Here is a 57,671-nt window from a genome sequence, read left to right on the forward strand (position 1 = left end):
AACCTGGTCACCAGCGTGGAGGATGCGATTGGCAAGAAGCTGCACGCCCGCTGGAGCAAGGTGAACGCCCTGGCGTCCACCGGCGCCACCGGCCTGACCGCCGCCCTGACGGCCCTCGCCCTGGCCGCAGCGGGTCTCGCGGCCGGTGCCCTGCGCCGCCGCTCCCACTGACCGGCCCGGGCAACGGCTCGACCCACTGAGCTGGGCTAACGCCCAGCTCCCCGGTCGGACCGGTCTAACCGACCGATCCACCGGCCCGGCCGGCCTAACCGACTGGCTCCGGCCACCGGCTGGACCGGGCCCAGCGCCCGGTCCAACCAACCGGTTGACGGTTTCCGAAAGGCGGGGGACATGGGGCTCGCGCCCCGCGTCCCCCGCCTTTCCTCATATCCCCAATCCCGGTTTTGCGTCCCTTGGCCCCGCTGGACGAAGAGCCCTGTGGGCTCTTCGTGGCAGCGAGCAGCGATAGCGTCGCGAGCGTCGCATAAGACGTCGGGGGCTGTCGGCCGCAGGCCGACTGGGGGTGGTGCGGGCGTGGTCACGTGACTGGCGTGACCACCCCCAGTCGCGCGTCCGCGCGACAGCCCCCGCCTGCGGGGGCCTATAGATTCCCGTGTTTGGGTTCGCGCGCTCGCGACGCTATCGCTGCTCGCTGTTTGCGAACAGTCCACCGGACTGTTCGCCCCGTCAGCGGGGGCCTATGGGCTCTTCAAAGCAGCGAGCGGCGTCAGCATCGCGAGCCTCGCACAAGACAGCGGGGCCCTTCAAAAAGTTTTTCAGTTCCCTGCGTATCAGGAAGGACGGCCGACAATGAATGAGCCGCAAAGTTTTACGTCGGGTCAGCGGGCGTATTTGTCGTCGTTGGCTGCGGTGGACAGTATTGACGCGTCCTCGCGTATCCGCTATGCGGACTGGTTCCGTGTGGAGTGCATGCGCCGCTATAGGGAGGGTGAGAAGCCCGCGGCCCTGTTCCGCGAGGCCGGCCTGGATCCCAAGATCGTCGGCTACAAGCGCATCGAACGTGCCTTCGCCCGCTGGAAGCGCACCCCCGAACCGGCTACGCCGGAGCGCAAGCCCGTTGACCCGCGCGACCAGCTCATCGCCGCCCAGGCTCTGCGCATCCAGCAGCTCGAGGAAGAACTCCGCCTCAAACAGGACTAACCGCGCTACCCTTAAGCGGACACAGACGCGCGTTACTCTCAAGCGGACACAGACGCGTTACCCTCAGCGGATCTCAAACAAACAAACCGCGTTACCCCCCCAAACAGACATAAACGTGCCACTCTCAAACAGACACAGACGCGCTTTTGGGTCGGTTGTTACCGTGTGAGACGTAAGACTTGGCCTACCGGCCCGGAGGGTGTCGAACACGGTAACAACCGACCCCAGACACGGATATTTGCCTATTTAACGTATTTTCCCGTTGTCTTGGTTGCCGGTATGCGCCCCGAGAACAGGTTGCTTTGGACACTGCGTCGATCCCGTGTTTGGGTTTGCGCGCTCGCGACGCTATCGCTGCTCGCTGTTACGAACAGTCCACTGGGCTGTTCGTCCGGAGGGTGTCGAACACGGCGACATCCGCTCCCAAGACACGTACATTGCTCATTTGACCTACTTTCCCGTTGAACTAACCGGTATGGCCCTAAGAACGGGATAATGGCCACTGTGACTCGGGGGCGCGCCGGGCACGATGTTGTTGCACTGGTGGGAATTAGGGGGCATGGGCTGTAGAATTGGTCAGGCGCGTGTTTGCGCGCGTATATGACTGATGTGAGTTCGGCAAAGTGGGCCGGCAGTATGAAGCGAAGGAGGAACGATGGGCCAGGATCAATCGTCTGTGTTTGATCTCGCCGCGGTGGCCGCGGCATCCAACGGAGGGAACAACGACCCGCTGCTGCCTCCCGCACGCTTCATCGGCGAGCCGCAGAAGCCGAGCAAAATGCCGTACAACAAGTATGCCGCCTACCATGAGCAGGTGCCGTTCGACTATCCCGAGCGTACGTGGCCATCCAAGCGCTTGCAACGCGCGCCGCGCTGGTGCTCGGTCGATTTGCGTGATGGTAATCAGGCGCTGGTCAACCCGATGGATTCCGAACGCAAGCTGCGTTTCTGGAACCTGTTGGTATCGATGGGATTCAAGGAGATCGAGGTGGGCTTCCCCTCGGCTTCCGAAACGGATTTCGATTTTATCCGCATGCTCATTGAGCGCGAACTCATCCCCGACGATGTTACCATCGTGGTGCTCACCCAGTGCCGCGAGCACCTGATTCGCCGCACCTACGAGGCGCTCAAGGGCGCCAAGCGCGCGATTGTGCACTTTTATAACTCCGTGTCCGTGCTGCAGCGCGAGGTGGTGTTCAAGAAGGGTAAGCCCGAGATCAAGCAGTTGGCCACCGACGCCGCCGAGCTGTGCAAGAAGCTCGAGGGCGAGGCCGAGGGCATCGATTTGTATTACGAATACTCGCCTGAGTCGTTCACCGGCACCGAGCCGGAATATGCCGTCGAAGTGTGCAACGCGGTGATTGACGTCATCAAGCCCACGCCCGAGCACCCGATGATCATCAACCTGCCGGCCACCGTGGAAATGACCACGCCGAACGTGTTCGCCGACGAAGTGGAATACGTTTCCACCCACTTGAGCAACCGCGACGCCGTGGTGCTTTCGCTGCACCCGCACAACGACGAGGGCATGGGCGTGGCCGCCACCGAGCTGGCCGTGCTCGCCGGCGCCGATCGTGTGGAGGGCTGCTTGCTCGGCAATGGCGAGCGTACCGGCAATGTCGATTTGGTGACGCTGGGTCTGAATTTTCTCACCCAGGGTATCGACCCGCAAATCGATTATTCGGACGTGCCCGAGATTCGCAAGACCGTCGAATACTGCAACCAGATTAAGATTTCCGAGCGCCACCCCTACGCGGGCAACTTCGTGTTCACCGCGTTCTCCGGCTCGCATCAGGACGCCATCAAGAAGGGTCTTGAAGCCCGCCAGATGGCTGCCGACCGCGCCGGCGCGGATCTTGACAGCTTCGTGTGGCTCGTGCCTTATCTGCCCATCGACCCGAAGGATATCGGCCGCACTTACGAGGCTATTATCCGCGTGAACTCGCAGTCGGGCAAGGGCGGCATGGCCTATCTGCTCAAGACCAACCATAATCTCGACCTGCCCAAACGTTTGCAGGTGGAGTTCGACAAGATCGTGCAGGCCTACGCGGACGAGACCAAAAAGGAAGTCAAGGACGAGGATATCTGGCGTCTGTTCAAGGACGAATACCTCGCCGTCGAAGAGGGCGGCAAGACCGCCGCGGGTGTGATTGTGGGAGACGCGGACGACGAGAGCCTGGAGCAGTGGGGTCGCCTGAAGCTGCTGAAGGTGGCGGTTTCCTCCGGCGAGGACGGTTCCGACACCGTGCTCAAGGCCAAGGTGCTCGACCGCGGCACGGAGCCGGGCGGCGAGGCGCGCGAACGTGAGGTGTCCGGCATGGGCAACGGCCCGATTGCCGCGTTCCTCAACGCCGTGTCGAATCTGGGCATTGAGGCTTCGGTGATGGATTACGCCGAGCACACGATGTCCGTGGGCACCGACGCGATGGCCGCCTCCTACGTGGAGTGCCAGGTGGGGCAGGACGCCGAAGCGCAGATCATCTGGGGCGTGGGCATCGATTCGTCGATCACCACCAGCGCGCTCAAGGCGATTATCTCCGCGATCAACCGTTCCGAGCGCTGACGCGCCGGGCTCTGATGTCGTTTGTGTGACTGGGTTTTGTGCGATTGGGGAAGACACTTAGGCGAATAACTTAAGTGTCTCCCCATCTCTTATTTCTACGCCAGCCCATCTCCCATCTCCAGCCCATCCCTATACCCAGTCCATCTCGCGGCTGGCAGCCCCGCTGGCGGAAACCAAATCAAGACTTGCGCTAGTCCGAATCATACGAGTACGAGTACGAGTGTGAATCTGACGAATTCGACGAGTGTGAATTCAGCGAATTCAGCAAGTGCGAGTTCGACGAGTGTGAATTCGACCAATTCGACGAATCCCACGAATCCGACGAATCCGAATCCCCGGAATCCGAACTCTCGTACTCAGAACATTCGGTGCTGTATTGCGGGTTTGCCGCACACTGCGCCTCAAGCTGCTTTTGCCGATCTTCCTCGGCCTTCTTCTGCGCTTCCAGCTGCGTTTGGCTGGTGGTCTTCGTTGTGCCGTTTACGCCCCAAGTGCCGTCCGTTCCGCCCACTTTGCCGTTGTCTTTCGCGGTGGGGAAGGTCTCGTTCTCGGTGCCGGCCAGTGCCTGCTTCATATACTGCGTGAATAGATGCACCGGGAACTCGGAACCGATGTCCCACTGGCCGAACGAGGGGATTTCCTGCGGGTTGCCGTTTTCGTCGGGATACCACATGGCGAACGTGGACACCACCGAAGGCGTGTAGCCGCAGAAGCTCACCGCGTAGCTGTTGTTGCCCGTTCCCGACTTGCCGGCGATATTGTGCCCCACGCCGCGCGCCTCGGTGGCCGAACCGTATTGCACCACTCCCGTCAGCGCCTTGGTCACCAAATTGACATCGTTGGCAGCGAACACGCGCGTGGTGCTGGTTGGCGCCTGGTACATCTCCTGGCCGCTCGTGTTTTGCACGCTGGCCACGATGTGCAGTGTGGGCTTTTCTCCCTGATTGGCGAAGGTGGCATAAGCGCGGGTCATATCCTCCACGCTCAGGGCGTTGTTGCCGAGCACGGTGTAAGGCTCGGAGCCGTCGAGGGATGTGTTCTCCACCCCGGCCGTGCGGGCCGTTTCGGCGATGCGCTTCGTGCCGAGTTTGGTTTGCAGGTCCAAGTACACGGTGTTCAGCGAATATGCCGTGGCCGTATAAAGGTTCACATAGCCGTAGTTCGCACCGCCGAAGTTGTTCACCGCGTTGCCGATGCCGGGGAAGGTGCGCCCGGAATTGCCGTTGAATGTGGTGTTGAGGCTCACGCCTTCCTGTATGGCCGCGAGCAATGCAAACGGTTTCATCGTCGAGCCCACCTCGTATTGCGCCTGCGTGGCGTTGTTGAGCTGCTTGGTCAGGTAGTCATCTCCCGCGTATATGGCGATAATCGAGCCGTCCTTGGGGTTGGCGCTCATTGCGCCGAACTGCAAGCCATCGGGCGCCACGCCCTGCAAGCCGTTCTTCGAGGGGCTGACCACCTCTTGCATGAGGTCCTGCTTGGCTTTGTCGATGGTGGTGACGATCCTGTACCCGCCGGTGTCGAGATCCTCCTGGGTGAACGCCTTGCTGCTCACCAGCTCGTCGCGCACCATTTGCAACAGATATCCGTTCGTGCCGCGATAGACATCCTGTTGGGTGTATTCCACCGTATCGGGCAGTTTCGCTTCCGCGGCTTCCTCGGCGGAAATATAGCCATCCTCGCGCATGATGCTGATGACGCGATTGAAGCGCTGCTCGGCCATTTCCTTGTTGGCGGCCGGGTCCCATGTGGAGGGCGAGGGGATGATGCCCGCCAGCAACGCGGATTCGGAGACCGTCAGGTCCTTGGCATCCTTGTTGAAATACGCCTTTGCCGCCGCCTGAATGCCGTATGCGCCGCGCCCCAGATAGATGGTGTTCATGTAGTTGCACAGCACTTCGCTTTTATCTTGACTCTGCGCGATCTTGATGGCGAGAATCGCCTCGCGCGCCTTGCCCAGATACGAAGTGGTTTCGCCCAGGTAATAGCGTTCGGCGTACTGCTGGGTGATGGTCGAACCGCCTTGGCGCGTGCCCTTGGTGATGTTGTTGATCAACGCGCGCGCAATGCCTTTGAGGTCGATGCCCTTGTCCTGATAGAACGTGCGGTTTTCCGAAGCGACCACCGCGTTGCCAACGTATTCAGGCAATACCGAGCACTGGATGATGGTTCGGTTTTGGCTGGAGAACGTGCCGATTTCGGTGGTGCCGTCGTTGAAATACACGGTGGTGTTCTGCGCCATCGCGATTTTTTCGGGCTGGGGGATTTCCGTGGTGATATAGAGGTAGGCAAACGCGCCAACGCCCGCGAGTATCAGCGCACCGAAGATGCCCAGCAGCCATTTGAGAACGAGATGCCTTTTCTTGCGCCTTTTGGGTTTCGGCCCTTTGCCGCTGTTGGCGCGACGGTTGCCGCCGCTGCGTTGCGCGGCTGAGTTACGGCTCGCCGCCGTCTTGCGATGCCTCAGGCCGGAGCGCGTTGGTGCGCTCGTGGGATTGGCCGACGGGCTGGCGGAACCGGCACCGCTGGAACCGTTGGCACCGCCGAAACCGGTGCTGCCAGAACGAGCGCCGTTGGAGCTGACGGTTCGGCCACTGCGACGAGTTTGTGAAACCATGCTCTCCACCGTAACCATACGGCATGAGAAAACCCCCGCCTTTTCGCTCCGAACGAGCGAAACAGCGAAGGTTTTTCGTCAAATCCACACAAACGACGTCATTTCATTTTCAGCTATTTTCCATCATTTTTCTATTATTTTCCGTCGTTGCGGGGTGGCTGCCTTACTTGCGAACTTACGCGAACTTATTTGCGAAGCAGCGGGGCGACCTGGTTTTCATAGGCGGTCAGGGCGGTGTCGATCACGTTGTGCATGTCGTAATACTTGTAGGTGCCCAAGCGCCCGCCGAACACGGTGTTCGCCTCGGAGGCGGCCAGCTGCTCGTATTGCGCATACAGCTCCTTATCGGCGGCGGTGTTCACCGGGTAATACGGCTCGTCGCCACGCTCGGCGAAACGGCTGTATTCCTCCCACACCACCGTCTTGTTCGGGTTCTGGCTGTCGGCGCGCTCGGGGTTGAAGTTCTTGAACTCGATGGCGCGCGTGTAGGGCACGTCGGCGTCGGAATAGTTCATCACCGGGCAGCCGAAGTGGTCGCCCTCGTCGTAACGCACCTCCTTGAAGTCCACGGTGCGCCACTTCAGGTCGCCCAAACGATAGTCGAAATAACGGTCGATCGGGCCGGTATAAACCACCGGCACACCCGCGGCCTTGAGCGCCTCCTTGTTATACGGCTGCGAGGCGTCGAAGAAGTCGGTGCTGAGGCTCACGCTGATGCGCGAGTCGTCGATCATGCGCTCCATCCACTTGGTGTAGCCGTCCGTGGGCAGGCCCTCCCATGTGTCGCGGAAATAGCGGTTGTCGTAATTGAAGCGCACCGGCAGACGGTTGATGATGCCGGCCGGCAGCTCGCTCGGGTCGGTCTGCCACTGCTTGCCCGTGTAGTTCTTGATGAACGCCTCGTACAGCGGGCGGCCGATCAGCGAGATGCCCTTGTCGTTGAGGTTGGCCGGGTCGGTGCCGGCCAGTTCGCCGGCCTGCTCGGCGATGAGCGCCTTGGCTTCGGCGGGCGTGTAGTGCGCGCCGAAGAACTGGTTGATGGTGCCCAGGTTGATTGGCAGCGGGTAGACCACGCCGTCATGCGTGGCGTACACGCGGTGCACATAGTTCGTGAACGAGGTGAAGCGGTTGACATAATCCCACACGCGCTTGTTGGACGTGTGGAACAGATGGGCGCCGTACTTGTGGACTTCCGCGCCGGTCTCCTCGTCCATATAGGAGTAGGCGTTGCCGCCGATATGGTCGCGCACGTCGATGATCTGGACGCGCACGCCCAAGTGCTCCACCGCCTGCTGGGCCACGGTCAGGCCGAACAGACCCGCCCCCACAATCACCAGATCCGGATATTCCACCTGCGCCATACTCAAAAACCTTTCACCGTTCATGTGCGTTTGCCGTCCCGCCCATCCTACAGCCACCCCCGCTGTTTCGGCTCGGTTTTCCTTTGGTCGAATGCTCAGATGCCGAAACTCGCCGCGTTGTTGCCGTATTTATTGCGCACCGCGTCCATGGCGGCTTCGGCGTTGCGCAGACGGCTTGATGTTGTGGTTGCGTCCGGGCGGGCGGCCTCTTCCATCAGATCGGCCAGCGAGGGCTGAGTGGCGGTCGATGCCGCTTCGCTCAGGGAACTGGCGCTCATGCCGACGAGCCGGATGAGTTTGGGCAGCGGCACCCGCTCGTCCGCGTCGGGGCTCATGCCGAGCATGGTGCGCAACAGCTTCACGCACACCGGATACAGCGCGCTCGCCGCGTCCACCGAGCGCTCCAGCGTGCGCGAGCGGGTGCGATAGCTCAGGTCGGCGAACCGCAGCTTCACCGTCACCGTGCGCGCCACCATGCCGCGCCGCCGCAGCGATCGTGCCACTTCGTCGCACTCCTTGCGCAGGCGTTGAAGAATGGCCAGCTGATTCGTGGTGTCTTCAAGCAACGTCTCTTCGGAGCCGATGGATTTCTCCACGCGCGTCGGGGTGACGGGCCGCTCGTCCAGCCCGCGCGCCGCCAGCCACAGGCCGTGCGCGGCGGCGGTCGAACCGGTGGCCTGCGCCAGTTGCCGCTCGTCCAACTGCGCCAAGTCGGCCACCGAATCGATGCCCCACGCGTTGAGCCGCCGCTCCAAGCTCGGCCCGATCCCCGGAATGGCGCGCAACGGCATCATCTGCACGAACTGAGCTTGCCGCGCCTTCGGAATCAGCAGCATGCCGTTCGGCTTGGCGTTTGTCGAAGCGATTTTCGCCACCAACTTGTTCGAGGCGATGCCCACCGAGCAGGTCACGTTGAAGCGCGCCGCCACCTCGCGGCGAATCCACGCCCCGATCGCGCTCGGTGCTTTCCAGCGCAGCAGCGCGCCGGACACATCCATATAGCCCTCGTCAACCGACACCTGTTCCACTTGGTCGGTGATGGTGTGGAAGACGTCGGTCATAATGGCTTGCGAAACGGCGTGATAGTAGGGCATGTCCACCGGCAGGAACGCAGCCGCGGGGCACAGTTGCCGCGCGCGGGCCGTGGGCATGGCCGAGTTGATGCCGAATGCCCGCGCCTCATAGCTCGCCGCGGACACCACCGATCGCGCCCCCACGCCGATCACCACCGGCTTGCCTTTCAGCTCGGGGCGGCGCGCCACTTCCAGCGAGGCGTAGAAGGCGTCCATGTCGATATGCAGCACCGTGCAGCCGGTCTCGTCGTGCCCCCAATCGCGCTTGGCGGCTTGAAGTCTCGGTGCGGTGCTCATGCCCTCTATTCTATGGCCGCGGCTTCGCCGTGAGATGAGTTTGATGTGCCACCTTCGGGGGAATGGCCCCTGAGTCGGGGTGGTGTCGCGACTTTGGCCCGGTGCTAAACACAGCGGGGTACACCAACATAAGGGACTCGCTTTCGCCGGTTCGTGAACTCATTTGTGGACGGCTGGCGTGGGCGCGTTTCTTCATAAGAAAGAGACAAGATGAAAATCCTCAACAAGAAATGCGGTATCGTTTGGGGCGCGGCGCTTGCTGCGACGGCTGTGGCGACGACCGCTTTCCTTTGTCCCGTGTCCGCGCCGGCTTCCGCCGCGGAAGAGCCGGCTTTCGGCGACCTTAAAGTCAGCTACACCCACGGTCCGTATCAGAAACTTAAGTCGAAGAATGAATCGCGGTGGAAGGATATTGAGGTTCAACATCTTTATCTATCGACTCAGGCGAAAACGCCTTCTGAACAAAGTGGTGCCAGTGGCTGGGGCAAACATCACATATGGGATTCATCAAAGGATCTGTATGGTCTTTCGGGAGTCAAACTGACCGTGCTCCCCATTTCAGCTGAAGCAAACGGAGGCACTCCGAGACGTCAAATCTTGATTGATAGAGGTTGTAATGACCCATCAATATGTACGTTGGTCGGGACTAAAGATGGCGGCGAGACCTATGATCTTTTGGCGTCATATGTAACCGGTGCAACTGATACTCAGTCAGGTAAAACAACCGATCCGCTTATAGCTGAGGGTCTGCCGGTCACTCTTCAGGATCATTTCTATGAGTTTGCGCGTTCCAAAGATCCCAAGTCACCCGCCTTTGTTGATGCATCGCAGGTGCGAGACAAGCGGAATGATCCTCTGGGCCTGTTGTCGCTATTGGGAGTGACTCTCAACGATTGGAAGAAGGGGTTCTCTGAGCAGAACAAGAGCGATGCGAAAGCAGTGGCGGCTTCGGATCTGAAAGTGCTGATCACAAAAGTTGGCGATACGGCGACCGTGAGACATGATGATGTGGCGGCTAATGGCTTCTATACAGGCAAAACCGACGTATACCGGGTCACGTTGGAGGCCGATAGCAGCGCCGATAAAGGTAAGAATGTGCCATTCGGCAGCCATGCTTCGCTGACCATGACGGCGGTGGTGGGCAATCCGCGGGAGGCCGCGCGCAAGGCGCTCTGGGGGAAGTTCAAGCAGGTGCAGGACGCGATCAAGAGCAAACTGAACTTGTCGGCTGGAGAGCGTGACGCTCTGGAGAACGAGGCTCGCAGTAAGGCCGAAGAAGCGGACGAAGCAGTTAAAGGGGCCGACTTCACGAACATCGAGAAGGAGAAGACCAAGGGAGTCAAGAACCTGGAGGACGTGGCGATCAAGGCGCAGTCGGCTGATACCGAAGCCGCCGCCAAGATTGCCGATTTGGACAAGGCGAAGGAGCAGGCCGCCAAGCAAGTCAAGGACGCGCAGGAGAAAGCCAGGGGCGTCGTTACCGGGTTGGAAGACCTGGGCGAATCGGAACGCGCCACCCGCCTTAAGGAAATCGACGAGAAGGCGACGAGCGCGCTGGAGGCGATTAACCGAGCCACCACCAGCGCCGAGGCGTACAAGCACGCCGCCGAGGGCACAAAGGGCATCGACGATCTCCTGCTGTTCATCCTCAAGACTTGGGGCAAGGCGGTGGTGCTCGTCTATGGCGGCGAGAACGGCCAGCCGCGCAAGAGCCTGAACGCTTTGCTGAAGCCTGAAGGTGGTTTGACGCAGCCGCAGATCGACGAATATATCGAGCGGATTCAGATGGTGGTGGATGGTGCCACGCGCAACGGCGGGTCGATAGATCTGGCCACGAGCGTGCATGATGTCTTCGAAGCGGTCAAGCAAGCCAAGAGCGGCATTGACGGCATCGTGGCCGAGGCGCAACAAGCCAGCCGCGACGCGCTGAAGGCCCTTGAGCAAGCCAAGGCTAAAGCTGAGGCCGAGTTGCAGCAGATTGCCGACGCCGCCAAGGATAAGGTTTCGAAGATCGCGGGTGCTGGGCAGAGCGAGATGGATGCGGCCAACGCCAAGATTGACGAGGCATTGAAGACGGCACTGACTGCGGTGGCCCAAGCTGACACGGTGGAGGGTGTGCGCAAGGCCGTGAACGATGGCAGGGACGCGATTGAGAAGATCCTGACGGATCTGGAGAACATGGCCAAGAAGCACCGCAAGCCTGCCCCGGATAAGCCCGCAAAGGACAAGCCCGCAGCGGATAAGGGCAAGCCCACGGCGGACAAACCTGCGGCTCTGGCGGCCACGGGTGTCGCGGTCGGCGACATGGCGCTGCTCGTCGCGCTGCTGGCCATGCTGGCGGCGGTCGGCGCGGCTATGACCCGTCGTCGGCGCTGACGTTCCGCTGACGCACGAGTGAGGGGCGACCGGTGTGATGCCGGCCGCCCCTCATCTCATGTCAATTCATCGTTCGGCATGCTCGCCGCGTTTATTGTGCAGCTGGCGGCGGATAGCAAAAAGGGTTTTCAGGCGATCCTGAAAACCCTTGTTTTCGCGGAGTCAGAGGGATTCGAACCCTCGAACCGCTTGCGCAGTTAACACCTTAGCAGGGTGCCCCTTTCGGCCGCTCAGGCATGACTCCGATGCGCCTCGCGACGCAACAGCATATAACTGTACACCACCGGGCGGATTCAACCCGCCGAAGCCGCGCCCAATCGCCCACAAGACAAGCGCGCGCACCCAATGACGGGCAGTACTTTTAATGTGGATATATAAAACGCGAGTATTCAAAACACCCGAAAGCCAATACGACATGCGCACTATTCTCGATTCCGCCGCCACCCCGGCGCACGCTTCCTTTGTGGAGAAAAAATCCGAGTTCATCGGTGATGCCGCGCATATCGACACGCTTGACGAGGCGCTCGCATTCGTCCAGACAATCCGCGACCAACACCCCAAAGCGCGGCATGTGGCCTACGCGGCGGTGGTCGGCGGCTCGGACGGGCGCACGGCGGAACGCATGAGCGACGACGGCGAGCCCTCCGGCACAGCGGGCAAGCCGATCCTCGACGTGCTGCGCGCCAACGATCTGACCGACTGCGTGGTGGCCGTCACCCGCTATTTCGGCGGCATCCTGCTCGGTTCGGGCGGGCTGATTCGCGCGTATTCCACCGGCGCGTCCATTGCGCTCAAAGCCGCGAAACAGGCCGATATCGTGCCCTGCCGGCGTTATCAGATCACGCTGGACTACTCGCAATTGGCGCGTTTTCAACAGTTGCTGGCCGGCGTTGATGGCGTGCAATCAGACGAAAGCTACACGGCGAATGTTGCGCTGGTGGCCACCGTTCCATTGCCCAATACCGAGCGCTTTGAAGACAGCGTCCGCGAGGCTTTCAATGCGGCGCTCGTCCCCGAGCCGCTTGATACCGTCAATCGCGCCGTCGCGCGCTAGGCCCGGGCCGCTACACTGGTGCCTATGAGCGAGGAAATCGACGAAACCCAGGCTCAGCAGTCGTTCGAGCCGCTGACCGCCACCTACGAGCATCTGCGCCACAGCGCCGATTCGGCGGAGCTGTCCGAATTTGCGCGCCGCCCCTTGCCCGACCGCGCCGATCAGGCCGCGTTCTCCCGCGCCACCGCACTGCTGGAAGCCGTGGCCGGCAACGCCCACACGCCGGTGGAAGATCGCGTGTTCCTGGCCGAATCCATGCCGTTTCCGAACATACTGGTCAAACTCGCCGAAGACTCGGAGCCGAGCGTGCGCAAAGCGGTGGCGGCCAACGAGGACGACAAGAACTGGCTGGTGGGGCGCCTGACGAAAGACCCGGTGCCCGAAGTGCGCGACACGGCTTTGCACAACAAACGCACCTCATGGAAAATGCGTCTCGAAGGCGCGCAGAACCCCGAAGTCGACGCGCAAACCTTGGCGTTTCTCGGCACGCTGGGCACCGAAATCGAATCAGACGCCCCGGCCGTGCTGTCTTCGATGGTGCGCCGCGCGGTGGCGCTCAACCCCAACACCGCGCCCGAAACGCTGTCCAAACTGGCGGACGACCCTTCCGCGGAGGTGCGTCACGCCGTCGCCAAGCGGCAGCAATAGTTGAGACATATAGCCGAGAGAAGAGATATAGAGTCGAGAGATATAGCCGATACACACAGCTGAGACATATAACCGAGAGACATACAGTCGAGAGACACAACCGATACATATAGCCGATACATACAACCGAGAGACACGCATCTCACCCGCGTCATTTCGCCACTTTTCACTCCTTACATCAGTCACATCACTACACTGGAACACTATGAGTGAGCGAATGGAAAGCAGCGAGCGCCTGGCCCGCCCGCTGATTCAACTGGCGAAATTGGCGGGCATCGCCACCAGCTATGTCGGCATGAGCCACGACTACCACGAAATCAACGACAATGTGCTGGTGGCCGTGCTGGCCGCCTTGGGCATTGACGCTTCGGGCGAAGGGGCCATCGAGCGGTCGATCAAACACATTCAGGACGAGCGGCACGCCCGCCTCGTCGCGCCCACGGTGCTGCACCGCGTCGGCGAGGAAAGCCACGTGCCGGTCAACGTCGGCATGCTGGACATGCCCAGCGCCACCATCACGCTGGAAAACGGCGAGGCTTACGAACACACGCTCCTGCCGGACGCCGGCGACGGCTCGAAGGCCTATATGCTGAACGGCCAGTTCGTCAGCACCGCCTCGATCGTTATTCCCGCCGATCTGCCGGAGGGCTACCACACGCTGCACGTCACGGTGGGCGAGCGCACCGAAGATGCCACGCTGATCAGCGCGCCGCCCCGCGTCGAGTTGCTTGACGAGATGCGCGAGGGGCGTTTGTGGGGTTGGATGGCGCAACTGTATTCGATTCGCTCCTCCGATTCGTGGGGCGTGGGCGATTTCGAGGATCTCGCCGTGCTGCTTGAGAACGCCAAGTCCAAGACGGGCGCCGATTTCACGCTGGTCAACCCGCTTCATGCCGGCGAACCGGTCTCCATGCTCACGCCGTCGCCTTACCTGCCGGTGGCGCGCGGCATGGTGAACTTCACTTATATTCGCCCCGAGTCAATCGAGGAATATCAAACGCTCCCCGACGACACCCGCCGGCAAATCGAGCAGTTGCACGCCTCGGTGGAGCCGCTGAACGGCGACGCGCAGCTCATCGACCGCGACGCCATGTGGCAGGCGAAAATACAAGCCCTGTGGCTCATTTTCAAGGCCGACCGCACCGCCGAACGCCAGCGCGAGTTCGAGGAGTTCTGCGCCCAGGTCGGTGAGGAGCTTGAGGCGTATGCCACCTGGTGCCTGTGCTACGACAAGTGGGGTGCGCCGAGTGAGGATGCGGACAACTGGGAGCAGCGCCTGGCCAAAGACAGCCCGGAAGTGATGGGGTTGCGGCAGCAATTCCCCGATACATTGGAGTTTTATCACTGGCTTGAGTGGGTCGCCTCCGAGCAGCTTGACCGTGCGCAAAGCCGCGCGAAGGCCGCCGGCATGCGCATCGGCATCATGGCCGATATGGCCGTCGGGGTTCATCCGCTCGGCTCCGAAGCATGGTGGTATCCCGAGCGCTTTGCCAAAGGCGCGACGGTGGGCGCCCCGCCCGACATGTTCAACCAACAGGGGCAAGATTGGAGCCAGCCGCCGTTCAATCCCATCGCGCTCGAGCGCACTGGCTATAAGGCATATCGCGATTTGGTGCACAACATGTTCGCCCACGCCGGCGCGGTGCGTATCGACCATATTCTCGGTCTGTTCCGCCTGTGGTGGGTGCCGGCTGGCTTGAAACCCATCGACGGCGCGTATGTGCATTACGATTCCGAAGTGATGCTGGGTATTCTCGCGCTGGAAGCTTCGCGTGCGGACGGCGTGGTGGTCGGTGAGGACTTGGGTGTGGTGCCTGATTATGTGGCCGATTCGCTCTCCTCGCACGGCTTGCTTGGGTGCGCCGTCGAGTGGTTCGAGCAGAAGGATGGCATGTTCCGCGCGCCGGCCGATTGGCGCGAATACGCGCTCGCTTCGGTGAATACGCACGATTTGCCGCCGGCTGCGGGCTATTTGGAACTTGAGCATGTCAAGTTGCGCGAGCGGTTGGGGTTGCTGGAAGGGCCGAAGGAGGTCTTCGAGCGTTCCGCGATGGCCGAGCAGGACGCGATGATCGAGATGCTCGTCGAACATGGGTATCTTGACGCCGAACTCGCCCGGGATCGCAAGGCCAACCAAACCGAGATCGTGATGGCGCAATACCGCGCTCTGCAGGATTCGCCGTGCAAGCTGCTCGCCGCCTCGATTACCGACGCGGTGGGCGAAAAGCGCGCCCAGAACCAACCGGGCACGAATAACGAATACCCGAACTGGCGCATCCCGCTCGCCGACGCGCGAGGCCAAGTCGTCACGCTCGACACCCTCTTCGACCGCGTCGATGTGCGCAACATCGCGACAATAATGCGCACCAAATAACCTCCCCTCCCTCACCCATTCCCCTCCCAGTTCCCATGGCGCGGTGTTTTTCCCATGGCGCGGTGTTAAAAAACGTTGGAAAATAGCCAATACCGCGCCATGGAAACACCGCGCCATGGGAACCGGGGCGTATGTCAGTAGCGGGCGATATGCTCGTGAGCTGTTGTGTTTCCCTAAGGGGTCCTTCAAAGCGCTTTCCCACTCGCAACCGAGGACTTTCAGGGAGCCCACGGATAATGAGGCCAGCGTCTTGCGGTGCGCCCTAACCAAGCGCGCGCAGGGATGAGGGCCCGGAACACAATACGAAGAAAAGGTAAAAACAGTGAAGACTTTCACTCCGAAGCCCGCGGATCTGAGCCACGAGTGGTACATCGTCGATGCCACCGATGTGGTGCTCGGTCGTCTTGCAACCCAAGTTGCGACCCTGTTGCGCGGCAAGAACAAGCCGACATTCGCCCCCCACGCCGATTCCGGCAATCACGTCATCGTGATCAATGCCGCCAAGGTGGCGCTCACGGGCAATAAGATGGGCAAGGAACTCTATATGCACTCCGGTCGTCCGGGTGGCCTGCGTCGCGACACTTACGCTCAGCTGCTCGCCAACAACCCCGAGCGCATCATCACCAGCGCCGTCAAGGGCATGCTGCCGAAGAACAAGCTCGCCAAGGTGCAGCTTGATCGTCTGCACGTCTTCGCCGGCGAAGAGCACCCGCACACCCCGCAGAAGCCGCAGGTCTTTGAGATCACGCAGGTTTCTCAGCAGGCCAAGTGAACCGAAGGGAGATAGAAAACATGGCTGAAAACACCAAGAACTCCGCGGTTCAGGAAACCGAAGAGGAACTCACCAACTACACCACCGAGACCAACGCCGGCGCCGGCACGGGCACTTCCGCCATCGAGCCGGGCTATGGCACCGGCCGCCGCAAGGAAGCCGTCGCCCGCGTGCGTCTGGTTCCCGGTTCCGGCAAGTGGACCATCAACGGCCGCACTCTGGAGGAGTATTTCCCCTCCAAGCTGCTGCAGCGTGAGGTCAACTCCCCGATCGTGCTGTTGAAGCTCGAAGGCAAGTTCGACGCCATCGTGCTCGTCGACGGCGGCGGCACCACCGGCCAGGCCGGCGCCATCCGTCTCGGCGTGGCTCGCGCGCTCAACGCCATCGACCGCGACGCCAACCGCGCTGCCCTGAAGAAGGCTGGCTTCCTGACCCGCGACGCCCGCGTCGTGGAGCGCAAGAAGGCCGGTCTGCACAAGGCTCGTCGCGCGCCGCAGTTCTCCAAGCGCTGATTTTCGCCGCTTAACTGGCGGTTATCGAAACCCCGTCGTTGCTTGTTGCAGCGGCGGGGTTTTGCTATGCGCGAATACCACATCCGTGCGCCACGCTCTGTTTGGCCAATCCACCATTGTCTGCGCGCCAATCTGCGCAATGCGGGGGTCTTAAACGCGACTAGTGGGGTTGATTTTGGGGGTGGAATGTCGCAAGTGAGTCTTTGGTAGCCTCACCCGCGGTGAGTGGCGGGATTCGCCCGTCGCTCAAGACGAGTGAGGCATATTTGCATATGAAGAGAATGGTTACGACGTTCGACTTGCGTCGGTTGTGGCGTTGCGTGATGGTATTGCTGATTGTGGTGGCGTCATTGGCGGTTGCCACGCCGGGTGTGCGAGCGAACGACGCCGGCGCCGGGCCGGTCGGTCGGACTGAGCCGGTCGGCCCCACGATAAGCGGGCTTGATAAGAGGACCAATGAGAAGATCGGCACTGGTGACATTAGCTACCGGCTGGGTAACGCGATGGTGAAAGGCAGGGGAAGCAAGACTCTCACGATCGGAGTGAGTAGCGGCTGGTTTGAAATACCTGACTGGAGGGTAGGGGGAGTTGAACTGGCGGTTGCGTTGAACGAGGAAGAGAAGCTCCTGACTTCCTGGCGCTGGAAGCCGCACACTTTGAAGAAGGAGCATTACCAGCATGTCGAGTTCAATGCGAATGAGCGCTACCGGCATGTTGAGCTCAACGCGAAGAGGCAGACCGACAAGCGCATGTCGGCGGAGGATATTGAGGAGTTTCTGCACGGCATAACGTTCCACTTTAAGCCCGGCGAGACGCAGACCGTGTGGGTGAGCGCGACGTATGAGCAGTTGAAAGCACATCGCACCACCAAGTATGACGGGTCGGAATCGTATGAGACGCACTTGCTCAATGGGCACGCATATGCTTTCGCCACCGATTTTGACACGAAATTCAAGACAGGATACGAACAAGCGAGAAAAACCACTTTCGCCGGCGCAGCAGGTTATCTGATGACCATTGAATCGGAAGGGGAGCATAACGCTGTCTACCATGCGCTGGGTGAGGGCCTCGGCTGGATCGGCGCCACCAACGCCGTCAGTCCAGACGACGCAAAGGCAAACGGTTCGACCATTACGCTCGGGAAACCCGGCCAGGATTGGTATTGGGTGTCCGGCCCCAACGCGGGCACGAAGTTCTGGAGTGGAGGCAACAAGGTTCTGGAAGCCTATGCGAATTGGGCAGATGGGCATCCTAAGAGTTTGGATGGGTCTTCTAAGGAGTCGGATGGGTCTGGAGATCCATCCAAGTTGTGCTGTGTCCAGTATGGCTGGTCGGGCCTCGGGAAAGATGATGGCGGCAAGTGGATTACTTTGACATCGGATGGTCACCATGCCAGTGAGCCGAAATGGAGCACCATCAGGGGCTATTACGTCGAGTTCGACGAGTTCGATCCCAGCCTGGCCGGGCAGGTCACGACGACCTCCAAGATGGTCACCGTGAGTTCCGATTTGCATGAGGTGAGCAGCAGCAATACCACCGAAACCATATTGTCTCATACGCAATATGAAACGACTCTGACCGCAAATGACGGCCGCGAGATGGATCCGGCGTCGGTGAAGGTGACAGTTGGCGGCAAGCCGTTGGATGCGAAGGATTACACCTTCGATAAAGCCACCGGCACGCTGACGATTCCCGCCGAGAAGGTGAGTGGCAATCTGCATATCGACGCCATGGCAAAGCGCTTGGTAACGATTAAAGATGGCCTGACTGCCACGCTTGTGGGGACTGTACATGTGCCGAATAACGCGCCGGTGGACAAGTCCGACGTGGATAAGTTGGCCGGAACCAGGAAGGGATACACGCTTACCGGTTACACCACGCAAGACGGCACCCTTTGGGACTTCAGCAAGCCGGTGACCACGGATATGACATTGACAGCCCAACAGGAGCTGAACGCACCCACGGTGTCGTTCTTCCCGCCGGACCCGCGCTTGGATCGCACCGGCGAGACGTTGATGCTGCGTGCTTCGTCGCACCTGGACGGGGTGCCGGGCGCAAGATTCACCTATGCGTGGGAGAAGGACGGCGTGCCGATTGAAGGCGGTGCCGAGGGCGTGCTGATGGTAACCGACGAGGGCATGTACACGGTGACTGTCACGGCAATGGATCCGAGCACGAACCGCACTTCGCATGCGACGGGCACGGTTGAGGTGAAGTCGCCGCATCAGTGGCAGGTCACGCTGCAGGGCAGGAATGGCTTCTCGTGGCTGGTCAAGCAGCTTACGGTGTTCAATGGCGACAAGCTGAACAGGGGTGATCTCGATAAGCAAGCCGCCTTGCCGGGCTACACAATCACTGGCTACACCAAGTCTGATGGCACGCAGTGGCTCTTCGAGACCGGGGTGCGTGAACACATGACCCTGTATCCGCAGTACCAGATGATCACGCCGAAGGTGACGGTGAGTGCGGATCGCTCGAGGCTCGAATCGCCGGGCGACAAGTCCAGGCTCACTGCTCAGGTGCTCACGCAGGTGCCGGACGCGACGTTCACGTACGCGTGGAGCAAGAACGGCATGCCGATCACCGGTGCGACGGGTCAGGAGCATCAGGCCGGCGAGCCGGGCACCTACACGGTCGAGGTGACGGTGATGGATCCGCGGACGGGCGTGTCGGCGAAGGGCACGGCTTCGGTGACGGTGACCGCGTCCGACAAGTACGAGGCGGCGATCGAGAAGAAGCCGGCTGAGAAGAAGCCCGCTGAGAGGAAGCCGGCCGAGAGGAAGCCGGCCGAGAAGAAGCCAGACGTCGCCAAGAAGGCGCTGGTCGACACCGGTCTGGACGTGCTCGCCCCGGCTGTGGCGCTGGTGCTCATGCTGGCTATTGCCGGTGCGCTGGCAGCGCTGCGCCGCCGCAATAAGTAAAGGAAGTAAAGGCAAAAGTAAATAAAACCCGCAAGCGGGGTGCGCCGACTCGTGCTCGGTGCACCCTGCTTGCGCTTGAGACCGGCTTTCCCAACAGACGAGCAAGCGGCCAACGCCTGCCGCGATTCAAGTGGTTCAAGCGTTTCAAGAGACTCAAATAATTCAAGTGATTCAAGGGGTTTGTTTGGGGGTGTGATGCCGGAAGCGGATTTTGGTAGCCTCGGCGGCGAAGCGGCGGAATCGCACGTTTCGTGAGCAAAGTGAGCAAAGAAGAGTCATATGTGGCGTATGGACAGAATGGATGCGACGGCGTTTGACGCGCGTCGATTGCGGCGTTGTGCTGCGGTTGTACTGGCCGTGGCAGCTTCGTTGCTGACCTTGGTTGCCGTGGTTGCGTTGCTGGCGGTTGTTGCGCCAAGCGCGCGAGCGAATGTGAATGGGCAGGTTGGACAGAATGGGCAAATTGGCCAGATTGGCCCCACGGTGAATCTCAATGCTGCCCAAAAAACCAAAGTCAAAGACGGCAGTTATAAGCTGAGTGGCGTGACCGTGACTGGTGAGCCCAGCTCGTACGTCGTGATTGAGGTGGATAACGGTTGGTTCGAGACGCCCCAGCCATCCATGGTGGATGGCGAAGATGCGCATCACTTCTCCCATGCCTTGGATGCGTATGGCAACTTCCTATCTAGTGATGACTTGCTCACAGGGGAGAAGCACGTATTTGGCTACCGCTATGTCCTATTCAGCTCAGGCAGAGCGGACATAGAAGCGAAGCTCATCGAGAAATATCTTCAGAATCTGACGTTCCATCTGGGCGGCAGCAGCGCGCAGACGGTGTCGGTGAGCGCATGGTACAGCCAGCCGGAAGCAAAGTTCAACTACTACAGTGACGACGGCGTGGATGGCAGAAGAACCCTCTACAAGTCGCATCTGTTTGATGGCCACGCGTACACTTTCATCGACGAGTGGGACATGCCCTTCGACAAGGCCCTTCTGGCGTCGAAAGTTACCAATTTCCAAGGAAGAGACGGCCATATGATGACCATCGAATCGCAGGGAGAGCACAATCTCATCCGTAGATTATTTGAGCGTCGTCACGGCGGTACCGGCTGGATTGGTGGTCAGCGGGTCATTAGCACTTCGGAGCCAGGGATGGTGTCGGATTGGTACTGGGTGGCCGGCCCGAGCGCGGGCATCAAATTCTGGAGCGGGAGCAACGGCGCGGTTCCGGGCGTCTTTGCGCAGTGGGCAAACGGGCAGCCTAGCAAAGATAAGCTCGATGCGTGTTGCGTTCAGTATGGATTTTCCGGTGACAAGGCCGATAATTCCGGGGCGTGGAATGCTTTAACGGTAAGCGGTCACCAGGCCGGTGAATGGGACGCTGGTGAGCAGGCAAGGCCGAACTACATCAAGGGTTTCTATGTGGAGTTCGAAGACCTCCATCCCACCATGATTGGGCGAGTTAGCGAGACCAACAAGATGGTTACCGTGGAGTCTGATTTGCTTGATGTGACGAGTAGCAATACCGCTACGAGCATATTGTCAGGCACTGAGTATTCGACGACGTTGACTGCGACGGATGTCCGTGATTTGGATCTGACATCGATACAGGTGACAGTGGGCGGCGTGCGATTGAGCCAAGAGGACAATGGCTTTACGTTCATTCTCAAGTCGGGCAAGAAGGCCGGCGAATTGAGGATTCCCGCCGACAAGGTGACCGGTGATGTGACGGTCGCGGCGAAAGGAAATCGCCTTGTGACGCTTCAGGATGCCCAGACTTCCCAAGTGCTGGCGACTGTGCAGGTGGCGAATGGCGCGACATTGAAGCGCGAAGCTCTTGATAAGTATGTCGAGACTAGAGACGGCTACAAGCATGTCGGATATACGAAGGGTGGTGCTGAGTGGGACTTTGACATGCCGGTGACTGTGGATATGACATTGAACCCGCGGTGGGAGTCGGTTGAACCGGTTAGACCTATTGAGCCCGCTGAGCCGACCCAGCCTACTGAACCTACCGAGCAACCTACCGAACCCGTCAAGCCCGCAAAGCCGGTCGAACCTACTGAACCTACGCCAGTGAAGCCGGTCAAGCCAGCGACGCCGGCCAAGCCCGACGCGAAACCGACCAAGCCCGACGTGAAGCCTGCTGAGCCAGCGAAGCCCGTTGAGCCCGCAAAACCGGTCAGGCCTACTGAGCCTACCGAACCCACTGAGCCCGCTGAACGCCCCGAACCAGCCAAGCCCGCTGCAAAGCCGGCGTTGGTTGACACCGGTCTGGACATGCTTGCCCCTGTCTTGGCAGTGGTGTTCCTGCTGGTCGTCGCCGTCATAGCGGCAGTGTTCCGGCATCGCCGCGGCAAGTGACCCAACTCCTCGTAACGCCAGCCAGCGTACGTTTTTTCCACAGCCAAGACAATCATTCTGAAATTTCGTACGCTGGCGAACGTTCAGTGCACGTTTTTTCGATGGTGGGGCATGGCGGGTCTTCACAGCGTTCATGCAGGCGAGTAAGATATCTTCGGCAATGATTGTTCGGCAATCATAAGGGGATAACGAAATCATGACCGAGAACACGCAGACGACGGTGCCTGAGGAACAAAGTCAGAGCCGCGAACTGCCCGCCCGCATCTCGATTCCGCCGATTCGCGGTGAGATGGTGCGTCTGCGTCCCGCCACCGTCGCCGACCTCGACAAGCTGGACACGCTCAACGCCTATCACGGCGCTTCACGAATCACCGGCAAGGATCGCGTGGCCGAACGCGCCGTCGTGCACGCATGGGTGCGGCGTTCCGTCGCCTGGAGTGGCGGCAAACTCCCCAACGAATCCGGTGTCGGCGACCCGGAAGCGCGCCGCACCATCGCCTGGGCGGTGCTCACCGACGCTGACCATGACGGCGACCACGAGGTCGATGCCGCCTCCACCGACAATGTCATCGGCATGATTTTTCTGATCGACATCGACGGCTGGGCGCGTTCCGCCCGCATCCAGGTCATCCTTGGTGAGGATTATCGCGGCCGCGGCTATTCGCGCGACCTGATGCCGCGTGTCATGACGTATGGTTTTGCGCCCGAGCCGGCAGGGCTTGGCATGCATCGCATCTGGGTGGCCGTGCCCGAGCAGAACACCCGTTCCGTATCCGTCTATCAGTCGCTCGGTTTCGTGCCGTCCGGCACCTCGCGCGACGCGCTGTGGGACGCCTCGCACAACAAATATCAGGATCTCGTCGTCATGGACACGCTGGCGGACGAATACGATCCGATCCGCTCGCTCGACGCCTTCGGCATGCATGTGCTGGAAGACAACCCGGGCGTCAAGGAGGCGATGAGCGCTCGCGAACATTCGATGGCGCTCAAGCAAAACCAAGCCGGCGAAGAGAAGGCTTCGGACGAAACGGCGCGCACCAAGCAATCCGCCGCCCAAGCAAGCGCCGACCCTGTGCAGGAGCAGCCCGACACGCCCGGCATCGAGGCGAAACCCAAAACCGCCGCGGCCGGCGACGAAGGGCCCAGCTGGCCGTACTCAGCCGATGATCGCAAGCCTTCAAAGGAAGCCTGGTGGCGTACGCTTGGGCGAGGGCGCAAACGCGACAACGAGTAATAACGCGAAAGAGGAGAGGCAACGATGAGTGCCGAGGATCTTGACAACTACGAAACCGATGCCGAGCTGGCGCTATATAGGGAATATCGCGACGTCATCAAACTGTTCACCTACGTGGTGGAAACCGAGCGCCGCTTCTATCTGGCCAACAAGGTCGATTTCAACGTGCGTTCCGCCGGGCAGGACGTGTATTTCGACGTGCAGCTGACGGATGCGTGGGTGTGGGATGTGTATCGGCCAAGTCGTTTCGTCAAGAACGTGCGCATCGTGACGTTCAAGGACGTCAATGTCGAGGAAGTGCAGAAGTCGGACATCGACATTCCCGAAGATATTCGCTGAGCCGCGCTGGTCGCGCGGGCGGCGCGCTCGCGGCGGCGTTGATTCGCGTTGGTCGCGCGGGCGTTGTACAGTAAAACACGGTTCGTGAGCGTGGATTGCCGCGAACTTTCAACGCGGCAAAATGTCGCAATCATCTTCAGACAATCTTGCGGTGCATCGGGTGCCGTCAGGTGCTGCAGAAAGGTATGAACTGTGGCCAATAGCCAGAATCTTGAAGGTATGAAGCTGCCTGAACTGAAGGAGCTTGCCAAGCAGATGGGACTGCGTGGCACATCCACCATGCGTAAGCCGGAGCTACTTGCCACCATACAGGCCGCTCGTTCCGGCGGTGAGGCGCCCGCTGGCGTCACTGTAAAAACGCCGAAAGCCGATGCCAAGGCTGGCGAACCGAGCAAGTCGACGGAACACAAGGAACACACGGAGCACAAGGAGCGTGTCAAGAAGAATGACGACGCCGACCTGCTCGCCGATCTTGGGCTTGAGGTTCCGGGTGATTCCGGGCGCGGCGAGCGGCATCGTTCCGCCGAGGGGAATGGCGATGAACCGAACGGCAACATCCGCCGCCGACATCGTAAGGGTCAGGAGACTCCTGCCGAAGAGGCCGTGCGCGATTTGGATGATATTCTCGCCACATTGCCCGCTCATCAGCAGTCCGAACGTGACGAGGACGATGAGGTGACGCGCGGTCGCAATGGGCGCGGGGGCAACCGAGAGCGCAATGAGCGTAATGATCGTAACGATCGCAACGAGCGTAATGATCGTAACGATCGCAATGAACGCAACGATCGCGACGGCAATCACGACCGCCGCGGCCGTCGCATGCGCGGGCGCAATCGCGATTTCGACGAGCGTGACGAGCGCCGTGAGCGCAACAATCGTGATGACCGCCGAGACCGTGACGATCGTCGTGATCGTGACGAGCGCGACGAGCAGCAGTCTGCCGAACTCGTGCCGGTGGCCGGCATCGTCGATGTGCTCGATTCCTATGCGTTTGTGCGCACTTCCGGCTATCTGCCGGGGGCGAACGACGTGTATGTGTCGATGGGGCAGGTCAAGAAGTACGGCCTGCGCAAGGGCGACGCCGTGCATGGTGCGATTCGCGCGCCGCGCGAGGGCGAGCGCCGCAACCAGCGTCAGAAGTTCGTGCCGCTGCAGTCTATCGATTCGGTCAACGGCATGAGCGTGGAGGATGCGCTGAACCGCCCGCAGTTCAGCAAGCTCACCCCGCTGTATCCGCAGGAGCGCCTGCGTCAGGAGACCACGCCGAACAAGCTCACCGGGCGCATCATGGATATCGTCGCGCCCATCGGCAAGGGGCAGCGCGGCCTGATCGTCTCGCCGCCGAAGGCTGGCAAGACCATCACCCTGCAGAACATCGCCAACGCGATCACCGCCAACAACCCCGAGGTTCACCTCATGGTGGTGCTGGTGGACGAGCGCCCCGAGGAAGTCACCGATATGGAGCGCACGGTGGCCGGCGAGGTCATTTCCTCGACCTTCGACCGCCCCGCCTCCGACCACACCACCGTGGCCGAACTCGCCATCGAGCGCGCCAAGCGCCTGGTCGAGCTTGGCCAGGACGTGGTGGTGCTGCTCGATTCGATGACCCGCCTGGCCCGCGCCTATAACATCGCGGCGCCGGCTTCCGGGCGCATCCTGTCCGGCGGTGTGGACGCCCAGGCGCTGTATCCGCCGAAGAAGTTCTTCGGCGCGGCCCGCAACATCGAAAACGGCGGCTCGCTCACCATCATCTCCTCCGCGCTGGTGGAAACCGGCTCCAAGATGGACGAGGTGATTTTCGAGGAGTTCAAGGGCACCGGCAACATGGAGTTGCGCCTGAGCCGCGAGCTGGCCGACAAGCGCCTGTTCCCGGCCATCGACATCAACGCCTCCGGCACCCGCCGTGAGGAGCTCATCACCTCGCCCGAGGAGCTGCCCATCGTCTACCGCTTGCGTCGTCTGTTCGGTGGCATGGAAGCGGAGCAGGCCTATCAGACCTTGGTGCCGCGCCTGAAGAAGACCGCCACAAACCGCGACTTCCTCGCCGCCATCGTGCAGCAAGCCAACGCCGGCAACGCCACCAACGGCAATTAAGGCGATAAGGCGATAAAACAAGTAAAACAATAAGACAAAATAAAACAAACAGCGTGGTGACAGACAGCCCAGTGGCTTGTCTATAGCCTGTCTATGGGTTGTCTGTCACAACGATCGCTGGAACGAACCCGTCTCACTGAAACCCGCCAACCCGGGTGTCACGACGGTCGCTGGAACCGAAGCCGGACCGGTTTGCCCTGGGGGGGGGTAGTATTGATGCTACCAAGGTTTCGCGCACCCGTGCCCGGTTTGTGGTTCGGCCATTGCGCAGGTACGTGTGGCTGTCCCGTTCTTCCGCTGTCGGAAGGTTGGGTCGACTGTTTTCTTTGGTGTTGTTGCAGAAGAAGTCGATAAAGGAGTCAGGTTCATGAAACGTATTGTTAGTCGTGCGGCTTCCCGCACATATTCCAATTTGTCGGCAAAGTTGCCAGCAAAGTTGCCAGCAAAGTTGCTGGCAGCGCTGTTGGCGCTGGCCATGATGGCCGTGTTCTGCCCCATGGGTTCCATCCAAGCCCAGGCCGCGGAAACGGGCATACTGCGCAATAAAGGAGGTGTTGCCCTCGGTGCCAGTGTGACCAACTCTCAGGTTCGTACCATCACGTTCCAGAACACCAAGCCCACTGTAGCGTCCATGGGTGAAGGGGCGACTTGTTGGTCTGCAGGCGGCGGCAACACCGCCACGGCGGACGATTCTGTGATCGGCTGCGCGATCAAGAGCAACATTGATAGCAGTATGTACGACGTGGTGTACGGCGCGGACAACGCGTACCCCAAATTCCCGGCCGATTCGTCCTACCTCTTCTCGGCGGCCGGCGGCGCTAGTGTTGAACGTTTCGCCGGACTTACTGAGATCGTTGGTCTTGACAAGGTCGACACGTCGAATGCAGTGTATATGAACCAGATGTTCTATGGCTGCAAGAAGTTGGAGTCGTTGAACTTGTCTGGTTTCAAGACGTCGAACGTGACGGACATGAGCCAGATGTTCTATCAGTGCGAGGCATTGAAGTCGGTGAGAGTGTCGGAGTTGTTCGATACGTCGAAGGTGACGGACATGCATGGCATGTTTGCTGAGTGCGTGTCACTGGAATCGTTGGATGTGTCTGGTTTCAAGACGTCGAGCGTGATGAACATGGAATTCATGTTCTATGATTGCGAGGCATTGAAGTCGTTGGTTGCGTCGGGGTGGGACACGTCGAGCGTGACGAACATGTCCAGCATGTTCATGGCTTGCATGTCGCTGAAGTCGTTGGATTTGGCGAAGTGGAATACGTCAAAGGTGACGGATATGAGCAACATGTTCTTCTATTGTTCGTCGTTGGAGTTGTTGGATGTGTCCGGTTTCGATACGTCGAAGGTGACGGACGATGACAGTGCCAACAACGTGTTTTCTGCACTTCCCAAACTCCAGGAGCTGCGGCTGGGCGCGAACTTCACGTTGAAGCCCAGTGATTCGGGCCTTGACAATCCTGATACTTCCGCCACGCGTGAGGGCTATACGAATATCCAGAAGTGGCGCAATATGACCACGGGTGACTCGTATGATTCGGCGTCCGGTATTCAGGCGGGTGTCGCCGCGACGTATACGCCGTTCGAGCCGATTGAATACAAGGTGAAGTTCGAGAAGACCGTGGATGACGCGACGGGTGAGATGGAGCCTCAGTCGTTCACGTATGACAAGGAGCAGGCGCTGAGTGCGAACGCGTTCGAGCGTGTGGGTTATACGTTCGACAAGTGGACCACGCAGCAAGATGGCACAGGCGATTCGTACACGAATGAGCAGTCGGTGTCGAATTTGGCGGCTACGGCCGGTGCCGAAGTGATCCTGTACGCGCAGTGGAAGCCGAATACGGATACGAAGTACACGGTGCAGCACTTCAAGCAGGCTCTGGATGGTTCCTATCCCCAGACGCCCGACGAGTCGGAGACCCTGACGGGCACGACTGGCGACGACACGAAGGCTGCGGCGAAGTCGTATGAGGGTTTCACTGCCGGCGCGGTGACCCAGCAGAAGATTGCGGCTGATGGCACCGCGAAGGTGCGTATCGAGTACACGCGCAACGCGTACACGGCGTCGTTCGATGCGAACGGCCACGGCACGGCGCCGGCAAAGCAGTCGGATGTGAAGTACGGCGCGAAGCTGACGGAACCTGCCGCGTTGTCCGCGGATGGTTACGCGTTCGGTGGCTGGTATATGGACAAGGCGTGTACGCAGGCGTGGGATTTCTCGAAGTCCACGATGCCGGCCAAGAATGTGACTCTGTATGCCAAGTGGACTGTGAATGGGTATACGGTGAAGTTTGCCGCGAACGGTGGCGCTGGTTCGATGAAAGATCAGCAGTTTGCGTACGATGCGGCTCAGAATCTGACGGCGAATGCGTTCACCCGTACCGGTTATTCGTTTGCGGGTTGGAATACGAAGGCTGATGGCAAGGGCACGGCGTATAAGGATAAGCAGTCGGTGAAGAATCTGACTGCGAAGTCTGGCGGCACCGTGACTTTGTACGCGCAGTGGGCTGTGAATTCGTATACGGTGAAGTTTGCCGCGAACGGTGGTTCTGGTTCGATGAAGGATCAGCGGTTTGCGTACGGCCAGGCGCAGAATCTGAATACGAATGCGTTCGCCCGTACCGGTTATTCGTTTGCTGGTTGGAATACGAAGGCTGATGGCAAGGGTACGGCGTATAAGGACAAGCAGTCGGTGAAGAACTTGACTGCAAAGTCCGGCGATACGGTGACCCTGTACGCGCAGTGGACTGCAAATTCGTATACGGTGAAGTTTGCCGCGAACGGCGGCTTTGGTTTGATGACAAAACAGCGGTTCACGTACGGCCAGGCGCAGAATCTGAGTGCGAATGCGTTCAGGCGCATTGGTTATACGTTTGCTGGTTGGAATACGAAGGCTGATGGCAAGGGCACGGCGTATAAGGACAAGCAGTCGGTGAAGAATCTGACTGCGAAGTCCGGCGATACGGTGACTTTGTATGCGCAGTGGACGCAGACCGCCCAGCTGACCCGTCTGTCGGGCAATACGCGCTACGACACGATGGGCGAGATCGTCTCCCAGGCCTACACCGGCACCGCGAAGACGGTGATCGTCGCCAGCGGCGCGAACTACCCCGACGCCCTGTCTGCCTCGGGTCTGTCCGGCGTGCTGGACGCGCCGATCGTGCTGACCGAACCGAACGCCCTGTCCTCGCAGACGGTCACGCAGCTCGAGCGCTTGAAGCCGTCGAAGATCATCATTGTGGGTGGTACGAGCGCGGTGTCCGAGAAAGTGGCGTCGCAGTTGAAGTCGTACGCGTCGAGTGTGACCCGTCAGGGCGGCGCGACCCGTTATGACACGTCCTACTTACTCTACGAGCAGGGTGGCAAGTCGTGGGGCACGACTGCGATTGTGGCGTCTGGCGCGGGTTATGCGGACGCGTTGAGCGTGAGCTCGTACGCGTACGCGGGCAAGGCGCCGGTGTTCCTGTGCGACCCGGCCACCGGCCTGAGTGCCAAGCAGCGCGCGGCGTTGGCTAAGTTCAAGCGCGTGGTCGTGGTGGGCGGCGTGCAGGCTGTGCCCGCCAAGTACGTGTCCGGTTTGCCTGGCATGATTCGTCTGGCTGGCCAGACTCGTTATGAGACGAGTGTGAGCGTCGCCAAGTGGACGCAGAAGAACGGCCTGAGCATGGACGGCGTGGTGTACGCGTGCGGCGAAAACTACCCGGATGCCTTGGTGTCCGGCCCCTTTGCCGGCCGTAACAAGGCGCCTGTCCTGCTGGTGGCCAATGCCTCGAGCCCCGCGGTGTCCTATTCGAAGGCTTTCAAGGGCAAGGTGAGCAATGCCTACGTGGCTGGCGGCACCCAGGTTGTGAGCAAAGACACGGCCAACGCCTTGGCCGATGCCCTGGGCATCCGTCGGTCCTAAGCCCTAAATCCCGAATCCAAGGGCCAACCCTTACCTGAACTGCCTCCCATTTCTCAGACACGAGAACCGGGAGGCAGTTCATTCTCAATGTGCGAATCGACGAGTGCATCACCGCTGCAATTGGAACCACCAACGAAAGGATCGCATCATGACGGCAATCATGCCCGGCCCCAAATCGGTCGACGTCGGCATCAGGCTTGAACGCGCCCCGAAAACCATGAGCCATGAACAGACCATGAGCCTCATCCAACGCCTGCGTGACCGCGCTCCCAAACACACGCGTCTGGACACCATGACCCCGCAGGACGTCAAAGAGGAGCTGGAACGCCGTGGCTAAGATCCTCGCCGACACCAACTTCCTGCTCGACATGATGATCCCCAATCGCCCCGACGCGCAAGCCGCCTACCACCTGTTTGCGGCGTTCGCTAACTCCGCAATCCCAAGCTGCTCGAGTACCACGCCTTCGTCGAGTACGTGGAGCGCGCTTTCGAAAGGCGATTGTCGTTATGCCTGCTCCTTTGTCATGTTTCGTAGGAGTCGGACGATTTTTGCGGCGTTTTCGGCTGTCATGAGTCTGTCGTCGCCGTGTTTGAGCCAGGCGTTGAGGTTGCCGTTGTTGATCGCCAGGCTCTCGGAGATTCGCGCAGTGGGGATGCCGAGGCGGTTTTGCAGTTCGATGGCCTTGAGCCGGCGTTGCCGTTTGGCTTGTCTGGTTTCCTCCGGGAGGTTTCGGTATGTCCGGTACAGGTCAAGGAATTTGCGGTATTCGCGGGGCAGTTCCCGTGGCGCGGTGTTGGTCAGTGCCATGTGCTCGAGGTCGTGTCCCTCGAGCAGTTGGCGTGCGGAGGCGTATGAGTCGCGGATTTCGTCCGACCAGACGAGCGACATGAGCCGGTCGGTTTTTCCCGTGCTCAGGGCGTACAGGAGAAGCGGTGCCGCGAGGCGGGGGCGGTCGTCTTGCGCCGCGGCTGCCAGGCGTCTCATGTCCGTCGTCCGCTGGCCGGAGAGATGGGCCGTCTGTTTGCGGATCCAAGTTTGGAATGTCGATGTTCCCGCCATCATTGCCCCTCTTCCTGTCTGATCTGGTTCCAGTGTTCGCCCAGTTCCTCCCATGGTCCGGCGTCCAGGTTGGCCGCGACCTCGCCGGGGTCGTCGAGAATCGAACGGTGTTGGCCCAGCGGCGAAAGAAGACGCCCTCGGTGGATTTCACGCGGTATCCCACCGACAGGATCAGGTCGAGGTTGTAGTGTTCGACCTGATAGGTTTTGCCGTCGGCGGCAGTTAGTGCAAATTTTGCACTAACTGGAATGCCTTGCAATTCCTCGCGTTTCGCGTTGGAGATGTGCCGTCTGATGGTCGTGACGTCCCTGCCGAACAGGGCGGCCAACTGCTGTTGGGTCAGCCACACGGTCTCGTCATCGACGCGCACCTCCAAGTGCACGCGATGGTCGGGGCTTTCATACAGCTCGATCTGCTGATCGCCGCTTGGAGTTCCCGCAGCGGCCTGATTGTCGTCGCCTTCCATACCCACCATCCTAACGAACCCGTCTCCTGCCATCGTGAGTGCGCCCCGAGTCGCGATGCCCATCGTTCCCGTTCTCAGCGTGCGTTCCGCCTGTTTGTGTTGTGTGGCTGATGTTTATTGTGCCAGTTCGTGTGCTCGTTCGGGTGCGATGTCGATGTTGTTGTCCCATGTGACGGTGCCGTGTGCGGCGTGTGCCGTGGCGAAGAGTTGGGGGTCGCGCAGTGGCTGCCATGCGGGGTAGACGAGGAGTTGCGTCATGTCGATGGTGCCGGTGTGCCCGTCGGTGAAGCGCACGCGCACGTGCCGGCTGTCGAGTGCTTGCGCGTCGATGACGCGCGCCGTGTTCTCCTTGGGCATGTCCTTGGCCTTTCTAGCGCAGTGGTTCTATGGCGTGGGGTTGGATCATCCGTTCGGCCAGCTGCCAGTTGGCTTCCAGGTCCTCTTGGTGGATCTGCGCCCATGCCACGACCAGTTTATGCTGTTTGGGCGGCAGGCCGCCATGCAGTGGTGTTCCGTCGAGGGAGTATATGGCTTCGTGCTGCTGGTATTGCGCGTGGAAGTGGGGCGGCTGTTGCTGTGTTCGGTCTGTCTTTCAACGATTCTGTCGCCTTCCTCCTGAACTAATGCAAATTTTGCACTAGTTGGAGTGCCTTGTCATTCCGAGCTCATCTCGGGTTGCGATGTCTGTTTTCCTGTTCTCAGTGTGCGTTTTTGCTGTTCTGTTTTGGTTTCCGTATTGTCTGCCGATTCCGGTGTCTGCGGCGGATGTTGCCGTGTTCGACACCCTCCGGGCCGGTAGGCCAAGTCTTACGTCTCACACAGCAACATCCGCCTAAGTCATTGTGACCTTAACCGGTTTGTTCCGTCCTTGGCCCCCGCTGGCGGGGGCTGTCGTGCGGATGCGCGACTGGGGGTGGTCACATTAAGCACGTGTTTGGTCCAACCACCCTCAGTCAGCCTGACGGCTGACAGCTCCCGCCAGCGGGAGCCCTAGGGCTGGGTTCCTTGTCGTTTTGAGCAGTGTTGTGTTCCGTCCCGTCTCTTGCCATTTCGGCTGTCCCGTTCCTTGTCATTTCAGGCAGCGTGTCCCGTTTCTTGTCATTTCGAGCAATGGACAGCCCGGTGGGCTGTCCATCTCGATATCAACGGGCGGTGCCGTTATTGTGGTGGTGGATCATTCCCGTGCCCTCTGTAGACCCATGCCGACGCGGCGAACTCGTTCCCTGCGTGCTTGAGTCACAGTGTGCGTTGCCATCGTTCTCGGTTTGTTTTAAGTCGCAGTGCTCGCTTTCCCGTTCTCAGTGTGCGTTCCGCCGGGTCGAGGGATTCGGGTGGGCTTGTTCCTTTCGTGGGTCTCGCGTTTTGTGGCGTGTCTTTTTTCTGGGATTCGGTTTTCGGCGGGACTGGTGGTTTTCGGGGGTTCAGGTCGATCGCTGGGAGGCGAGTTTTGTGATCTCGCTGTCGCGGGGGGGGGTAGTTTTCAGGGCTATTGGTGACCCCCGTCCCACCGGAACGGCCGGATATTCCGGCCGGCCGGTGCGTGGGGTTTCCTCCTCCCCCGACCGGGAGGGCGCTTTTCGCGCGCGAGATTCGCGCGGGGAAAGCGTCGTTCCTTGGGGGAGGGTTGGTTGAAGAATAAAGGAATTTTTAGGAGTTTCTTATGGTGAGATTTTCATCTCAAAGCGGCCTGAGGCGCGGCTTGTTGCGCTGGCTGGTTGCCGTAGTGGCGGCCGGGTTGGCTGCGTTGATGGTGTTGGCGGTGGCGGTGCCCGCGGTGTGGGCTGCCGAAAAGCCGTCGGTGAAGCTGAACGAGGATCAGAAGACGGTTCTCAGTGTCGGCAGCGATACCGAGAACGCCAAGTATAAGCTGGGCGCGGCGAGCGTGTCGGGTTCGGCGAGTTCGTATGTCGTGGTGCAGGTCGACTCCGGCTACTTCAGTCCGGCGGCTGCTGCGCCGGGCAGTGCTGAGGCGCAGGATGCGTTGAGCGGCGAGTCGGACTCGTACGGTTCGTATGTGGACGGCGTTGATGTGAAGGCTGGCGGGAAGTACACGTATGTGACGTTCAAGACGTCTTCGGTGGATGGTTCGCCGGATATCACTGCGGCGCAGTTGCAGACGTATCTGCAGGGGTTGACGTTCACCACGGACGGCAACACGAAACAGAACATCACGGTCACCGTCGTGGGCGACTCGCTGAATAATCTGAAGGCCACGTACAACGGCACAAGTTACGACGCGACTCTGTACAACGGCCACGCGTACGCGTTCGTCAAGCAGCAGATGAATTGGGATGCGGCGTTTGCCGCGGCGAAGGCCACTAGTTTTTATGGTGGGGATGGCCATTTGCTGACCATCGAGTCGGCCGAGGAACACAACCTGATTTACAAGTCCTTCGGCAACCAGGAGGGTTGGTTGGGTGCGACGCGTTTTACGACTGAGGCTTATGCGAAGACTGATCCCGATGTGTTTGATATCAATCATGATTCCTCTGCGCCGGATTATGGTACGGCTTGGTATTGGGTGACGGGCCCGAGCGCCGGAACTAAGATCTTCACCACCGCCACGGTGGCGGCTGGTGGCACTGTTCCCGATGGCGTATACGCCAACTGGAGCGCTGCGAGTGGTGAACCCAACGCCGCTTTTGGTACTGAAGGTTGTGCCCAGTATGGTTTGGGAGACACGGGTCAGTGGAATGATCTAGCGAATGACGATCAGGGTGAGCACAATCAGGGTTTTTATGTTGAGTTTGAGGATTTCAATCTCTCTTCTGTTGGTTCTACTGCTTCTGGTTCGGTTGAGCGTGTTGATGTGTCGTATGATTTGGACGATGGCGCTGTGACGAGTAGTAATACGGCTGTGAAGGCGTTGGTGGGTGAGGCGTTTAAGACGACGCTGACTGCCACTAAGGCTGCTGATGGCCGTGCGTTGGATGTGTCGTCGGTGTCGGTGTCTGTTGGCGGCAAGAAGCTGGCGAAGGATACGGATTACACGTTCAATGAGACCACTGGCGAGCTGACGATCAAGGCTGAGAATGTGACGGGTAATGTGTCGGTCTCGGCGAAGGTGTTGCGTCAGGTGGCGTTTGTGCTTGGCGGGGATGATACGGCGAAGACGTACGGCAAGATGAAGAACGCCACGCCCGAGTCGCTGTCGGTGGAGAACGGCAAGACCGTTTCCACTGCGACGGGTTACAAGCAGCCTGATGTGAGTATGACTGCTGTCGGTACTGGGGCTGGTAAGAAGTTTGCCGGTTGGAAGTCGAGTGTGGATGGTTCGGTGTATTCGCCGGAGGATGTGGGTAAGTTTGCGCCGAGTGTGGATGTGACGTTTACGGCTCAGTATGAGGATACGGATAAGATGACGGTCCGGTTCGATTACGCCGGCGGCCAGGATGCGGATAAGGCGTCGTCGAAGACGTTGACGGGTCGTGAGGGCACTTCGTATGACGTGCCGGTTCCGACTCGTGCGGGTTATGATTTCGCGGGTTGGACCACGACCGCGACGGATGTGACCGCGTCGGGCACGTTCAAGAAGGACGCGACGTTCACGGCCACGTGGACTCCGATCGAGACCGCGGTGGCGTTCGACAAGGGTCTTCACGGCGCGTTGAAGGACACGCCGGAGTCGGTGTCGGTGGTGACCGAGGAGAAGCTGAACACGGCCACGAACTATCCCGTGAAGAATGGTCCGACGGTGACTCCTGATGCCGGTTGGAGGTTCCTGTACTGGCAGTCCAGCGTGATTGACGCGGATAAGAACGAGACGCTTGGTCCGGTGTATCAGCCTTCGCAGATCGCTGATTTGAAGGCTCAGGCTGGTTTGAAGTTCACTGCGGTGTACGAGCAGCTGCCTGAGGTGAGTGTGGTGTATAACTTCAATGGCGGCCATGACGCTGACAACAACACGTCCGTGACGTTGAAGGGCGTGGATGGCACCGAGTATTCCGCGGAGGATCTGAAGAAGGTTCCGGATACGTCGAAGTTGGAGCGTACGGGTTACACGTTCGACAAGTGGGACACGGCTGACACGGGCAAGTATGCGTCGAAGACGTATACGGCCCAGTGGAAGCAGAACACCAATAACGTGAACTTCGTGGTGGCCGAGAATGACAAGCACGGCAGTCTGACGGGCAACACCGGGTATCAGGTGCTGACCGGTGAGAAGGTCGGTGGCAAGCCCACGGTGACGGCTGACGGCGGGTATCGTTTTGTCGGCTGGGTGTCCAGCGAGAACCAGAAGGTGTATTCGCAGGACAGCGTGGACGCGTACGTCGTGTCGGGCGCGAATCCGAAGGTGACGTTTACGGCGAAGTTTGTGCCGGAGTCGAGTGTGGAGGTGCATTACAACTACGCCGGCGGCTACAACAAGAACAATGATTCGTCCCTGGTGCTGACCGGTTTGGAGGGCGCGGAGTATTCCGACGCGGACAAGACCGCCGCCGCGGAGGAGCCGACGCGTACGGGTTACACGTTCAAGCAGTGGGACAAGACCCTGTCGACGACGTATCAGTCGGTGACGTACACGGCCGAGTGGACGGTGAATCCGAATACGGTGACGTTCCTGCCGGGTGATAACGGCACGCTGACGGGTGACACGTCGTACACGGTGAATTCGGGCGAGAAGGTCACGGGCGAGCCGACCGCGAACGCGACGGCCGGGTATACGTTCGTTGGTTGGGAGTCCAGTGAGGACGGCCTGTTGTACGGCAAGGACGGCGTGAAGGGCAAGTACGTCGTCTCCGGTCTGAACCCGGAGGTGAAGTTCACCGCCCGGTACGAGCCGAACAACGGCGCGAAGGCCGTGTTCAACGCGAACGGCGGCCTGATCGACCAGAAGGACGCCAGTGTGACCCGTGAGGGCAAGCAGGGCGAGACCTATACCAAGCCCTCGAACCCGACGCGTGACGGTTACACGTTCGTCAAGTGGCAGGACGCGGACGGCAACGAGCCGACCGGCACGTACGCCACCGATGGCACGACAGTGTACGTGGCCCAGTGGGAGGCGGACTCGTATGGCCTGTCGTTCAAACAGGGCGATCACGGCGCGCTGACGGGCACCTTGGACTATAAGGTTGCCACGGACGCGAAGCTGGGCGACGCCAATGTGGTGGCTCCGAAGGTTGAGGCGGAGGCCGGTTGGTCTCTGGTTGGCTGGCAGTCCGAGGAGTATGGTCTGGTCACCAGCGAGCAGCTGGCCAGTCTGGTGATGCCCGCCAAGGCTGTGGAGTTTACGGCGCAGTACGCGCAGAACGCGACGGCCACGGTGATGTTCAGCTTCGACGGCGGCACGGACGCGGCTGGTAAGCCGATGGTGAGCCTGTCGGGCCCGTTGGGCACGAAGTACGATGTTCCCGCGAATCCGACGAAGGACGGGTACACGTTCAAGCAGTGGGACAAGCAGGTGACTGGTACGTTCGACGAGGCGTCGCTGCAGGTGACCGCCCAGTGGACCGCGAACGAGAACACCCTGACGTTCAATAAGGGTGATCACGGCACGCTGAAGGGCACCACCGGCTACACGGTCGCCACCGACGCGAGCCTGAAGGACGCGAAGGTCACTGCCCCGACGGTCGCTTCTGAGGCGGGCTGGTCGTTCGTCGGCTGGCTGAGCGACGAGTACGGCCTGGTCACCTCCGACGAGCTGGCGAGCCTGACCATGCCGGGCAAGAACGTGACCCTGACGGCGCAGTACGTGCAGAATGCGACCGGTGTGGTGGTGTTCGCCTACAACGGCGGTACGGACAAGGACGGCAACGCGTCCAATATCCAGTCCGGCGCTTTGGGCACCGCGTACACCGCGCCCGCCGACCCGACCCGTACCGGTTACACGTTCACCGGCTGGGACCGCGACGCGAGCGGCACGTTCAAGCAGTCGATGCTGCAGGTCAACGCCACCTGGAAGGCCAACACGTACAAGCTGACCTACAAGCTCGACGGCGGCACCGATCCGAAGAACCCCACCTCGTACACGTATGGTGTGGGCGCGACCCTGAAGAACCCGACCCGCGAGGGTTACACGTTCGCCGGCTGGGCCGACGCGAAGGGCAACCTGGTCAGTGGCATCAGTGCGTCTGATACTGGTGACAAGACCCTGACGGCGAAGTGGACGAAGAACGCGAGCACCGACGGGTTGAACCCGGACGGTGGTACGATCCCGTCGGATTGGACCGGTTCCGACGGCCAGCTGCCCATCCCGACTCGTGACGGTTACAAGTTCGATGGCTGGTTCGACGAGGACGGCAACCAGGTGACCACGCTGAAGGATGCGGTGGGCAAGAACCTGACGGCCAAGTGGACGAAGCTGGACGACGCGTTCGACCCCGGCGACGGCACCCTCCCGGACGACTGGACCGGCGCCGACGGCGAGCTTCCCACCCCGACCCTGCCCGGCTACAAGTTCGACGGCTGGTACGACGAGGACGGCAACCAGGTGACGACCGTGAAGGATGCGGTGGGTAAGAAGCTGCATGCGAAGTGGACGAAGCTGGACGACGCGTTCGACCCCGACGGCGGCACCCTGCCCGACGACTGGACGGGCGAGGACGGCGAACTGCCGACCCCGACTCGTGACGGCTACCGTTTCGACGGCTGGTACGACGAGAACGGCAACAAGGTCACCACCCTCAAGGAGGCCGCCGGCAAGAAGCTGACCGCCCACTGGACGAAGCTGCCCACGACGTTCGACGTGGACGGCGACGTGACCCTGCCCGACGACTGGACCGGCGATGACGGCAAGCTGCCGGTGCCCAGCAAGCCGGGTTACAAGTTCGACGGCTGGTACGACGAGGACGGCAACCCCGTCACCAACGCCGAGGACGCGGCGGGCAAGAAGCTGCACCCCAAGTGGACCCCGGTCGACGAGGCGTTCGACCCGGACGGCGGCACCCTGCCGGACAACTGGACCGGCGAGGACGGCAAGCTGCCGGTTCCCACCAAGCCCGGTTATAAGTTCGATGGCTGGTATGACGAGGACGGCAACCTGATCACGAACACCGAGGACGCGGCGGGCAAGAAGCTGCACCCGAAGTGGACGAAGGTTGAGGACGCGTTCGACGTGGACGGCGGCAACCTGCCCAATGGTTGGACGGGTGAGGACGGCAAGCTGCCGATCCCCAGCAAGCCGGGTTACAAGTTCGACGGCTGGTATGACGAGGACGGCAACCTCATCACCAACACGGAGGATGCGATCGGCAAGAAGCTGCACGCCAAGTGGACCAACGTGAATGACGCGTTCGACACCGACGGCGGCAACCTGCCGAAGGACTGGACCGGCGCTGACGGCAAGCTGCCCCTGGCGTACAAGCCCGGTTACAAGTTCGATGGCTGGTATGACGAGCAGGGCAACCTGATCACCAGCGTCGAGGACGCCATCGGCAAGAAGCTGCACGTCAAGTGGACCAGCATCGCCGACGCCTTCGACGCCAACGGCGGCAACATCCCCACCGACTGGACCGGCGAGGACGGCAAGCTGCCGACCCCGACCCGTGACGGCTACACGTTCGACGGCTGGTACGACGACGAGGGCAACCTGGTCACCAGCCTGGAGGATGCGATCGGCAAGAAGCTGCACGCCCGCTGGAGCAAGGTCAACGCCCTGGCGTCCACCGGCGCCACCGGCCTGACCGCCGCCCTGACGGCCCTCGCCCTGGCCGCAGCCGGCCTGACGGCCGGTGCCCTGCGCCGCCGCCGCTCCCACTAAACCGAACAACCGGCCCGGCCGGGCTTAACCGCCCGGCCACCGGCCGGACCGGTCTAACCGACCGGCTCCGGCCACCGGCTGGACCGGGCTAACGCCCGGTCCAACCAACCGGTTGACGGTTTCCGAAAGGCGGGGGACATGGGGCTCGCGCCCCGTGGTTCCCCGCCTTTCCTCATATCCCCCAATCCCGGTTTTGCGTCCCTTGGCCCCGCTGGACGAAGAGCCCTGTGGGCTCTTCGTGGCAGCGAGCAGCGATAGCGTTGCGAGCGTCGCATAAGACGTCGGGGGCTGTCGGCCGCAGGCCGACTGGGGGTGGTGCGGGCGTGGTCACGTGACTGGCGTGACCACCCCCAGTCGCGCGTTCGCGCGACAGCCCCCGCCTGCGGGGGCCTATAGATTCCCGTGTTTGGGGTCGCGCGCTCTTCAAAGCAGCGAGCGGCGACAGCATCGCGAGCCTCGCGCAAGACAGCGGGGCCCTTCAAAGTTTTTCAGTTCCCTGCGTATCAGGAAGGACGGCCGACAATATGAATGAGCCGCGAAACTTCACGTCGGATCAGCGGGCGTATTTGTCGTCGTTGGCTGCGGTGGACATGGTGGACGCGTCCTCGCGCATCCATTACGCGGACTGGTTCCGTATCGAGTGCATGCGCCGCTATCGGGAGGGTGAGAAGCCGGTGGACCTGTTCCGCCAGGCCGGCCTTGACCCCAAGCTCGTGGGCCACAAGCGCATCGAGCGCGCCTTCGCCCGCTGGAAACGCACCCCCGAACCAACCCATCCCAAGCCGCCCTCACCCAAATCCCGCGACACCGTCGACCCGTACGATCCGCGCGACCCCCGCGACCGCCTCATCGCCGCCCAAGCCCTACGTATCCAGCAACTAGAAGAAGAGATTCGCTTTCTCAAGCGAGCATAACCGCGCTACTTTCAAACGCGCATAACCGAGTTACCCTCAGACAGACAGACGCGTTACTCTCAAACGGACATAGTCGCGTTTCGGAGCGGATGTCGCCGTGTGGGACGCACAGCCCAGTGGGCTGTGCGTGTCGACCACCAGCGACAACGCCATATAGCGAAACCAGAATATCCCGTGGCTTCCGCGCCATTGCGCCGGCGTAACAACGTCGTGCTTGGCACGCTCTGAGTTGCGGTGCCATCAATTCCGTTCTCAGCACGCATACCGCCAACCAACAGAAAACTACGTCGAACACGGCAACAGCCGACCCTTAAACAAACAAACAAACCGCGTTATCCCCAAACGAACACAGACGGCTTTTGGAGCGGATGTCGCCGTGTGAGACGTAAGACTTGGCCTACCGGCCCGGAGGGTGTCGAACACGGCGACATCCGCTCCCAAGACACGGGCATTTGCATATTTGACGTGTTTTCCCGTTGATTTGCCGGTATACGTCCTGAAAACGGGTTGGTTTGGCCACTGTGACTCGGGAGCGGACAGGGAACGATGGCGTTGCCCTTTGATATCGGTACGCACAAACGCACTTCAACTGCGCTGTGCGTCACGCCTTATTGAAGATGCGATTCCATGAATCCAGCATGTCTTCCTTGGACATCGACATGTACATGCCCATCGCCAGCACGGCGAGATCCTCGTTCATCAGCCGCTTCATATCAATGCTTTGCCTCAGTTGCGGCCAGCGCTTGAGCACGCTGAGCAGACCGCCCACGGCGAAATCGATGAGCAGGTCGGTGCGCAGGTCAAGGTCGCTTTCGTCGCGGTCGAGCATGCGCATCAGGCTCATGCGCCCGAAGTCGTGCAACGATTCGACCAGCTCGGGCGAGCTGTTCGGGCTGGCAAGCAAGGCGAGCCGGTCAAGTCGGCGCGTCTGGCCGGGGGTGGCGAACACCTCGGTGATGTGTTCGCGCCATTCATGCGGGCCGTCGTTGGGGTCAGGGCTTTCGTTGGCCAGCGGAGAGCTGTTCACCTCGGCGAGAATGGCGGCATCGGCCAGTTCGCCCAGCTTGGAAAAATGATAATAGAAGGAGTTGCGGTTCACCCCGGCCTCGCGCACGATGTCGGTGACGGTGATGTTGCGGTATTCGGTTTGGCTCAACAGTTGCCAGAACGCGTCGATCATGCGCTGAGTGGCGGACGGCGTGTCGCCGTCACGGCGTGGGCGTGGCATTGATCTTCCTTTCGCCGACTAATTAGTCACACTGCCTGAACAAGTATATAACCAATGCCGCGCCTTTAAGCCTGAGTCGTGGTGTCCAGTTCATGGGCGATGGCGTTGCCCTACCGCTCCACGTCTTTGTTGCGGGCGACGGCTGCGGACACCAGCATGCCCATCGCTTCGAGGATATGCTTGCGCTCGTCCGACGTCAGCCCCACAATCGCGCCGATCATGCTCGGCAGCGACAGCGGCATTGAGGCGATAAGACCTGAAAACGTGGTCGCACCGCTGGCGTACAGCACCTGAAAGAACGCATCCACCGCGTGTTCGCGCTGCTCCTTGGTCAGGCTCGTCATCCACTGGTTGAACGAAGTGTTGAACTCGCGCGAGCTGGCGGCCATATCCTCCACGCGCGCGAACTCGTCGCCCTCGACCTGCCAGGCGAAGGCGAAATGCTGCATGATCCCCTCGCAATCGGCCTTGACCACTTCGCACGGCTCCGGTGTCTCCAACACCATGCCAATAATCGAGGAATCGGGCACGATCTTGGTCACTTTGCCCACGTTGTCTTTGTATTCCGGCAAATTGACCACCCGCTCGGGGAAGCCCGGTCCGTCCAGCGAATAGATGGCCTCGATGCGCCCGCGCACCTTCTCGGAAACGTTCATCGCCGCATACACGGCGGAATTGCCGCCCTTGGAATGGCCGGTGAGTATGATGCGCCCGGGCCACAGCCGCGCCACCGCTTCCACATACTCGGTGGCCATCTGCTGGGACGGCACTGGGTATTGGAAGGCCATGTTGAAATCCTCCTTCCAACCCACCAGCGAATCGTCGGTGCCGCGAAACGAAAGCACCAGCGTGTCGTCGGGCAGCAGGAAGGTGACCGTGGCGAACTGCGTCTGCTCATGTCTGTCGAACTGCTCGGCAAACGCGCCGACGCGCAGGTTCTTGAAGCGCGGGTTTGCGGCGGTGGCGCGCACGAACTCGTGCGTCACGGCCGCGTCGGCGATGCCCACCATGTGCAGCGGATGCTGGCACACGTCGTCCACATCGCCATGCAGCACCTCGTTCATTTTCTCAAGCGTGACGGGGGAGAACGGGGCATGAACCAGCGCCTTGAGCGAGGTGAGGGGGTCGCGCAGGTCGAAATTGAAATTGTGCAGACGCGCGCTGAATGTGCCATAGGCGCCGATCTCGTCATGCAGACGCGGCACCAGCGCGGGGATGCTTTCGTAGGCTAGCTGCGCAAGTACCAGCGCGTCCACCTCGTTGAACGCGAGCTCGCTGAACGGGCGCGTTTCGTCGTGCACGTAATCAATGATGTTGCTCACATCCGGCTCCTTACCATTCCACCCATTTTACGGACGCTGCTGCCCTAGGTCGGCTCATTCGATGGGTGCGGCTGGCATTTGTCGGGCGCGTGGTTTATCTTTGTGAAGTTGTGTGGTTGGGCTGATATGTCCGCATATCGGCTTGAACCACGGGAAGACTTGAATCCAAGGTCAAGGGAGTTCATTATGGCAGCTCGTTGTGCAGTGTGCGGCAAGGGTCCGCAGGTCGGATACACTGTGTCTCACTCGCATATCCGCAACAAGCGCAGCTTCCGCCCGAACCTGCAGTCGGTGCGCACCACCGTCGACGGCGAGAACACTCGTCTGCGCGTGTGCGTCAAGTGCCTCAAGGCCGGCAAGGTCCAGCGCGTGGCCGCGTGAGCGCGATATACACACGTTCAAACCCCGCTTGAGCTTCGGCTCGGCGGGGTTTTTATTTTTCGCAAATGCAACAAGGCTTTTCAGTGAAGGGCAGTCCTCAAATGGTTCAAATACCCCGCTAGTTTTCCTCCAAGCTGTTTTCACCCAGCAGGAAATCATAGACGCTCATAATCAGCACGCCGGACTCGTTATAGTATGGGGCGGGCGTATCCTTTGTAATAATCATTCGCTTGAAGAAGTCTCCGGTCAGCATCAGCGGCCGTTGCTCCTGCTTCATCTTCGCTTGATCGGGAATCGCGTAAGCAGACTGAATATAATATCGCTTCGAGCCTTTGTTGCAGACGAAATCAATTTCCAACTGTTTGCGGGTATTGCTGCCATTCTCGTTGGTTTCACACTTCGTGACAATGCCCACATCCACATTGAAACCACGGATCTTCAATTCGTTGAAAATAAGGTTCTCCATGCTGTGGGTTTCCTCCAACTGCCTGAAGTTCAGGCGGGCGTTGCGCAGCCCCATATCGGTGAAATAATATTTCACGGGTGTGTCGATATATTTTTTCCCCTTCACGTCATAGCGGATTGCGCTGTCGATCAGGAACGAATCGCACAGATAGTCAATATATCGTTTGATGGTCGTATTGCTGATCTTCTTTTTTTTGACCGTTTTGAACGTCGCCGACAGCTTTTCCGGGTTGGTCAAAGAGCCGATGGCGGAAGAAAGGATATTCAGAAGGTCTTCCAGTTCCGCTTTGTTGCGGATGTTATGTCTTCCGACGATATCCGAAATATAGGTCTCCTCAAATAGAGACTTCAGGAAGGCTATCTTCTGCTCCGGGGTCGTAAAGCTCAAAACCGGCGGCAAACCTCCGTATAGCATGTACTCGTTCCAGCCATCCTGCTTCGTGCCTGGATAGACGGACATGAACTCCGCGAAACTGAGTGGGTACATGCGCACTTCGTCGCCGCGCCCTCTGAACTCCGTGATTACATCTTTCGAGAGAAAACGGGCGTTGCTTCCAGTCACGTACACATCGACGTTCTTCATGCGAATCAAGCTGTTCAGAACATCTTCAAACTCACCCAACAGCTGTATTTCATCAAGCAGCACATAATTCATGCCGTCGTCTTTGAGCTGCGCTTTCAAATGCGGGAACAGCACATTCGGGTCGCGGAACTGTTTATTCTCGAAGGCGTCAAACGCAATTTCAATGATGTGGTCTTCAGCGACCCCTTTCGCCAGTAAATGCTCTTTGAAGAGATTGAACAGGAGGTATGATTTTCCGCATCGTCTCATGCCGGTTATGACTTTGATGAATCCGTTATGTTCCTTGCTGATAAGCGTGTTTAGGTACCGGTCCCTTTTGATTTCCATAGACAACACCTCCTAGTGAAGATTTTTGCAGGTTTATGCAAAAATCTTCACTAGAATTATATCGAGTCGAATATGTTTCGCAAATTTCCTTAGCCCGCAATCCGGCAGGTTCAAAGGATTGCTTTGGCTCGGCGGGGGGTTGTGTCTGTCGCTTGGGTGAGGGGAAATCGGCGGCGCGGATAAGATGGAAGGCATGAGCATCTCGTTGGACACCCCGCTCGCCGCGCTGCTGGCGAACAAACGGCGTGTGTCCGCGCTCAAATCCTTCGGCATCGTGTCGGTGGGCGACGCGCTGACTTATTATCCGTTCCGCGTCACCGACCCGGTGCCGGCGCGTGCGGTGCGTGAGGCGCGCATCGGCGAGGCGATGGCGTTCGCCGCCGTGGTGCGTTCGGCTCGCGTCGTGCCGATGAACGCCCGGCATGGATATCGGTTTGAGGTGGTGGCGGATGATTCCGCGTTCGCCGCCTCGCGTGGCGCGCCTGGCAGCGTGGTGCGACTGGTGTTCTTCTCCAGACGGAAAAGCTACGTCGACTGGATGGCCATGCGCCTTGTCGCCGGTGCCAGCGTGGTCGTTTCCGGCGCGCCCGGCGAATACATGGGGCAGTTGCAGTTCACACACCCGGATATTCTCACCGTGGTGCCGACCCCAGCGCAACCGAACGATGCGCGTTCATACGACGCCGCCTCCATGGACGAGGGACTGGCGCGTGTCTGCCGCCCGCGGCCTGTGTATCATGCTTCGTCGCGGCTCTCCAGCGAGCATATCCACGAAACCATCGTCAGTCTGCTCTGGGCGCTCGGCGGACGCGATATGGTCGCCCCCGGCACCGATGAAATCGCCGTGCAACACGCGGATGACGAGGAGCGCTTCGCGGGCACGCTGGCCGAAGCCATCCCCGACATCCTTCCCGAAGTGACACGCGCCGACCGCGGTTTGTTGCACCGCGCCGAAGCATTCCGCGCCGTCCACGAACCCGAATCGGTCAAGGCGTTCCATCAGGGCATCGCCACACTGCGCTATGAGGAGGCGCTCGTCTGCCAAACCGCGTTGCTGCGCACACGCCGCGACGTCAAGGCCGCCACCGCGCATCCGTGCACGCTCGCGACCGATTCATTGCGCGATCGGTTCATTGCCTCGCTGCCCTTCCAGCTCACCAACGGCCAGCGCGAGGTGATTGACGATATTGCAGTCGACATGGCTCAGGATTGTCCGATGCAACGGTTGTTGCAGGGCGAGGTGGGATCCGGCAAAACCGTGGTGGCGCTCGTGGCCATGCTGCAAGCCGTCGGTGCGGGTTATCAGGCCGTGTTTGTCGCGCCCACGCAGGTGTTGGCCGAACAGCACGCCGAAACGATTCGCTCGATGGTCGAGGCGCTTGAGGGCGATCACATCATTCCGATCACGTTGCTGACGGGTGGTATGAAACTCGCCGCGCGGCGCAAGGCGCTTGCTGAGGCGGCCAGCGGAGAGCCGGGCATTATCGTCGCCACGCACGCGGCCTTCTCCAAGACGTTCCAAGCCACGAACCTTGCCCTTGTCGTCATCGACGAACAGCATCGTTTCGGCGTCGAGCAGCGCGAATCGTTGCACGCCATGCCAACGGACGGCACGACGCCGCACCTGCTGGTAATGACGGCCACGCCCATCCCGCGCACCGCCGCCATGACTTGGTTCGGCAATCTCGACATCTCCTGGCTCACCGAACTGCCCGGCGGGCGCAAGCCGATTCGCACCGTGGTGGTGAACGAGGCGGACGGCGGCACCATGGCGCACATGTTCTCGCATATTCGCGCGCGCATCGACGCGGGGGAGCGGGCCTATATCGTGTGCGCACGCATCGACGACCCGGCCGACGGGGATGAAGGCAAGCAAGACGCCGCCCCCGCCGATATGGAACTTGACCCGTATGCGACTTCGGAAGATGCCTCGACCAGCGAAACGCGCCCGCCACTGCACACCGTCGCCGAAATCGCCAATCGCTTGCAGAAACTGCCGCAATTCCAAAGCATTCGTTTCGCCACGCTCACCGGGCGCGACAAGGACGATGTCAAAACGCGGGTCATGGCCGACTTCGCCTCCGGCACCACGCCGGTGCTCGTCGCCACCACCGTTATCGAGGTGGGCGTTGATGTCAAACAAGCCAGTTGCATCGTGATCTTCGACGCCGATCGATATGGATTGAGCCAGTTGCACCAGTTGCGCGGGCGCGTGGGGCGCGGCGGCACGAACAGTTGGGCCTTCCTGATTTCGCGTGCCGAAGCCGGCTCGCCCGCCGAGGCGCGGCTGGAGGTTATTCACGATTCGCTGGACGGTGCCGAAATCGCCCAGGCCGACTTGCAATTCCGCGGCGCGGGCGATGTGCTGGGTGACGCCCAATCGGGCGGCAAATCAAGTCTCAAATTGTTGCGCGTCATCAAGGATGCCGATCTTATCGCCGATGCCCGCGCCCGCGCCGAACGGTTGCTCGCCGCCGACCCCGAACTGGCCGGTGAGGTGCAGCTCGCCGGTGCTGTGCTCGATTTCACGCGCGGCAATGAGGCGTTCCTCACCAGCTCGTGATGGATGTTGGTAGGCTTCGCCCGCTAGATTGATGATTATGCGCGTGATTTCGGGACGATTCAAAGGCGTGGCGCTGGCTGCGCCGAAGCAAGGTACACGGCCGACCACCGACCGCACCAAAGAAGCCATCTTCTCGCACCTCGATTCGTGGGGTGTGCTGGACGACGCGCGCGTGCTGGACTTGTTCGCCGGCACCGGCGCGCTCGGCATTGAGGCGCTGAGCCGCGGTGCGCGCGAGCTCGTCGCTGTGGAATCGTCAAAGCCCGCCGCCGCCTTGATTTCCAAAACCGTGACGCAACTGCGGCACAACCGTTCATGGGATTCGGACATACGTGTGCAGGTGTTGGTGAAAAGAGCCGAGCAATTCGCGGCGGCTCCTGCGGCGCAGCCGTTCGACGTAGTATTCATCGACCCGCCGTATGCCTTTGAAACACAGGATTGCAACCAGCTGTTGCGCAATCTGGCCGATAATGGGCTGGCCGGCGAGCAGACCATCATCGTGTTCGAACGTTCCACGCGCTCGGACAACCCAACCCCGCCGAGTGGCTGGCAAGTCACCCAACGCCGCAACTACGGCGAAACCGCCGTCTTCTATATTGAACGCGCCGTCTGACCGGAAGCGAAGCGGAGCCGCATCGTCGTTCGTTGACGTAAAGACTTGGCCCAAGAGGCCCGGAGCGATGCCAACGAACGACGATACGGCTCCACTTCACCAAGTAAACGGCGATTGCTCACTGCAGTCTGCGCGGGTGGGGGCCGCTGACTTCCCAGCCCAGGGCCATCAGCGTTTTGCGATCGGCTTTGTCGAGTTGCGTGCAATCGAGCGTCTCTATCAGGTCGGGCCGAATCTTGTCGGTACGCGCCAACGCCTCGTCGCGCCGGAATCGGTCGACCTTGCCGTGGTCGCCGGACAACAGCACATCCGGCACGCGCAAACCGCGCCATTCCGCCGGTTTGGTGTATTGCCGGTGCTCCAGCAACGCGCCCTCGCCTGTGTACGATTCCTCCACGATGGACTCGGGGTTGCCCATGAAATCGGGGATGAGCCGCGTAATCGCCTCCAGCATCACCGAAGTCGCCACCTCGCCGCCATTGAGCACGTAGTCGCCGATGGAATACTCGCGCACATCCACGCCTTGCGCGCGGTAATACTCGGGAATGCGCGCGTCATAGCCCTCATAGCGCCCGCAACCAAACAGCAGGTGGCTGGCGCGGCTCAATTCGGTGGCGTCGCGTTGGGTGAACAACGGCGCGGATGGGTTGGGGAAGATGAGGACGGAAGGCTGAGATCCCAGCAGTTCGTCAGGTCCCAGCAGTTCGTCAAGGCACTCGGCCCACACCTCGGGCTTCATCACCATGCCCGCGCCGCCACCCACCGGGGTGTCGTCCACCGAATGGTGCACGTCATGCGTCCAGTCGCGCAGGTTGTGCGTGGCCACTTCAAGCAGCCCCTTGGCCTGCGCCTTGCCGAACAGGCTCAGGTTCAGCACGTCGAAATACTCGGGGAACACGCTTACGATGTCAATCCTCATGATTCACCACCCTAGCGCGTCCCATGACGCGGTGTTCAAACAAAATCCGCCATGTTGCGTGTATGATGCAACGTCACAGCCCGGCAATAAGACCGCCCGGCGGGTCGAGTGTCAAATATCCGGCTTCCAGATCGATGTCAGGCACCAGTTCGTCCACAAAAGGCACCAGCGCGGTCTTCTCCACTGTGGGCGTGCCGTCTGAAGCAGTGCCGACAATTACAGGTTCGGCAAGCCGAATCTTGAGCAACGACTGCGCGGGGGAGTCGATCACGTCAACCACCTTGCCCACCACGGTGCCCGCTGCCGCGCCGACACCATTGCCCTCGGCCATGCGCGCCTCAAGACCGATCAAGTCTTTCGGATACCATTCGTCCGCCTCAAGCATGTCGTCGGGGTCGTCGGCCTCGCCGTACAATTCAAGCCCGTTCAAGCTTTCCGAAGCGTTGCGGTCGTCGCATCCTTGAAGCTTGATGATCCAACGATTCTTGAACGTGCGGGAGCGTTCCACAATATACTCGTCGGTTCCGTCTTGCGAATACAGCACCGACCCCGCGGCAAACCGCCATTCGGGGTCGTCGGTGAACACCCGTACGGTGACTTCGCCCTTCATGCCCTGGGCACGGCCGATACGACAAACCCTCAACAACTCACGTTGCTGAGGGTCGTCATGCATGTTCTGATCTGCCATGCTGTGCAGTTTACCTTATCGCTGTCGATCAGCGGCGCACATCCATGATGTCAACGCGCACCCTGTGGTCGGACAGAGCCTGAGCCACGGTGCGAATCGCGTTGGCGGTGCGGCCGCCGCGCCCAATGACACGCCCGATATCCTCCGGGTTGACGCGCACGCGAAGCAGTTCGCCGCGCGCGTTCTCGTGGGACCTGACAGACACATCGTCGGGAAAATCAACGACGTTCTTGATGAGATGTTCCACAGCCTGTGCAAGCATGATCAGCTAGCCTTTCTTACGGCTCACTCTGCGGCCGGAGCTTCTTCAGCCGGGGCCTCTTCAGCCTGAGCTGCAGCGGCCTCTTCGGCCTTCTCAGCCTCGGCAGCAGCTTCAGCCTTGGCCTTGGCGTCGGCTTCGGACTTGGCGGCCTTGAGCTTCTGGGCTTCGGCCTCGACGGCCTCGACGCGAGCGGCGGCATCCGGGCCGGCCTCGACGGTCTTCAGCGTGCCCTCGGCACCCTTCAGCCCCTTGAACTTCTGCCAATCGCCGGTCACCTTGAGCAGGGCAAGCGTGGGTTCGGTCGGCTGCGCACCGACGCCGAGCCAGTACTGCGCGCGCTCGGTATCAATCTCGATGGTGGAAGGCTGGGTGTTCGGATTGTAGGTACCGATCTCCTCAATCACCTGACCATCGCGCTTGACGCGGGAGTCAACGACCACCACGCGGTAGAACGCATAGAACTTCTTGCCCATTCGCTTGAGACGAATCTTGGTTGCCAAAACGGCTCTCCTTGGTATCTAGAGTTGTGAATTATCGCTGCTGTGTGGGGCACGGCAAGCCATAACCCACGCGTTCCTCGCGGCCCGGGGTGTAGAGGGCGCCACGCGCGCGCGAATAACTTAAGCATTATAGACCCAAGCCCCGGACGGTGCGCTCAGCTCAGCGACAGTGCGGCAGCGACAGTGTCGCAACGAGCGCGAGGTGATCGCTGCCCGCAACTGCGAGCGGGCGCACATCGCTGGCGCGCACACCGCGCGTGAACAGCACATGGTCGAGTTCGATGCGCGGCCATTTCAGCCAGCTGGGGAAGGTGGGGGCGGGGCCGGCACCTTGGGCAAGGCTCGCGTCGCTCAAACCGGCGGTGAGCAAGGCGCGGAAACTCGGGTGTTCGATGGACGAGTTGAGATCGCCCATCACCGCCACGTCATCGCGTTCGTCGTCGCGGGCGCGGGCGGCCAGTGCCGAAAGCCCACGAATGCCGGCCGACCATTGCGTGCAGCCGCGCATGGGTGATTTGGGGTGCGCTGAGGCGACGGTGAGGTTGCGCCCGCCCACGCCCAGCGTCATCGCCGGCACTTCCGCGGCTGGAATATCAACGACATTGGGGATTGTTGCGGCTGGCTCGATGCGCGAGAACAGTGCGTTGTAGCCGCCGTTATCGTCTTCGTGCGGCGTGCCTGTTTGGCAATGGGGAAGCGTATCTCTTATTCCTGCTTCGTTCAGGCGCACTATGAGCGCGTCGGTTACTTCCTGCAGGGCGAGCACGTCGATGTCGCGTTCGCGTATGTGCCGCATGATGATGCCGGCGTCCGCGCGTCCATAGCGGCAGTTCAGCGTCATGACCCGCAGTGTGTCCGAAGCTGTTTCACACTGTGTTTCACGAGTGCTGATTTGCGTTTCATGGGGTGTTTCACGCCCTATCTTCCGGTATTGCGCACGACGCAATACCGAGGCAATGGCCGCGGCCAGCAGGCAACAAGCCGTACCCCATACATGAAACCAAGCGGCCAGCGCGCCCAGCGCCACCAAAGGCACCCACAGCAGCGGGATCAGCGCAATCAGATACGGCATCGGCATGTGCGCTTCGGTTCCGGCCGGCAAGCAACTGAGCGCAATCCAGCACCACGCCAGCACCGCTGCCACCATCAGCGCTATGGTCATGCTTCCTCCTTGAGGCTCCCGATTGAGGGGAGCGACAACGGTTCTCAGCGCCCGAACAGGCCGCCGATGCCGCCGCCGAGATTCGGCGGAAGATCGGGCATGCCGTTGCCGCCGTCGCCCATCAGCTCGTCAAGGCCGGCGGGCAGGGCCGGATTCTGCGGCTTCTTGGCGAACGCGGAACCGCCGCTTGAGCTCTTGCCCGCAAGACGGTCGCGCAACGCCTGCTCTTCGGCCTCGCGCTTCATCGGGTTGCCGGACTTGGAGCCCTTCTTCTTGTTTTTCTTGCCCTTGCCGTTCTTCTTGCCGCCGCCCGGCCCGCCGAAGCCAGGCATGCCGCCCATGCCGGCCTTGTTCGTCATGCGCTTCATCATCTTGGCGGCCTGCTCGAAGCGTTGCAGCAGCGCGTTCACGGCGGAGACGGTCACGCCGGAACCATAGGCGATACGCGCGCGGCGCGAGCCGTCGATAATGGAGGGATCTCGCCGCTCGGCCGGCGTCATCGAGCGAATAATCGCCTCGGTGCGGTCGATTTCCTTCTCGTCGAACTGCTCCAGCTCCTTGCGGTGTTGAGCCATGCCGGGAATCATGCCCAACAGCGATTTCATCGAACCGAGCTTGCGCACTTGCTGCAACTGGTCCATGAAGTCGTCCAAACCGAACGAACCTTCGGCCATCTTCGCCGCGGCCTGACGCGCCTCTTCCTCGTCGAACTGCTTTTGCGCCTGTTCGATGAGCGTCATGATGTCGCCCATGTCGAGAATGCGCGAGGCCATGCGGTCGGGGTGGAAGACCTCGAAATCCTTCAGTCCCTCGCCGGTGGAGGTGAACAGAATCGGCTTGCCGGTCACGCTCGCCACCGACAGAGCCGCGCCGCCGCGCGCGTCGCCGTCGAGCTTGGAGAGCACCACGCCGGTGAAATCCACGCCCTCGTCAAAGGCCTTGGCCGTGCGCACCGCGTCCTGGCCGATCATCGCGTCGATGACGAACAGAATTTCGTTGGGATTCACGGCGTCGCGGATGTCGCGCGCCTGCTTCATCAGCTCGTCGTCCACACCCAAGCGGCCGGCGGTGTCGATGATCACCGTGTCATACAGCTTCTGCTTGGCCAGTTCGACGGCGTCGCGCGCCACTTTCACCGGGTCGCCCGAAGTTTGGCCGGGCGCAACCACCGCCTCGCCGCCGTCCGACTGCACACCCTTCTCGGGTGCATACACCGGCACGCCGGCGCGCTCGCCCACCACCTGCAACTGTGTCACCGCGTTCGGGCGCTGCAGGTCGGCCGCCACCAGCAGCGGCGTGTGGCCGGCGTCCTTGAGCCAATATCCCAGCTTGCCGGCGAGCGTGGTTTTACCGGCGCCCTGCAAGCCGGCGAGCATAATCACCGTGGGCGGGTTCTTGGCGAAATTCAGCGGGCGGTCCACACCGGCACCGAGCACATCGGTCAGCTCGTCGTTGACGATCTTCACCACTTGCTGCGCGGGGTTGAGCGCCTGCGACACCTCGGTGCCCAGCGCCCGCTCGCGCACGCGGCCCGTGAAGGAACGCACCACGTCAAGCGCCACGTCGGCGTCGAGCAACGCACGGCGAATCTCGCGTATTGTGCCGTCGATATCGGCTTCGGAAAGTTTGCCCTTGCTCTTCAGATGCTTGAACGCATTCGAGAGCCTGTCAGTCAAAGAACTAAATGCTGCCATAATGCCACCCAGTCTATCGACCGCGGGGGAAAACTACTTTAGGGACCAGGTGGGGCCTTGGGGGGTGTCTTCGATGACGATGCCGGCTTGTGTCAGCGCGTCGCGAATCGCATCGGCGCGGGCGAAGTCCTTGGCTTTGCGCGCTTCCTGACGTGCGGTGAGCTGATCGGCAATCAGCCTGTCGAGCACGGCATGTTCGCCGTTCTCGCTGCTCTCGCCATTGGGCGCGCCGCCCATCCACGGCTCGGCCAGCGGGTCCAGCCCAAGCGTGTCGAGCATGGCGCGCACGCTCACCAGCGTGGCACGCACCCGCGCCTTCGCTTCCACAGCATCCGCCGAATCGGCATGGTCGGCCAGCTCGCCCAGCTGCGTGTTGCCGGAACGAATCGCGGTGAAAATCGCCGCCGTCGCGCCCGACACATTGACATCGTCATTCATCGCCGCCACGAATTCATCCGGCAGCTCGTCGGCGCCAACCGAACGCACCTCCTTGCCAGACGGCTGCTCGCCCACAGCCGCCCCCGCGCGCTCGATGAAGTTGCACACGCGCTCATACGCAGCCTTCGCTTCGGCCAGCGTCTGGTCGCTCCACTCCAGCATCGAGCGGTATTGCACGCCGCCCAGCGCGTAACGCACCACCCAAGCCGAGTTTTCGGCCAGCACCACCGGCACCGACAGCCCATTGCCCAGCGATTTCGACATCTTCTCGCCCTTGGTCGTCACCCACGCCGAATGCATCCAGTGTGCGGCGGAATCGTAACCGGCGGCGCGGGTCTGTGCCATCTCGTTCTCGTGGTGGGGGAATCGCAAGTCAAGCCCGCCGCCGTGGATGTCGAAACCGTCCTTCAGGTAACGGTGGCTCATCGCGGAACATTCGATATGCCAGCCAGGCCGCCCTAAGCCAAACGGCGTGTCCCAACGCGCGTCCAGCGGGTCGCTGTCTTTCGGCGCTTTCCACAGGGCGAAATCGCGCGGGTCGTGCTTGTCGGGCGAGGCATCCGCCGGGTCGACGGGATTGTATTTGTCGTCACCCGCCGCATCCACGCTCGGCCCCATGCGGTCGGCCACGGCCGCAGCCTCGTCGGTTTCATCAGCGACGCTCTGCTTCTGGTGCGTCAGCTCGCCGTAATGCGGCCAGCTCGCCACGTCGAAATACACATTGCCGGTCGGCTTGCCGTCAGCGCCGCTCACCACATAGGCGTGCCCGTTGTCGATAATGCGCTGAATCATGGCGATCATGTCCGGCATGTGCCCGGTGGCGCGCGGTTCGACGGTGGGTGGCAGCACGCCCAGTGCGTCATAGGCCTCGGTGAACTCGCGCTCGTAGTAATACGCGCGCGCCCACCACTGCTGCCCGGCCGCGGCGGCCTTGTCGAGAATCTTGTCGTCGATATCCGTCACATTGCGCACGAACGTCACCTGATAGCCCAGCTTCACCAGCCAACGGCGCACGATGTCGAACGCCACCGCCGCGCGAATATGCCCGATATGCGGGGAAGACTGCACCGTCGCACCGCACACATACATGCCCACCTGACCCGGCTTGATGGGAGCGAACGCGGCTGTCGCGTGCGTGGCTGTGTCATACAGCTTCAGCCCCTGGGCGGCCTTGGAGAGTCCCGTATTGTCATTTCGACCGGCTGCTGCGGGTCCATTCGCCGGGTCTGAAGCGTTGAAATTCTGCGGTTCTTGGCTGTTTCCCATAGGTCAACAGGGTAGGCAGGAAACCAGACAAGCGGCAATCGCCGTGAACTCTCGTTTACGTGGCCCGTGCCACAATAGGGGGCATGACGCAATCGCAAGTGTTGATTCTGCAGCACGTCCCCTGGGAGAAGCCCGGGCGCATTCTCGACAGCTTGGACGACCTCAATCTGTCGTATCACACACTGAACATCGTCGACATCAAAAAGCCCGATCTGCCTCAGTTTGACGAGATTGCCGGGCTGGTCATCATGGGCGGGCCAATGGGGGCCGCCGACGTCGACAAACACCCGGGGCTGAAAGCGGAGGCCAAGTTGGCGCGCGCATGCGTCGCGGCGGGCAAACCGGTGCTGGGCGTGTGCCTGGGGCATCAGATCATCGCCACCGCGCTCGGTGCGAAACTCAAGAAAGGCGATGCGCCGGAAATCGGTTTCGCGCCGATCAGCCGCCTGAACAAGCACGATTATTTTTCGATGTGGGACAAGAAAATCGACGTGTTGCACTGGCACAACGATGTGGTTACGCTGCCGGAGAGCGCGCAACCGTTGGCTCGCTCCGCCGGCACCAAGGTTCAGGCGTTCCGTGCGGGGTCGGCGCTGGGGCTGCAGTTCCATCTGGAAGTCACCGCTTCGGTGCTGGAGGAGTGGCTGGACGAGTCGCGCATGGTCAAGGAACTCAAGGCCGCAGGGTTTTCCAAGTCGAAGCTGCGTGAGGATTTCGCCCTATACGACCCGTTGCTCAGGCCGCTCGCCGAACAGGTGTTCTCTGGTTTCGCCGCCCGCTGCAGCAGTTGCGCCCAGTCACTATAGTGCTCGTTGATTTGCGCAAAAACGTACGCTGAGCAATCGTCAGTGTACGTTTTTTCATATGATTCGGCTGGTTTTGGAAATTTCGTACGCTGAGGCGTTGTCAGTGTACGTTTTTGCCCAAGTACGGGTGTCCGAGGTATTGCCGCCGCGCTAGATTGGTGGATTATGCCGACGTATGACTTAGGGCTGGAGCGCGTGTCGCTCGCATTCGCAACGAAAACCATCTTCACCGACGTGACGCAGGGCGTGTTCGAGGGCGACCGCATCGGCATCGTCGGTCGCAACGGCGACGGCAAATCCACGCTGTTGCACCTGCTGGGCGGCACCAGGGAGCCCGATTCCGGGCGCGTGACCCGCCGCGGCGGCCTGACCTTCGGCATGCTCGATCAGCGCGACCCTCTTGACGACAGCGCCACCGTGCGCCAAGCCGCGCTCGCCAACCGTGCCGATTACGAATGGGCGTCCGACAACACGTCGCGCGAAATCGTGCAAGCGCTGCTGGGCGGCATCAGTCTGGACGCAACGGTCGGTTCTCTGTCCGGCGGCCAGCGCCGTCGCGCGGATCTGGCGCGTCTGCTGCTGGGCGATTGGGATATTCTCGCGTTGGATGAGCCTACGAATCACTTGGATGTCGTGACGATTCACTGGCTGGCCGAGCACCTGAAGAACCGTTGGGGCAAGGGGCAGGGCGCGCTGTTGCTGGTCACTCACGACCGCTGGTTTCTGGACGAGGTGTGCGAGTCGATGTGGGAGGTTCACGACGGCACCATCGAGCCGTTCGAGGGCGGCTATTCGGCTTATATGCTGCAGCGCGTCGAGCGCGACCGTCAGGCCGACGTGCGCGAAACGAAGCGCCGCAACCTCGCACGCAAGGAGCTGGCGTGGCTGACGCGCGGCGCCCGCGCCCGCTCCACCAAGCAGAAGTTCCACGTCAAGGCCGCGCGCGAGCTGATCGCAGACGTGCCGCCCATGCGCAACACGCTGGAATTGAAGCAGATGGCCACCTCGCGCCTCGGCAAGCAGGTGGTCGATCTGATCGATGTCACGCAGATTTTCAGCAATGAGGCCGCCGCCGCGGCGATTGACCCCGATGTGGCGCAATCCGCCAGTCGCGTCGATGTGGTCGATTCGCTGGTCGCCGAGCCGAAGGTGTATGGTTCCGTCGAATTGTCTGTCGATTGCCCTGAGCAGGACAAGCGTTTGATTGACGCCGGTGTCGCGCGAGAGGGCTGGCAAGACGAGAGTGGCGACGAAACCGCCGCCACACACCACATCACCGTCACCGGCCGCAAGATTCTCGACGACGTGACTTGGCTGATTGGCCCCGGCGACCGCTTTGGCATCGTCGGCGCGAACGGCGCGGGCAAATCCACGCTGCTCAAGGTGCTGGACGGCACCATCACACCCACCGCGGGGCATGTGAATATCGGCAAGACCGTCAGGTTCGCGGTGCTTTCGCAACGGCTCGACGAACTGGAAAAACTGGGCAAATACAAGGTCAAGGAAGTGCTTTCGCGCTACAAGCCCAGCTACATCGTGGACGGCAAGGAAACCACGCCCGGCCAGATGATGGAGCGGCTTGGGTTCTCCGCGGCTCAGTTGATGACGCCGATCAGGGATTTGTCCGGCGGCCAGAAGCGCCGTATGCAGTTGTTGCTGATTCTGCTTGATGAGCCAAACGTGCTCATTATGGACGAGCCGGGCAACGATTTGGACACCGATATGCTCGCCGTCATGGAGGATCTGCTCGACACTTGGCCGGGCACACTGATTGTGGTGTCGCATGACCGGTATTTGCTGGAGCGCGTCACCGACGAGCAGTTCGCGCTGATTGGCGGCAAAGTGCGCCATTTGCCGGGTGGCGTCGATGATTATCTGAAGATGATCGAGCAAGCGCACAGTGGCGGTGCTGGCAGCCAGTCCGCATCAACGAAAGCCGCGGGGGATGGGCCGTCCGACGGAAGCGGTGCTTCTGGAGATGCGCGTTCCGCTGACCAACACGCCGCAAAACCCGCGGATGGCGCGGGCGAGCTGACCGGCAAGGAGCGTCACGATGCCACGCGCCGTGTCAACGCCATCGAGCGTAAACTCGCCAAGCTCGAGGAGCAGAAGGCGGGGGTCGAGCAGCAGATGGCCGCGCACGACCCCGCCGACTATGAGGGTTTGAACGCCCTCAATGCCCAGTTGCAGTCCCTTGCCGCCGAATCGGAATCTCTCGAAACCGAGTGGCTCGATCTTTCCGAGCGACTCGGATAAGGGTGTGGCTGTAAGATTTCTCGACTTCACCCTTCGGGCTCCGCTCGAAATGACATTGAACGGGTCGGGTTTCGCTCAGAATGGATAATGAGTGGGCACATTCCGTTGCTTGTCATTTCGACCGGAGTGGGTGTTCTGTTTATTGTCATTTCGACCGGAGCGGCGCAGCCGCGTAGCGGAGAAATCTTGCCGTGTAACGACTTGTCGGTGTTTGGTCTATAGACGCTCGCGACGCTATCGCTGCTCGCTGTTGCGTTGAACCCACTGGGTTCAACGCCCCGTGATCTCCGAACCGATGACTTTTTCGCTGAGGGCCTTGGGGCCGCGGGTGACGGCGACGGCGCCGGAACGCACCAACTCCACCACGCCGTAATGCTCCAGCAACCCGA

General features: G+C 60.8%; 39 protein-coding genes, 1 tRNA gene and 1 pseudogene (1 of these 41 running past the window's edge). 22 read left to right on the forward strand and 19 right to left on the reverse strand.

Features of this window, described 5'->3' with window-relative positions:
- Positions 1-810 precede the first annotated feature (810 nt).
- Positions 811-1,161, forward strand: coding sequence for a hypothetical protein (locus tag G1C94_RS03325; RefSeq protein ID WP_172144631.1), 351 nt, complete (start codon positions 811-813; stop codon positions 1,159-1,161).
- Between the two features lie 655 nt (positions 1,162-1,816).
- Complete coding sequence (gene leuA / locus G1C94_RS03330; protein WP_172144633.1) at positions 1,817-3,724, forward strand: 2-isopropylmalate synthase; 1,908 nt, start codon at positions 1,817-1,819, stop codon at positions 3,722-3,724.
- Between the two features lie 190 nt (positions 3,725-3,914).
- On the opposite strand, the gene G1C94_RS03335 is transcribed toward leuA, so the two are convergent.
- From G1C94_RS03335 to dinB, 3 genes are all read right to left on the reverse strand, one after another.
- The gene (locus tag G1C94_RS03335; RefSeq protein WP_253902294.1) at positions 3,915-6,341 is read right to left on the reverse strand and encodes a transglycosylase domain-containing protein; all 2,427 of its coding nucleotides are present in this window, start codon (positions 6,339-6,341) and stop codon (positions 3,915-3,917) included.
- A gap of 185 nt (positions 6,342-6,526) precedes the next feature.
- Complete coding sequence (glf, locus tag G1C94_RS03340) at positions 6,527-7,702, reverse strand: UDP-galactopyranose mutase (RefSeq protein ID WP_172144638.1); 1,176 nt, start codon at positions 7,700-7,702, stop codon at positions 6,527-6,529.
- A gap of 95 nt (positions 7,703-7,797) precedes the next feature.
- Entirely contained in the window at positions 7,798-9,072 is a 1,275-nt protein-coding gene (gene dinB, locus G1C94_RS03345) for a DNA polymerase IV (protein WP_172144648.1), read from the reverse strand.
- Positions 9,073-9,903: 831 nt separating this feature from the next.
- Between dinB and G1C94_RS07910 the strand changes: the two genes are divergently transcribed.
- Complete coding sequence (locus tag G1C94_RS07910; RefSeq protein WP_172144650.1) at positions 9,904-11,448, forward strand: DUF1542 domain-containing protein; 1,545 nt, start codon at positions 9,904-9,906, stop codon at positions 11,446-11,448.
- Positions 11,449-11,605: 157 nt separating this feature from the next.
- Here G1C94_RS07910 and G1C94_RS03355 read toward each other — a convergent pair.
- Positions 11,606-11,692 (reverse strand) — tRNA-Ser (locus G1C94_RS03355).
- Positions 11,693-11,863: 171 nt separating this feature from the next.
- On the opposite strand from G1C94_RS03355, the gene G1C94_RS03360 reads away from it, so the two are divergent.
- The 12 genes from G1C94_RS03360 to G1C94_RS03415 all read left to right on the forward strand — a co-directional run bounded on the left by G1C94_RS03360 (position 11,864) and on the right by G1C94_RS03415 (position 30,007).
- Positions 11,864-12,502 (forward strand): YigZ family protein, encoded by a 639-nt coding sequence (locus G1C94_RS03360; RefSeq protein ID WP_172144652.1) that lies wholly within the window; start codon positions 11,864-11,866, stop codon positions 12,500-12,502.
- A 24-nt stretch (positions 12,503-12,526) separates the two neighbouring features.
- Complete coding sequence (locus G1C94_RS03365; RefSeq protein ID WP_172144654.1) at positions 12,527-13,150, forward strand: AbrB family transcriptional regulator; 624 nt, start codon at positions 12,527-12,529, stop codon at positions 13,148-13,150.
- Between the two features lie 205 nt (positions 13,151-13,355).
- Complete coding sequence (gene malQ, locus G1C94_RS03370; protein WP_172144656.1) at positions 13,356-15,524, forward strand: 4-alpha-glucanotransferase; 2,169 nt, start codon at positions 13,356-13,358, stop codon at positions 15,522-15,524.
- A 322-nt stretch (positions 15,525-15,846) separates the two neighbouring features.
- Positions 15,847-16,296, forward strand: coding sequence for a 50S ribosomal protein L13 (gene rplM / locus G1C94_RS03375; RefSeq protein ID WP_172144658.1), 450 nt, complete (start codon positions 15,847-15,849; stop codon positions 16,294-16,296).
- Positions 16,297-16,316: 20 nt separating this feature from the next.
- On the forward strand, positions 16,317-16,808 hold the full coding sequence (gene rpsI, locus G1C94_RS03380; RefSeq protein WP_172144660.1) for a 30S ribosomal protein S9: 492 nt from the start codon (positions 16,317-16,319) through the stop codon (positions 16,806-16,808).
- A 272-nt stretch (positions 16,809-17,080) separates the two neighbouring features.
- A complete protein-coding gene (locus tag G1C94_RS07670; protein ID WP_216656812.1) occupies positions 17,081-19,729 on the forward strand; it encodes a hypothetical protein in 2,649 nt (882 codons plus the stop codon).
- A 279-nt stretch (positions 19,730-20,008) separates the two neighbouring features.
- Positions 20,009-22,093 (forward strand): C-type lectin-like domain-containing protein, encoded by a 2,085-nt coding sequence (locus G1C94_RS03390; RefSeq protein ID WP_172144662.1) that lies wholly within the window; start codon positions 20,009-20,011, stop codon positions 22,091-22,093.
- 196 nt (positions 22,094-22,289) lie between these two features.
- Entirely contained in the window at positions 22,290-23,327 is a 1,038-nt protein-coding gene (locus G1C94_RS03395) for a GNAT family N-acetyltransferase (RefSeq protein WP_172144664.1), read from the forward strand.
- A 24-nt stretch (positions 23,328-23,351) separates the two neighbouring features.
- Positions 23,352-23,666: a DUF2469 domain-containing protein gene (locus tag G1C94_RS03400; protein ID WP_172144666.1), complete on the forward strand. Its 315-nt coding sequence runs from the start codon at positions 23,352-23,354 to the stop codon at positions 23,664-23,666.
- A 219-nt stretch (positions 23,667-23,885) separates the two neighbouring features.
- Positions 23,886-25,760: a transcription termination factor Rho gene (rho, locus tag G1C94_RS03405; RefSeq protein ID WP_216656820.1), complete on the forward strand. Its 1,875-nt coding sequence runs from the start codon at positions 23,886-23,888 to the stop codon at positions 25,758-25,760.
- A gap of 367 nt (positions 25,761-26,127) precedes the next feature.
- Positions 26,128-29,670 (forward strand): InlB B-repeat-containing protein, encoded by a 3,543-nt coding sequence (locus tag G1C94_RS03410; protein ID WP_172144672.1) that lies wholly within the window; start codon positions 26,128-26,130, stop codon positions 29,668-29,670.
- Between the two features lie 148 nt (positions 29,671-29,818).
- A complete protein-coding gene (locus tag G1C94_RS03415; RefSeq protein ID WP_172144675.1) occupies positions 29,819-30,007 on the forward strand; it encodes a hypothetical protein in 189 nt (62 codons plus the stop codon).
- Positions 30,008-30,175: 168 nt separating this feature from the next.
- Here G1C94_RS03415 and G1C94_RS07765 read toward each other — a convergent pair whose 3' ends face one another.
- The 4 genes and pseudogenes from G1C94_RS07765 to G1C94_RS03435 all read right to left on the reverse strand — a co-directional run bounded on the left by G1C94_RS07765 (position 30,176) and on the right by G1C94_RS03435 (position 31,725).
- Positions 30,176-30,733 carry a hypothetical protein gene (locus G1C94_RS07765; RefSeq protein ID WP_253902298.1) on the reverse strand — a complete coding sequence of 186 codons (558 nt, stop codon included), beginning with the start codon at positions 30,731-30,733 and terminating at the stop codon, positions 30,176-30,178.
- Between the two features lie 115 nt (positions 30,734-30,848).
- Positions 30,849-31,259: pseudogene (rhuM, locus tag G1C94_RS07770) on the reverse strand (RhuM family protein); the annotation flags it as partial.
- Between the two features lie 51 nt (positions 31,260-31,310).
- Positions 31,311-31,553 (reverse strand): DUF2442 domain-containing protein, encoded by a 243-nt coding sequence (locus tag G1C94_RS03430; protein WP_172144684.1) that lies wholly within the window; start codon positions 31,551-31,553, stop codon positions 31,311-31,313.
- A gap of 13 nt (positions 31,554-31,566) precedes the next feature.
- Positions 31,567-31,725 (reverse strand): DUF4160 domain-containing protein, encoded by a 159-nt coding sequence (locus G1C94_RS03435; RefSeq protein WP_335341209.1) that lies wholly within the window; start codon positions 31,723-31,725, stop codon positions 31,567-31,569.
- Between the two features lie 1,131 nt (positions 31,726-32,856).
- Here G1C94_RS03435 and G1C94_RS03440 point away from each other — a divergent pair.
- Both G1C94_RS03440 and G1C94_RS03445 read left to right on the forward strand, forming a co-directional pair.
- Positions 32,857-38,895, forward strand: coding sequence for an InlB B-repeat-containing protein (locus G1C94_RS03440; RefSeq protein ID WP_172144687.1), 6,039 nt, complete (start codon positions 32,857-32,859; stop codon positions 38,893-38,895).
- Positions 38,896-39,419: 524 nt separating this feature from the next.
- Positions 39,420-39,809 carry a hypothetical protein gene (locus G1C94_RS03445; RefSeq protein WP_172144690.1) on the forward strand — a complete coding sequence of 130 codons (390 nt, stop codon included), beginning with the start codon at positions 39,420-39,422 and terminating at the stop codon, positions 39,807-39,809.
- Positions 39,810-40,410: 601 nt separating this feature from the next.
- Here the strand turns inward: G1C94_RS03445 and G1C94_RS03450 are convergent.
- The gene (locus tag G1C94_RS03450; protein ID WP_172144693.1) at positions 40,411-41,037 is read right to left on the reverse strand and encodes a TetR/AcrR family transcriptional regulator; all 627 of its coding nucleotides are present in this window, start codon (positions 41,035-41,037) and stop codon (positions 40,411-40,413) included.
- A 110-nt stretch (positions 41,038-41,147) separates the two neighbouring features.
- A complete protein-coding gene (locus G1C94_RS03455; protein WP_172144696.1) occupies positions 41,148-42,359 on the reverse strand; it encodes a DUF2974 domain-containing protein in 1,212 nt (403 codons plus the stop codon).
- 186 nt (positions 42,360-42,545) lie between these two features.
- Here G1C94_RS03455 and rpmB point away from each other — a divergent pair, with 186 nt between their 5' ends.
- Positions 42,546-42,740, forward strand: a complete 195-nt coding sequence (gene rpmB / locus G1C94_RS03460) for a 50S ribosomal protein L28 (RefSeq protein ID WP_172144699.1) — start codon at positions 42,546-42,548, stop codon at positions 42,738-42,740.
- Positions 42,741-42,858: 118 nt separating this feature from the next.
- On the opposite strand, the gene G1C94_RS03465 is transcribed toward rpmB, so the two are convergent.
- Complete coding sequence (locus G1C94_RS03465; protein ID WP_172144702.1) at positions 42,859-44,115, reverse strand: ATP-binding protein; 1,257 nt, start codon at positions 44,113-44,115, stop codon at positions 42,859-42,861.
- Between the two features lie 193 nt (positions 44,116-44,308).
- Here G1C94_RS03465 and G1C94_RS03470 point away from each other — a divergent pair, with 193 nt between their 5' ends.
- On the forward strand, positions 44,309-46,678 hold the full coding sequence (locus G1C94_RS03470) for an ATP-dependent DNA helicase RecG (protein WP_172144705.1): 2,370 nt from the start codon (positions 44,309-44,311) through the stop codon (positions 46,676-46,678).
- Positions 46,679-46,715: 37 nt separating this feature from the next.
- Positions 46,716-47,291 (forward strand): 16S rRNA (guanine(966)-N(2))-methyltransferase RsmD, encoded by a 576-nt coding sequence (gene rsmD / locus G1C94_RS03475; RefSeq protein ID WP_172144708.1) that lies wholly within the window; start codon positions 46,716-46,718, stop codon positions 47,289-47,291.
- Between the two features lie 118 nt (positions 47,292-47,409).
- Here rsmD and trmD read toward each other — a convergent pair whose 3' ends face one another.
- The 7 genes from trmD to cysS form a co-directional block, all read right to left on the reverse strand.
- Entirely contained in the window at positions 47,410-48,210 is an 801-nt protein-coding gene (trmD, locus tag G1C94_RS03480) for a tRNA (guanosine(37)-N1)-methyltransferase TrmD (protein ID WP_172144710.1), read from the reverse strand.
- Positions 48,211-48,283: 73 nt separating this feature from the next.
- Positions 48,284-48,898, reverse strand: coding sequence for a ribosome maturation factor RimM (rimM, locus tag G1C94_RS03485; protein WP_172144712.1), 615 nt, complete (start codon positions 48,896-48,898; stop codon positions 48,284-48,286).
- A 28-nt stretch (positions 48,899-48,926) separates the two neighbouring features.
- Positions 48,927-49,160 (reverse strand): RNA-binding protein, encoded by a 234-nt coding sequence (locus G1C94_RS03490; RefSeq protein ID WP_172144714.1) that lies wholly within the window; start codon positions 49,158-49,160, stop codon positions 48,927-48,929.
- Positions 49,161-49,183: 23 nt separating this feature from the next.
- Positions 49,184-49,660 (reverse strand): 30S ribosomal protein S16, encoded by a 477-nt coding sequence (gene rpsP / locus G1C94_RS03495; protein ID WP_172144716.1) that lies wholly within the window; start codon positions 49,658-49,660, stop codon positions 49,184-49,186.
- 160 nt (positions 49,661-49,820) lie between these two features.
- Complete coding sequence (locus G1C94_RS03500) at positions 49,821-50,822, reverse strand: endonuclease/exonuclease/phosphatase family protein (protein WP_172144718.1); 1,002 nt, start codon at positions 50,820-50,822, stop codon at positions 49,821-49,823.
- 44 nt (positions 50,823-50,866) lie between these two features.
- Positions 50,867-52,516: a signal recognition particle protein gene (gene ffh, locus G1C94_RS03505; RefSeq protein WP_172144720.1), complete on the reverse strand. Its 1,650-nt coding sequence runs from the start codon at positions 52,514-52,516 to the stop codon at positions 50,867-50,869.
- 33 nt (positions 52,517-52,549) lie between these two features.
- Positions 52,550-54,220, reverse strand: coding sequence for a cysteine--tRNA ligase (gene cysS, locus G1C94_RS03510; RefSeq protein ID WP_172144722.1), 1,671 nt, complete (start codon positions 54,218-54,220; stop codon positions 52,550-52,552).
- A gap of 83 nt (positions 54,221-54,303) precedes the next feature.
- On the opposite strand from cysS, the gene G1C94_RS03515 reads away from it, so the two are divergent.
- Positions 54,304-55,026, forward strand: coding sequence for a type 1 glutamine amidotransferase (locus tag G1C94_RS03515; RefSeq protein WP_172144724.1), 723 nt, complete (start codon positions 54,304-54,306; stop codon positions 55,024-55,026).
- Between the two features lie 165 nt (positions 55,027-55,191).
- Positions 55,192-57,282 carry an ABC-F family ATP-binding cassette domain-containing protein gene (locus G1C94_RS03520; protein WP_172144726.1) on the forward strand — a complete coding sequence of 697 codons (2,091 nt, stop codon included), beginning with the start codon at positions 55,192-55,194 and terminating at the stop codon, positions 57,280-57,282.
- 270 nt (positions 57,283-57,552) lie between these two features.
- Here the strand turns inward: G1C94_RS03520 and ilvN are convergent, their stop codons facing one another.
- Positions 57,553-57,671 carry the 3' end of an acetolactate synthase small subunit gene (gene ilvN, locus G1C94_RS03525; protein ID WP_172144783.1) on the reverse strand. It continues 436 nt past the right edge of the window, so the window shows 119 of its 555 coding nt (coding positions 437-555); its start codon lies beyond the right edge, outside the window; it ends in the stop codon at positions 57,553-57,555.

Source organism: Bifidobacterium panos (assembly GCF_012932445.1).
In the GTDB taxonomy this organism is placed as follows: domain Bacteria; phylum Actinomycetota; class Actinomycetes; order Actinomycetales; family Bifidobacteriaceae; genus Bifidobacterium; species Bifidobacterium panos.

Coding starts and splice junctions, on each gene's coding strand:
- glf (WP_172144638.1), bottom strand. CDS start 7,702: ATGGCGCAGGTGGAATATCCGGATCTGGTGATTGTGGGGGCGGGTCTG.
- G1C94_RS03470 (WP_172144705.1), top strand. CDS start 44,309: ATGAGCATCTCGTTGGACACCCCGCTCGCCGCGCTGCTGGCGAACAAA.
- G1C94_RS03400 (WP_172144666.1), top strand. CDS start 23,352: ATGAGTGCCGAGGATCTTGACAACTACGAAACCGATGCCGAGCTGGCG.
- malQ (WP_172144656.1), top strand. CDS start 13,356: ATGAGTGAGCGAATGGAAAGCAGCGAGCGCCTGGCCCGCCCGCTGATT.
- G1C94_RS03410 (WP_172144672.1), top strand. CDS start 26,128: ATGAAACGTATTGTTAGTCGTGCGGCTTCCCGCACATATTCCAATTTG.
- dinB (WP_172144648.1), bottom strand. CDS start 9,072: ATGAGCACCGCACCGAGACTTCAAGCCGCCAAGCGCGATTGGGGGCAC.
- G1C94_RS03450 (WP_172144693.1), bottom strand. CDS start 41,037: ATGCCACGCCCACGCCGTGACGGCGACACGCCGTCCGCCACTCAGCGC.
- G1C94_RS03360 (WP_172144652.1), top strand. CDS start 11,864: ATGCGCACTATTCTCGATTCCGCCGCCACCCCGGCGCACGCTTCCTTT.
- leuA (WP_172144633.1), top strand. CDS start 1,817: ATGGGCCAGGATCAATCGTCTGTGTTTGATCTCGCCGCGGTGGCCGCG.
- cysS (WP_172144722.1), bottom strand. CDS start 54,220: ATGGGAAACAGCCAAGAACCGCAGAATTTCAACGCTTCAGACCCGGCG.
- G1C94_RS03365 (WP_172144654.1), top strand. CDS start 12,527: ATGAGCGAGGAAATCGACGAAACCCAGGCTCAGCAGTCGTTCGAGCCG.
- G1C94_RS07765 (WP_253902298.1), bottom strand. CDS start 30,733: ATGATGGCGGGAACATCGACATTCCAAACTTGGATCCGCAAACAGACG.
- trmD (WP_172144710.1), bottom strand. CDS start 48,210: ATGAGGATTGACATCGTAAGCGTGTTCCCCGAGTATTTCGACGTGCTG.
- rho (WP_216656820.1), top strand. CDS start 23,886: ATGAAGCTGCCTGAACTGAAGGAGCTTGCCAAGCAGATGGGACTGCGT.
- G1C94_RS03325 (WP_172144631.1), top strand. CDS start 811: ATGAATGAGCCGCAAAGTTTTACGTCGGGTCAGCGGGCGTATTTGTCG.
- ffh (WP_172144720.1), bottom strand. CDS start 52,516: ATGGCAGCATTTAGTTCTTTGACTGACAGGCTCTCGAATGCGTTCAAG.
- G1C94_RS03515 (WP_172144724.1), top strand. CDS start 54,304: ATGACGCAATCGCAAGTGTTGATTCTGCAGCACGTCCCCTGGGAGAAG.
- G1C94_RS03430 (WP_172144684.1), bottom strand. CDS start 31,553: ATGCCCAAGGAGAACACGGCGCGCGTCATCGACGCGCAAGCACTCGAC.
- G1C94_RS03445 (WP_172144690.1), top strand. CDS start 39,420: ATGAATGAGCCGCGAAACTTCACGTCGGATCAGCGGGCGTATTTGTCG.
- G1C94_RS03465 (WP_172144702.1), bottom strand. CDS start 44,115: ATGGAAATCAAAAGGGACCGGTACCTAAACACGCTTATCAGCAAGGAA.
- G1C94_RS03520 (WP_172144726.1), top strand. CDS start 55,192: ATGCCGACGTATGACTTAGGGCTGGAGCGCGTGTCGCTCGCATTCGCA.
- G1C94_RS03490 (WP_172144714.1), bottom strand. CDS start 49,160: ATGCTTGCACAGGCTGTGGAACATCTCATCAAGAACGTCGTTGATTTT.
- G1C94_RS03415 (WP_172144675.1), top strand. CDS start 29,819: ATGACGGCAATCATGCCCGGCCCCAAATCGGTCGACGTCGGCATCAGG.
- G1C94_RS03335 (WP_253902294.1), bottom strand. CDS start 6,341: ATGGTTTCACAAACTCGTCGCAGTGGCCGAACCGTCAGCTCCAACGGC.
- rsmD (WP_172144708.1), top strand. CDS start 46,716: ATGCGCGTGATTTCGGGACGATTCAAAGGCGTGGCGCTGGCTGCGCCG.
- G1C94_RS03390 (WP_172144662.1), top strand. CDS start 20,009: ATGTGGCGTATGGACAGAATGGATGCGACGGCGTTTGACGCGCGTCGA.
- G1C94_RS03395 (WP_172144664.1), top strand. CDS start 22,290: ATGACCGAGAACACGCAGACGACGGTGCCTGAGGAACAAAGTCAGAGC.
- rimM (WP_172144712.1), bottom strand. CDS start 48,898: ATGGCAGATCAGAACATGCATGACGACCCTCAGCAACGTGAGTTGTTG.
- rpsI (WP_172144660.1), top strand. CDS start 16,317: ATGGCTGAAAACACCAAGAACTCCGCGGTTCAGGAAACCGAAGAGGAA.
- rpmB (WP_172144699.1), top strand. CDS start 42,546: ATGGCAGCTCGTTGTGCAGTGTGCGGCAAGGGTCCGCAGGTCGGATAC.
- G1C94_RS03440 (WP_172144687.1), top strand. CDS start 32,857: ATGGTGAGATTTTCATCTCAAAGCGGCCTGAGGCGCGGCTTGTTGCGC.
- G1C94_RS03500 (WP_172144718.1), bottom strand. CDS start 50,822: ATGACCATAGCGCTGATGGTGGCAGCGGTGCTGGCGTGGTGCTGGATT.
- G1C94_RS07670 (WP_216656812.1), top strand. CDS start 17,081: ATGAAGAGAATGGTTACGACGTTCGACTTGCGTCGGTTGTGGCGTTGC.